Genomic DNA, 49197 nt, shown 5'->3' on the forward strand with positions numbered 1-49197 from the left:
TTGCTGGCCCTGACACTCGGGACGAGTCTGCCGGTATATGCCGAAACGGTTAAGGGTCAGATACTGACAAAAGGGGACTGGACGCTGGAGGAACAACTGAAGATGGAAGACAGTAACATCACAGCGGATAAATTTTTCCTGGATGGCAGTAAAATTCCGGATAGCAAAAGCCCTGTAGAAAACAGTCCTGTGGAAAGCATCCAGTCTTCTCTGGAAGGGAAAAACGGCATTGAGATTTCCAATTTGATCGTCCAAGCTCCAACGGGGGAAGGACTCCATGCTTCAATAGATAATGCAGTTGAACTGCAGGGTTCTTCTTGGGCGGCGCCGGTTATTTCCATCAGCGGTGTCACTTCTGATAAAGACAACCCAGCGACGAGTCTTAATGGACTATACACGATGGCGGTAAAAGATGATGTCCATCACAAATATGTGCAGAATCATCTAAAAACAGATTGGCTCCGTGTAAATGGAGTGACCACCGATACGGCACAGCAGGTATACGGTGCTTTTATCGGCGCTGCCGATTTGTCTCCCTATACAGAAGGAGGCAAGACCAATGTGACTGTTGAGAACATTGCCAATACCACGGACAGCTCAGATGGGACTTTGGCTTTTGGACTGGGGAACAATCTGATATTACTTGACTATGACAATCCTGATGAAAAGGGCCAGGACATCCCTTTTGTGGTCACCGGGAAGACTCAGATTCGGAACGTTTCTTCCACCAACGGATCGGCTGTTGGTGCTGTCTTGTATGAAGTTTCCGGCATGGATATGGATGACAGCCACACAGATTTCCATGATCTGGAAATCTTGGATATCCATGGCGGGGATCTGTCCATAGGCCTGTACGGCGGCATGGGTGTGGTCAATGTGGAGAATGCAGACATCAATATGACGGGAAAAGAAAATAAGTATGCCGGGTTGTATACCGCTTCTGTCCCGGATTACCAGTCAGCGACTCTGCAGCAGCTTGCCATTGCAGGACCTTTCTATGGAAAGATTAATTTAAACAATCCCGATGGAAACTATACCATCAATGGCAATGTAATGGCAGACGCAGGGAATCAACTGCTGAAAGATGAAGTAGCATATAAATATTATAAAAATCAATATGAAGATGCTAAAACTAATGAAGGGCAAAGAGAATATGCGAAGGAATCTATGGATAGTCTGGAGCCGACCATTCAATTCCTCAAAGATAAACAATACGGGAGCATCAACATGGACGGCCATTTGAAACTGTACGGGGATGTCTATGCCAAAGATGGAGGCACCGTGAATCTCCATCTTCAGAATGGCAGTTATTTTGAAGGCCAGGCCGATGATTATGCAGATTTTGACGCTGCCGGACAGCTGACTCCCCGGCAGGTGGATGTGTCTTCCGATATGAATAAATCTGCTCTGGGCAAGCTGTACAATTGGAAATGGCAGGACGATTATACCTATGTTACATACGGCGTCCCCCGTCTGAATGCCGGCACCATCAACCTGACCATGGATCCCGGCAGCAAATGGCAGACCCGGGGCAAGAGCTTCATTACCTCGCTGGATTTCAATCATGGCGGTCTCGTGGATACTCGGAAGGGCCATGGAGTATCCGTGAGTATCGGTAAACTTACCGGGGAGGGCGGCACCTTCCTCATGGACTTTTCCAAGGATGCGGCCAAATCCGATATGATTTATGTCAAGGACCTGAGCCAGTCCGGGGTCCAGCACATCCAGGCCTATCTCCAGCCGGATACCAAAGTGGAAGAACTGAAGGGCATCCGCTTTGCCACCACCGGCGGGGATGACTATAAACGGGATCCGGCTGCCAAATTCGATGTGAGCTTGGTCCATAATCAGGGTGTCAACAATATCACTCTGAAAGTGAAAAATGAAAAGTTCAATCCCGATAATACAGCAGTGAACGAAAAATTCAACGGCGGGAAAAATGGTGTGGGTACCTACAAGCCCGGCAACGACTATGTAACAGCTGTCTTCTCCGGTAAAGGTTTTACCAAGGAAGCTCCGGATCAGGATAAAATCTTCCAGGCTTCACAGGAAGGAAAGCAGACCACTGATGATGCAGGGAATCTCCTGCCGGAATACTTGAAGACCGAAACCATCGAAAACCCGGTGAAGGAAGGGACGAACTGGTTTATTGACACAGCGGTGCTCATGCCTTCTGACAGTGGCAAGATTATCAAGAAATCCAGCCAGCTGGACTACACGGATGCTGTCTATGGCATTTATACAGATACGCTGAACAAGCGCCTTGGTGAAGCCCGCTACAGCGCAGACGGCGACGGCATGTGGGCGCGTGTGCGTCATGACCGCCTGGGACGGGAAGCGTTGTACGACGCCCGGAACACGATGACAGAGCTCGGGTATGACTGGACGCGCGCGGAAACGGCTTCCGGCCGGCATATTCAGGGCGCAGCCTTTGATTTGATGAACGGCAGTGCCGATTATAAGGAACTGGATGGCAACAGCGATGTCAAGCGCTACGGTGCCTGGTTCTACGATACGCGACTTGGCAACGATGGCCATTACACGGACCTTGTTGCCAAATACGGCCGCCTGTTCAATAAATTCAACTTGCTGCAGGATAACGGCATGCCGGTGCAGGGCGATTACCACAACAATTATTATTCACTGAGCCTGGAATACGGACGCAAGGTGCCGCTCTCCTCTTCCTGGTACATCGAACCGCAGGCACAGGCCCAGTACACGTATCTGGGCAGCACGGATTACCATACGACGCAGGGATCCCGCGTCCATTTGGCCGGCACGGACAGCTTCATCAGCCGCCTCGGTTTCCGTCTCGGACAGGATATTGGTAAGCAGTCGACGTTCTACATCAGCGCGGACTTCCTGCACGAGTTCCTCGGCAATCAGGACATCTTTGCGCAGGACATGACGGGCAGAATGAACGTCACGGGTCATAATGACGGCAGCTGGTATGATGTAGGACTCGGCCTTACGACGCATCTCAACAAGGATACGTATGCCTTCCTCAATTGTGATAAATCCTTCGGTCCGAAAATCGAACACACCTGGTCCATGGAAGCCGGCATCAACTGGCAGTTCTGACTTTGCCTTACAGCCATGCAGGAAACTTTCTTGCATGGCTTTTTGTGTGTAATAACGTATGGATATCAGGAAATAAAGAATCTTATAACTTATCACAAAAGATGCTTTGCCACTGTTTTGGTGCGGGAAATACTCTGCATACATGTTGGTTTGCAAGATGTGAATTTTAGAGTACAATTAAATTGTGTATGTAGGAGATTTACATGGAGGCAAAGAAAGTCAAATGCATTTGAATGAATTGAATATCGGCGAGAGCGCCGTGGTGCGCTCAGTCGGAGGCGAGGGGGCGCTGCGGCAGCACTTCCTTGATATGGGCGTAATCCCGGGGGCACATATCACGCTGGTGAAGTTTGCGCCGCTCGGGGATCCAATCGAATTTCGCATCCATGATTATGAGCTGACGCTGCGCGTCGATGATGCAAAGAAAATCGTGGTCGAGATGCTCGAGGCGGAGGACCTGCCGCAGCAGAAAAAGGCGGAAATGACGCATGAGCCGACGGATCATCCGGGTCTCGGCGAGGGCGGACGTTACCATGTGCGGCAGGGGGAAAATCCGCTGCCGGAGAATCAGCTGCTGACGTTTGCGCTCGCGGGCAACCAGAACTGCGGCAAGACGACGCTTTTCAACCAGCTGACGGGCTCGAACCAGCATGTCGGCAATTTTCCCGGCGTCACGGTCGATCAGAAGAGCGGCTCGATCCGCAATCACCGCAATACGCTCATCACAGACCTGCCGGGCATCTACTCGATGTCGCCGTATACGGATGAGGAGATTGTTTCGCGTGAATTCATCCTGCGCGAGCAGCCGACGGGTATCATCAACATCGTTGATGCGACGAATATCGAACGCAATCTTTATCTGACGCTGCAGCTTATTGAGCTCGACCGGCCGATGGTGCTCGCGCTCAACATGATGGATGAGCTCACGGGCAACGGCGGCTCGGTCGATATCAACGCGATGGAGTCGCTCTTGGGCATTCCGGTCGTGCCGATTTCGGCGGCCAAGGGCGAGGGCATCGAGGAGCTCGTCGAGCATGCGCTGCATGTGGCGCATTATCAGGAGCAGCCGGGGCGCATGGATTTCTGCGATGCCAACAGCCATCGCGGCGCAGTGCATCGCTGCCTGCACGGCATCATGCATCTCATCGAGGACCATGCAAAGGATGCGCGCATCCCGCTGCGCTTTGCGGCGACAAAGGTCGTCGAGGGTGACCATCGCGTCATCGAGGCGCTGCAGCTCGACCAGAATGAAAAAGAGATGATCGAGCATATCATCTGCCAGATGGAGAAGGAGCGCGGGCTCGACCGCGCGGCAGCCATCGCCGACATGCGGTTTTCTTTCATCGAGAATCTGGTGAACCGCACGGTCCACAAGGCGCACGAGAGCCGCCAGCATGAGCGCAGCCGCCGCATCGACAAGGTGCTGACGGATAAGTATTTGGCCATCCCGTCGTTCGTCGCCATCATGAGCATCGTCTTCTACCTGACGTTCAACGTCATCGGTGCGGGCCTGCAGGACCTCATGGCGGCGGGCATCGGCGCGCTGCAGGATGTGGTGGATGCGGAGCTTTCGGCCTGGCAGGTCAATGCGGCCATCCATTCGCTCGTCATCGACGGCATCTTCACGGGTGTCGGCACGGTGCTCTCGTTCCTGCCAATCATCGTGACGCTCTTCTTCTTCCTGTCGCTGCTGGAGGATACGGGCTACATGGCGCGCATCGCCTTCGTCATGGATAAATGGCTGCGCAAGATCGGCCTTTCGGGCCGCAGCATCGTACCGCTGCTCATCGGTTTCGGCTGCAGTGTGCCGGCCATCATGGCGACGCGCACGCTGCCGTCGGAGCGCGACCGCCGCATGACGATTCTGCTGACGCCTTTTATGAGCTGCTCGGCGAAACTGCCGATTTACGGCCTGCTGATTGCGGCGTTTTTCGGCGATTACGGCGCACTGCCGATGATCATCCTGTATTTTGGCGCGATGTTCGTGGGCATTCTCATCGCGCTTCTCGGCAAGAACAGTATCTTTAAGGGAGAGGCTGTGCCGTTTGTCATGGAGCTGCCGAATTACCGCATGCCGGGCTGGCGCAATGTGGGCCAGCTGCTCTGGGAGAAGTCGAAGGACTTCCTGGAGCGTGCGTTCTCCGTCATCTTTGTCGCGACCATTGTGATCTGGTTCCTCGAGACGTTCAATTTCCGCCTTGACATGGTGACGGACTCTTCGGAGAGCATCCTGGCTTCGGTGGCCGGTTTAATCGCGCCAATCTTTGCGCCGCTTGGCTTCGGTGACTGGCGCATTTCGACGGCGCTGATCTCGGGCTTCATGGCCAAGGAGAGCGTCGTTTCGACGCTGACGGTTCTTTTCGGCACGACATCGCTCAATACGGTGCTGACGCCGCTGACGGCCGCGTCGCTCTTGGCGTTCTGCCTGCTCTACACGCCGTGCGTTGCGGCAATCGCCTCGGTCAAGCGGGAGCTTGGCACGGCCTGGGCCGTCTGGATTGTCGTGTTCCAGTGCATCGTCGCCTGGATCGTTTCGTTCCTCGTCCATACGATCGGTTCGCTGCTTTGATGATTTGCTTTCAGGCAGTTTTATATTATTATGGTATCAAAAAACGCGCCTGTGCCGCATTTGCGGTCACAGGCGCGTTTTTGCGCTTGCACGATCAATCTTCTACGTCACGTGTCTCCAGATAGAAGAAAAACGCGGTGACGAAGACGGCCAGAACGAGCCAGACATAAGACGGAATCATAGAACCTCCTGTCGCTAAAGGCTGGGGGTAGAACGGTAGCGCCTGCTTAAAGATGTCTCTTTAATCATGCTGTAATTCTAAATTACGGGATGTATCTGAAAAACAGATGAAAGAACCGGACTCTATAGCCGACGAAAAATCTTTTTGCTATAATGAAGGGGAAGTATGATTTTTGCTGGAAAGGGTGGTCTTATGTATACGCTTGCAACGGATGAATTTCAGGGCAAGAAGCCGCAAATCCATGAGGAAGCTTTCGTCGCACCGCAGGTCTTCCTGGCCGGCGATGTACGCGTCGGGCGCTTCTCGAGCCTCTGGCCTGGTGTCGTGGCGCGCGGCGATGTCAATTATATCGAGGTCGGCGAATGCTCGAACGTCCAGGATCTCGTCTGCCTGCATGTGGCCGATGAGAATCCCTGCATCATCGGGGATTATGTGACAATCGGCCACGGCGCCGTTGTGCATGGCTGCGAGATTGCGGACCATGTGCTCATCGGCATGAACGCGACGGTGCTGACGGGCGCGAAGATCGGCCGCGGGTCGATCATTGCGGCGGGGGCGCTGGTTCGCGAGAACCAGGTGATCCCCGAGAATTCGCTGGTCGTCGGCGTGCCGGGCAAGGTCGTGCGCACGCAGGACCGCATCGCGACAATCCATGCGCAGGCCATCAAGTATAAATGTGAGTGGGCCATCGCATACGGCGTGAAGCCCGATATCGAGGGCGAGCGCTACCACGGGGAAAAAATCATCTGACGATGACGGCACCCCAGGCTTCGAGCAGCATCGGCATGCGCCAGCGGGCGTTGGCCGGACTCGTCGAGGGCATGGCGTGGAAGTCGATGTCCTGGCGCTTCAAGAGGTCTTTATTGAAGCGCTTGAAGGCCTGGGCGGATTTGCCGCCGTTGAAGCAGATGGTGTGAAGATTTGGATACGTTTGGAGCAGGGCAGTGAAATCATTGCCCTGCTCATTTTGTATGGCGGAGTCGAGGCTGCCGGCGCGCTCGCAGGTGCCGATGGAGTCCCAGAGGGCGATGTGGTGGCGCAGGAGCATCCGGAGCCTTTCGGGATAGGCGGCGGGCAGTGTTTCGCCGAGCAGCGTGGCCATCATGGGCCAGAAGCGGTTCTGGGGGTGGGCGTAGTATTGCTGTTCCTGCAGCGATTTGACGCCGGGCATGGAGCCGAGGATCAGGGTGTGGCAGGCGTCGTCAATGCTCGGCGGAAAGCCGATACAGAGCATCGGGGGTCAGTCCTTTCTTATCGATTGGCGAAGGCGGCCTTGAGGTGTTCGAGGCCGTTTTCGAGAGTCTGCCACGGGCAGGCGATGTTGATGCGCTGGAAGTTGGAGCCGGCGGGGCCGAAGATGTGGCCGCTGTCGAGCCAGAGGTTGGCCTTATGGACAATGATGTCGTCGAGTTCTTCATCGCTGAGGCCGTAGGCGGAGAAGTCGAGCCAGAGGAGGTAGGTGCCTTCGGGTTCGATGAGCTTGACTTTCGGCATGTTTTCCGCGAGGAAGGCCTTCGTTTTCTGGTAGTTCGTCTCGATGTAGGCGAGGAGTTCTTTGAGCCATTCACCGCCGTGCTCGTAGGCGGCCTGGGCGGCGAAGAGTCCGAGGGCGTTGGGCTGGCTGTAGCCGGCGGCGAGGACCTCGGCGCGGAATTTCCGGCGCAGCTTGTCATTCTCGATGAAGATATTCGAGACTTGCAGGCCCGCGAGGTTGAAGGTTTTGGACGGCGAGGTGCAGGTAATCGTGCGCGCGGCGATTCCCGGGGACAGGGAGGCGAGCACCGTATGGCGGAAGCCCGGGCGTACGAATTCATGGTGGATCTCGTCGGCGACGATGAGGACGTCGTGGCGTGCGCAGATCTCAGCGATGCGCAGCAGCTCGTCCTTCGTCCAGACGCGGCCAGCCGGGTTGTGCGGGCTGCAGAGCAGGAAGAGTTTGACGTTGCCGCTCTTGATTTTCTGCTCGAAGTCCGCAAAGTCGATTTCGTAATGGCCGTCCTTCAGGACGAGCGGGCTGTTGACGAGCTGGCGGCCGTTCTGCTCGATGACTTCTGTGAATGGATAGTAGACGGGCTGCTGCAGGAGCACGCCGTCGCCTGGCTTCGTGAAGCAGCGCACGGCAGCGGCCAGGGCGAAGACGACGCCCGGCGTCATGATGAGGGCGCGGGTGCTCGGCGTCCAGCCGTGATGCTCCGTCATCCAGTTCACGATGGTTTCCTTATAGGATTCCTTGGGATCGGTGTAGCCGAAGATGCCGTGCTGGACGCGGCGCGTGAGTTCGTCGATGACGGGCTGCGGCGTGCGGAAGTCCATGTCAGCGACCCAGAACGGCAGGATGTCTTTGGGGTAGCCGCGCTCGACGGCAAAGTCGTATTTGAGGCAGGAGGTGCCGCGGCGGTCGATGATTTCATCAAAATTTATGGTCATGAGGATTCCTCTCTTTCTTTCGGCGGTGGCAATCAGCCGTTCAGCGCCTGGCTGAGGTCAGCGATGAGGTCTTCGGCGTCTTCGATGCCGACGGAAAGGCGCAGCAGGCGGTCGTCAAGTCCCGTGCGCGCCAGGAGTTCCTGCGGCATCTCGGCATGGGTCTGGGCCAGCGGATACGTGAGCAGGCTTTCGACGCCGCCGAGGCTTTCGGCAAAGGCGATGAGGCGGATGCGTTCGAGCATGGCCTTGGCAAGTTCCGGCGTTTTGACCTTGAAGGAGATCATGCTGCCGTTGCCCGTGGCCTGACGCTGCTGGAGCTCATGGCCCGGGTGCGAGGGCAGGCCGACGTAGTAGACGTCCGTGACGTTTTCCTGCGTGGTCAGCCATTCGGCGATCTTCTGGGCATTTTGTTCCTGACGTTCAACGCGGATGCCGAGCGTCTTGATGCTGCGTAGCAGCAGCCACGAATCCATTGGCGAGAGGTTCGGTCCCTCGGATTTGATGAGGAGCTCAAGCTTCTGGCCGTAATCGGCGTTGCGGTCCGCGATGGCGATGACACCGGCGATGATATCGTTGTGGCCGCAGAGGTATTTCGTCGCGCTTTGTACGACGATATCGGCGCCGAGTGTCAGGGGCTTTTGGAAATGCGGCGAGAGGAAGGTGTTGTCGACGGCGAGCAGGGCGTGGTGTGCATGGGCCAGCTTTGCGAGTGCCGCGATGTCGCTGATGCGCATCATCGGGTTCGACGGCGTCTCGATGAAGAGCAGGCGCGTCTTGTCCGTGATCTTTGCTTCCGTGGCAGCGAGGTCGGAGGTGTCGACGTAGTCGCAGGTCAGGCCGTAGGCACTGTAGATGTCGTTGATGAGGCGTACGGTGCCGCCGTAGAGGTCCTCGGAAAGCAGGATGTGATCGCCGGGTTGCAGCAGGTGCAGGGCCATGTTGATGGCGGCCATGCCCGAGGAGAGTGCCCAGGCGCGTTCGCCGCGCTCGAGGCTGGCGAGCGTGAGCTCGAGTTCATGGCGCGTCGGGTTGTCGACGCGGCCGTAGTCGTAGCCGGTGCTCTGCTTGAAGCCGGGGTGGCGGTAGGTGGCCGAGAGGTAGATGGGATCGCTGATGGCGCCGGTCGCATCATACTGATGACAGCCGTGTACTTCGAGGGAAAAATCTTTCATGATGTGCTCCTTTTCGCTGGATATCCGTTTGCATATTAAACAAGTATGAAATGTTAGCTATATTATAAGGGCTTGGAAAGGAGATGTCAATTGCGGTTTTGGCATTTCAGCAGGGCAGGGGTACGAGGGAGCGTGCGCCCTTTTCCGCCCGGAAATTCGCGCTCGTGAGATCGGTGAGCTCTGTCAGCCGCGCTTCGACGTCCTCGGGCGGCACCAGCAGATGCAGTGTGACCGCTTCACCGTAATCGCTCTCGCCGTGGCGGATCTCCTGCTGGCGCAGCCAGTGCTCGACCGTGGCGAGCAGATCGTAGCCGACGGTGACGGCGATTTCCTGGAACGGCGTCATGGCGATGCGCGTCGCGGCCTCGATGCCGAGTACGGCTGCGTGGCCGTAGGCGCGGATGAGCCCGCCGGCGCCGAGTTTGATGCCGCCGAAATAGCGCGTGACGACGATGACGACGTCGGTCAGCTCGTTCTTCTTGATGGCTTCGAGGATGGGGTTGCCGGCCGTGCCGCCTGGCTCGCCGTCGTCGTTTGATTTCTGCTTGTCGCCGCGAGGCCCGAGTACCCAGGCTGAACAGTTGTGGCGCGCATCGAAATACTTCTTTTTCATGGCCTGCACGAATTCCCGTGCTTCTTCCTCCGTCTCGACGTGGCGCAGGTGCGTGATGAATTTGGATTTCTGGATTTCGTAATTCGTGACGAGCGAGTCGTCTGTTTCCTGTATGGTACGATATGCTTGCATACGGCACTTCCTTTCGTTGTCATTTTCTACATTATTATAGTATGAAATGCCTCAAAATGTATAGGGCGGCCCATGGGAAGCGTTTTCTTAAAATTTAATTTCCTCAGCTATGGTAATTCGATTCGTTTTGTAGTATCCTTTAGTAGAAATAATGGAAGTGTCGCGGATGGCATTGCTATACAAATCACAGATCGAAGCGGCACTGGGAAGGTTGTGTTATTAAGGTCATGAACGAGTCGAAAATGAACAGAGGGCTGAAAAATCGTCATTTGCAGCTGATTTCCCTCGGCGGAGTCATCGGCAGTGGCTATTTTCTCGGTACGGGGTATGTCCTCGAAAAAGCAGGCCCAGCTGCGATACTTGCGTATCTTCTGGGTGGCGTCATCGTATTGTGCGTCATGCTTTGCCTGGCGGAACTGGCTGTCGATAAGCCGGTTTCGGGTTCTTTTGTCACGTACGCAAAGGAGCATATTTCCCCGACTTGGGCGTGTGGAGTGGGCTGGGCCTACTGGACGACCTGGGTGGCGTACGTTCCGTCGGAGATGATTGCCGCTGGCATCATCATGAATCATTTCTTGCCGGAAGTCAGTCAGCTCTGGTGGGCTGTCTTCTTCGGACTCCTGGTGACAATCCTGAATCTGTTTCATGTCGACAAGTTCGGCGAGAGCGAGTTTTGGTTATCCCTGATCAAGATCATAGCACTCGGTGCGTTCAGCATCGTGGCGGGCCTCATCTGTCTTGGCCTCATCGGTGATCAGGGGTACATCGGTACGAAAGTCCTGCTCGGAGGCGGCGGCTTTGCACCGAATGGCTACTGGTCCATCGTGCTGACCATGGTCATCATCCTCGTCAATTTCCAGGGAACGGAAATTATCGGCCTGGCAGCCGGGGAATGCGAGAAACCGGAAAAGAGCATCCCGATTGCCGTGCGCAATGTGACGTGGCGCATCATCGCGCTCTACATCATCCCGATTTCCCTCCTGATTTCGATTTTGCCATGGGATCAGGCTTCTCTGGAGGAAAGCGTCTTTGCAGCCGCTGTCTCGCAGTATGGCTTTACGCACTTCGGTGCATTCTTCGCGTTCGTCATCCTGACGGCCGCTATCTCATGCTCGAATTCGGGCCTTTACGGTGCCGCACGGGCCCTGCATGCGCTGGCCCGCATGGATATGGCGCCGCACACGCTCGGTCACATCAACAAGAACGGCATGCCGTCGCGTTCCATCCTCGTTTCGATTTGTGCCTGCTGGGCCGTCATCCTGCTCTATTCGTTCAATCCGGATTCGGCGCTTTACACGTATCTGCTCGCGGTTTCGGGCTTTACGGGCGCCATTGCCTGGATTTCAATTTGCTGGAGCCAGTACCGCAGCCGCAAGCAGCGCATCGCTGCAGGAACAGTGGGCAAGCTTCGCTATAAGACGCCGTTCTTTCCGTACGTGACGCTCTTTGGCATCTGGGCGCAGGTATTCTGCCTCGTCGTCATGGTCTTTGATCCGGATCTCCGGGAATCGCTTTATGCCGGCCTGCCGATGCTCCTGATCCCGATGGCCTGCTATCGTCTGCGCCAGCGCCGCCGTGCGGCCAGTGCAGCCCGGGTATTCCACTGAAAACAGTTTACGCTTTCATGACAAGCGAGCAGCAGCTTGAATTCTTCTTGGATTCGGGCTGCTGTTTTTATTTTATGATTGTTATCTTTAACTTTAAAAAGATATAACATTTATTGACATAGATAAATCCTTTTCATATAATAAAAACAGTTTGAGGCTTAAAATGCTCGGTTTTATTAATTGGTCAGTTGGGAATAGGGGATGACGGTTTTGTATCCAATGAAATTGCAGGCACCGCTCAAGGACTATATCTGGGGCGGCACGAAACTCAAGACGGATTATGGCAAGCAGACGGATCTCGACAAGGTGTCGGAATCGTGGGAGCTCGCCTGCCACAAGGACGGCATGAGCATCATCGCGAATGGCCCGGAGAAGGGCCGCACGCTCAAGTCGTATCTCGATGAGGCCGGTCCGGCGGTGCTCGGCGAGCATGCAAAGAAGTTCCCGTATTTCCCGCTGCTCATCAAGCTCATCGATGCCAAGGACAATCTCTCGGTGCAGGTGCATCCGGACAACGGCTATGCGATGCGCGTCGAAGGCGAGTTTGGCAAGACCGAAATGTGGTACATCGTCGACTGCGAGCCGGGTGCAACGCTTATTTATGGCTTCAAGCACGAGATCTCGAAGGAAGAGTTTGAGCGCCGCATTGCCGATAATACGCTGCTGGAGGTCTGCAATCAGGTGCCGGTGCACAAGGGCGATGTCTTCTTCATCGCGTCGGGGACGCTGCATGCCATCGGCAAGGGAATCATCATCTGCGAGATTCAGCAGAATTCAAATACGACATACCGTGTCTACGATTACGGTCGTGTCGGCAAGGATGGCAGGCCGCGCGAGCTTCACGTCAGGAAGGCCATCGATGTCACGAGTCTTGAGCCCGTCAGGGAGCGGCCGCAGCTTGAGGCTGTCATCGATATATTTGCGGATACAAAAGCACGTCTGCTGGCTTCGTGCGAGTATTTCACGGTGTACGAGCTCGAGGTGGACGGCACGAGCCATCTGACGGCAGGCAGGGATTCGTTCCAGAGCTTCACGGTGCTTGACGGCGAAGTGACACTAAAGGCCGGCGCGGCGGAGCTGAGCTTCAAAAAGGGCGAATCGTCGTTCCTGCCCGCAGGTCTTGGCGCCTACACGCTTTCCGGCAAGGCCATCCTGATCCTGAGCAAGGTCTGAACCCTGGGGCCGATGGCCGTTGCTGCTTGCTGGACAGATGACAGAGAAAAGAAAAAGGCTGACTGCAGCTTCTGGCGCAGTCAGCCTTTTCAAACGTAGTAAAAAGGGATGAGGGTATGATTAAATATCAGGAAATCGCAAAGGATTTGCGAAAAAAAATCCAGACGGGCATCTATAAATCCGGCGCGCAGCTCGCCTTGGAGCGGGAGATGTGCGAGCATTACGGTGTCAGCCGCATTACCATAAAGAAGGCTGTTGATGAGCTCGTCAAGGAAGGGCTGGTCGTGAAGAGACGCGGCGCTGGCACTTTTGTCAAAGGCCTAGCACATGAGGATGTCTGTGAAATCAGCATGGCAGACCATTTTTCCGGGTTTTCCAAGAGTTTTGCCGGTCATGATGTCACGACAGAAATCGTGCGCTTTGATATCATTCATCCGGAGCCTGAGACTGCGTCAAAACTTTGCATTGCGACGGATGATTTTGTCTATGATATTGTGCGCTTGCGTCGGCTGGACGGACGCCCTGTCGTAGTTGAGTACACGCAGATGCCGATCGAGCTCATTCCTGGAATCAAGCGGGATATCCTCGAGCACTCGATTTATCAGTACATCGAGCAGCATCTTCATTTCCGGATTCAGTCAGCGCATCGCCTGATTCGTGCACTGCTGCCGACTGGGCAGGAGGAAGAACTGCTTGACATCGAGCATGGCAGCCTGCCCATCCTGGAGGTTGAGCAGATCGCATTCCTTGATGACGGCCGCGCATTTGCCTACTCCCGGATTCACCATCGCGGTGACGAGCAGGCATTCCGTGTCATCAGCATTCGCTGAGCTGCAGCGGATGCGACGTCTTTGACCTCATGATGGATTTTCTTCCTGTGTGTGTGTTGCCCCGTCCTGCTCATCGGGCAGGGAGAGGTAGCTGCGGATGGCGGCAATCTCGTCGGCGATGAAGAGGCCGGCGGGGGATTCGCGGATCATGACGGCCTGGAGCTGGCGGCTCTGTTCTTCCTGGTCGTCGCTGCGCAGGTTCGCGGGGTCCGCGGCGGCCCGTGTCAGGGCGATGGCGCGGTGCTGGGCTTCGGCGTATTCATGGGTCTTGCGGACAACTTCGGTGACTTCATCGTAGCAGGAGTCGTTGAGCGAGAGCGGCGGCGTGTGCTTTTCAATGCGGTCTGCCAGCTGCTGGCTGTCCTGTTCGAGCTGGGAGAGGCGCAGGTAGGTCGTCTGGATGCTGATGTTGTCTTCCTTGAAGTTCTCGAGGATTTGATGGTACCACTGCCAGTTGTGGTCAAGGCTGTCAATGTCTTTCTGGTAGCTTTCGTACCAGTCGGCGAAGGTCTGCTGCTGTTCCATCAGGGCGTAGCGTTCCTCGGGGCTCATGGTGTTCTCGGCATGGTGCCGGGTGCTGGGCCAGGCGAAGAAGACGACGGCGCTCGCGAGGCAGAGCACGACGAAGAAGCAGAAGAATACCTTGCGGCTCGGGATGTAATGATAGAGCAGGGCCAGCAGGATGACGGCGACGATAGCGCCGATGAGCAGAAGCATGAAGTTTCCCTCCTAAATACATTTCATACATTGTACATGTTCCTATTCTATCATAAAGTATGCGGCAGGGACAGGGCAGCCCTTGCGGGATGGGGTGGAAAGGGATATACTGTTGTTCATCAAGGATGTGATAGATTGAAACGTAAATTTCTCAGCAATTTCTGGCAGTTGTTCCGCGGCTATTGGAGCTCGGAACAGAAGTGGAAGGCTCGTGGCCTCCTGGCCTTCGTCATCGTCTTGAATTTTGCTTCGGTGTATCTGCTCGTACGGCTCAACAGCTGGTATAATGTCTTTTACAATGCGCTGCAGCAGTATCAGTCGGAATCATTCTGGCCGCTCATCGGCGAGTTCACGGGGCTGGCTTTCCTGTATATCATCCTGGCTGTTTATGCCATTTACCTGCGGCAGATGCTGCAGATCAAATGGCGTACGTGGATGACAGACCGTTACATCGGCCGCTGGATGAAGAATCAGGTCTATTATCGCCTGCAGGTTTTAAAGAGCGATACGGATAACCCCGATCAGCGAATCAGCGAGGATATCAATCAGTTCGTCTCGCTGACGCTGCAGCTCCTGCTGGGTTTTCTCAAGCAGCTCACGACGCTCGGTGCGTTCGGCGTCGTGCTCTGGAATCTTTCCGGTGCCTTCACGGTGCCAATCGGCGGCCATGAGTTCGTGATCTATGGCTACATGTTCTGGTTCTCGCTGCTCTACGCCGTGCTCGGCACCGTGGGCGTGCACTTCGTCGGCCGCCGTCTCATCGGGCTCAATTTCGACCAGCAGCGCTTCGAGGCGGATTTCCGTTTTGACATGATGCGCGTGCGCGAGAACAGCGAGAGCATCGCGTTTTACCGCGGCGAGCAGCCGGAGTCCGCGGGCTTCGCGGAGCGCTTTGCGAGGGTCATCGAGAATTACTGGCACCTCATGCGTCAGACGAAGCTCCTGAATTTCTACGTCAACGGCTACGGCCAGCTGGCCATCATCGTGCCGCTCGTCATGGCCGCGCCGCAGTATTTTGCCGGCGTCATGACGCTCGGCGGCCTGATGCAGACGGCTTCGGCGTTCGGGCGCGTGCAGGATGCGCTCTCGTACTTCGTCACGGCATACGATACCATCGCTCAGCTCGCAGCCGTCATCCATCGTCTTTCGGGCTTTACGCATCATATGGATGAGGTTGCCTCGCTCAAGAGCGATATCGTTTATGCACAGGGGGAGGATTCCGATCTCGTGCTGAAGGATCTGGCGGTTAGCCTGCCCGACGGGCGCACGCTCCTGCGCGACTGCAATGTGGAACTGCCGGCCGGCAGCCGCCTGCTCATCACGGGAGCTTCGGGCTGCGGCAAGAGCACGCTGCTGCGCACGATGGCCGGCATCTGGCCGTATGGCAGCGGCAAGCTTGCGGTCAAGAAAGGCAGCCGCGTCCTGTTCCTGCCACAGCGTCCGTATCTGCCGCTCGGCAGCCTGCGCCGCGCGCTCTATTATCCCCTGAGCGCTTCGGGCCCGGAGAAACGTCTCCAGGAGGTCCTGCGCAAGGTCGAGCTCGCCCCGCTCATTGACCGGCTGGACGATGTCGATGACTGGAGCCGCATCCTGTCGCTCGGCGAACAGCAGCGTCTGGCCTTTGCGCGCGTGCTGCTCGTGCGTCCCGACTGGGTATTCCTCGACGAGGCGACCTCGGCCCTCGACGAGCCGCGCGAGCAGGAGATGTACGAGCTCCTGCGCCGTGAGCTCCCGCAGATGGGCATCGTCAGTGTCGGCCACCGTTCGACGCTCTTTGCCCAGCATCAGGAGGAGCTGCACCTCTCGGGTGATGGCAGCTGGCGCGTGGTGCCGGTCGTCTGATTTTGTAGTCTTTTATTCTCATAGCTATACAGATATGCACAACTTTGTCCACAGAGTTGTGCATATTTTTTTATGTGTTTTTATAGGGAAAGAAGAAAAAAGATAAATTAAAGATAAATAAAGAATAAAACAATAAAAATATCTTTACTTATGTGGATTATTGTGGTAGTATAAAAGCATAGAAACAGACAAGAATAAAGGTTAATAAAGGAAAAGAAAGAAAAACCGGAAGGGCTGGGAAGTATGTCAGGACAAACGTGTTATCTGGCCATTGATATCGGGGCCTCAAGCGGCCGCCATATCCTCGGCTGGATGGATAAAGGAAAGATGCGGATCGAGGAGATTTACCGCTTCGAGAATAAGCTGGTCAAACAGAATGGCCACCTCTGCTGGGATCTGGATCACCTCTTTCATGAAGTGGTTGCCGGACTCCGGAAATGCAAGGAACTCAACCGCGTGCCGGCAAGCGTCGGCATCGATACCTGGGGCGTCGATTTCGTCCTGCTCGACAGGAACGGCAACGTCATCGGCAATACCGTCGCATATCGCGACAGCCGCACGAAGGGCATGGATGCGGAGGTCTACAAGGTCATACCAGAGACCAAGCTCTACGGCCGCAACGGCATCCAGAAACAGCTGTTCAATTCGATTTACCAGCTCATGGCCATCAAGCAGGAGACGCCGCAGGCACTCGAGAAGGCCGAACGCTTCCTGATGATACCGGAATACCTCAATTACCGGCTGACGGGCGTGGCGATGAACGAGTACACGAATGCGACGACGTCGCAGCTCGTCAATGCCCAGACGCAGGATTGGGATTACGAACTACTGGAGATGCTGGGGCTGCCGACAAAGATTTTTGGCGAGCTCAACATGCCGAAGACGCTCGTCGGACCGCTTTCAAGCGAGATGGCCGAGCGCGTTGGCTTCCAGACGAACGTGGTCCTGCCGGCCACGCATGATACGGGCTCTGCCGTCATGGCCGTGCCGACGAATTCCGATGACAGCATTTATCTGAGCTCCGGCACGTGGTCGCTGATGGGCATCGAGCGGCTGATCCCGGACTGCACGGAGACGAGCCGGCAGCACAATTTTACCAATGAAGGCGGCTATCATCACCGCTACCGCTACCTCAAGAACATCATGGGCATGTGGATGATGCAGAACCTGCGCCGTGAGTTCAAGCACAAGTACACCTTCGAGGAGCTTTACGAGTTGGCGCATATCGGACGCTATTTCACCTCGACGGTCAACGTCAACGATGAGAGCTTCCTGGCGCCGGAGAGCATGATCCGTGCCGTGCAGGCTTACTGCGAGAAGACCGGTCAGGAGAAGCCGGAAACGGAATGTGAACTGCTCTACTGCATCTACAAGAGCCTGGCCAACTGCTATGCCGAGACGGTATCGGAGATTCAGGAGGTCACGGGCCGCGTGTTCGATACGATCCATGTGGTCGGCGGCGGCTGCCAGGACAAATTCCTCAATCACCTGCTCGTGGAGACGACAGGGAAGGAGGTCTACGCCGGCCCGGTCGAAGCAACGGCCATCGGCAATCTCATGGCGCAGATGCTGCGGGACAAGGTGTTCAAGGATCTGCCGGCTGCGCGCCAGGTGGTCGCAAAATCGTTTGATGTCAAGCGTGTGGAATAAGATACCTTGAAAAATCAGAATCTTGCAAAGCAAATGAACTGACAGAATGAATGAAACAGAACAGGAATTACGGGGGGTTATCGTTATGTCGAGATATGAAGAAGCAAAGGAAGCGTACGCAGCCGTCGGCGTTGATGTGGAAGCGGCACTGAAGAAGCTGCAGGGTGTGCGCATCTCGATGCACTGCTGGCAGGGCGATGATGTGCTGGGCTTTGACTCGGATGCCCTGACGGGCGGCATTGCCACGACGGGCAATTATCCGGGCCGTGCACGCAATCCGGAAGAGCTCATGGCGGATATCCGCAAGGCTTATTCACTGATCCCGGGCAAGCATAAGCTCAACCTGCACGCTTCGTACCGCATCACGGATGAGAAGGTCGACCGCGACAAGATCGAGCCGAAACATTTCAAGGCCTGGGTCGACTTTGCAAAGGAAGAGGGCATCGGCCTAGACTTCAACCCGACGTTCTTCAGCCACAAGAATGTCAAGGACAATCTGACGCTCTCAAGCCCGGATAAAGATATCCGCGATTTCTGGATTGCTCATGGCAAGGCCTGCCGCAAAATCGCCAATTACTTCGGCGAGGAACTCGGCATCACGGCGCTCGACAACATCTGGATCCCCGATGGCATGAAGGATGTGCCGGCTGACCGCATCGGACCGCGTGCGCGCCTCAAGGAATCACTCGATGAGATCCTGTCCGTCAAGTATGACCGCAAGAATATCGCGGATTCCGTCGAGGGCAAGGTCTTCGGCATCGGCGTTGAGTCCTACACGGTTGGTTCCCATGAATTCTACATGAATTACGCCGCGAAGAACGGACTCATGTGCCTGCTCGATACGGGCCATTATCATCCGACCGAGGTTGTCTCCGACAAGATTTCCTCGATGCTGCTCTTCAACGACAGCCTGGCCCTGCACGTCAGCCGTCCGGTGCGTTGGGACAGCGACCACGTCATCAAGCTCGACGACGAGCTCAAGGAACTGGCGACGGAGCTCGTGCGCTGCAATGCCCTCGACAAGGTCTTCATCGGCCTCGATTTCTTCGATGCCAGCATCAACCGCATCACGGCCTGGGTCATCGGCATGCGCAACATGCAGAAGGCCCTGCTCTACGGCCTCTTGACGCCGAACAAGGAACTCAAGGCCGCACAGGATGCAGCTGACTTCACGAGAGTCCTGCAGGGCCTCGAGGAAATCAAGACGCTGCCGTTCGGCGATGTCTGGGCTGAGTTCTGCCAGCGCAACGATGTGCCGGCAGATGGCAAGTGGTACCCAATCGTCAAGGAATATGAGAAAGACGTTCTTTTCAAGAGATAAAGATCTTGGCAATCCTTAGCAATCACAAGTGAGGTAATCAACATGGACATTCTGGAATCAAATTTCATGGAGGGCTTCAAGCGCCTGACGGCTGATGCTTTTCAGAAGGGCTGGCATGAGCGCAATGGCGGTAACCTGACGTACCGCGTCAAACCCGAGGAAGTCGAAGCCGTCAGGGAGTCGCTGCATGAGGTCAGGGAATGGCAGCCCATCGGCAACACCGTGCCGGGGCTGGCCGGTGAATACTTCCTCGTCACGGGCAGCGGCAAGTACATGCGCAATGTCGCGCTGGCTCCCGAGGAGAATGTGGCACTCATCAAAATCGATGAAAAGGGCGAGAAGTACGGCATCGTCTGGGGCCTCGTCAACGGCGGACGCCCGACGAGCGAGCTGCCGACACATCTTGCGGCGCATGAGCTCAAGAAAAAGATGACGAACGGCCGGAACCGCATCATCTACCATGCGCACCCGACGAATCTCATCGCGCTGACCTTCGTGCTGCCGCTCAAGGACAAGGAGTTCACGCGTGAGCTCTGGGAGATGGCAACCGAAGACCCCGTCATCTTCCCGGAAGGCATCGGCGTCGTACCGTGGATGGTTCCGGGCGGCAAGGAGATTGCCGATGCTTCGGTCAAACTCATGGAAAAGTATCGCGTCATCGTCTGGGCTCATCACGGCCTGTTCGTCTGCGGCGATGACTTCGACGAGGCCTTCGGCCTCATGGATACCGTCGAGAAGGCTTCCGAGATCTGCGTGAAGGTGCTCTCGATGGGTGGCAAGAAACAGACCATCCCGCGCCAGGGCTTCCTGGATCTCGCACGGGACTTCAAGATTGATCTCAATACGGATCTCCTGGACTGACCCGTATATCCGACCGATATCAATCCGGGATTCATCGCATTTTAGGAGGGGATTTATCATGTTGGGAGTCAAGATTGATTACCATATGTCAGCATGGAAGAAAACCTTGATTGCCGGACTCATTAGTTACATCGATGCTGGTTCCATTGTGGCCGGTGCTTCCGGCCTTTCGATGTGGCAGGATTATCTGGGCATGAGCAGCGTGCAGATGGGCCTTCTGGCGGCTCTGTCATCGAACACCGGCGGCGCGGCCATCGGTGCCCTGATCGGCGGCAAGATCTGCGATAAGTATGGCCGCAAGTTCGTTTACAATTACGCCCTGCTCTTTTACATGATCGGCGTGCTCATGATCTGCCTGGCTACGAACTATCCGATGTTCCTGCTCGGCTACGTCATCATCGGCCTCATGGTCGGTGCCGATGTCGTCGCTTCTTGGACGTTTATCGCTGAGGAAGCACCATCGAAAGATCGCGCCAAGCACTGCGGTTCCGCACAGGTGGCCTGGATGCTCGGCCCTGTCGTCGTCTTCCTCGCATCCATCCCGCTCAACTCCATGTTCGGCCTGCTCGGCAACCGCATCATCTTCGCACATCTGATTGTCGTGGCAGCCTGGATCTGGTATCAGCGCCTGAAGATGCCGGAGTCCTCGGAGTGGACGGAAGCGCATGAGCGCGAAAAGGCTCTTGAGGCACAGGGCGTCAAGGTCCGCAAGGTCCATTATGCCGATATCCTTCATGGTACCTGCCTCAAGACGGTTGTCATGCTCTGCGCCGTTTACACGCTCTGGAATCTGGCAGCCAGCACGAACGGTTTCTTCATGCCGTACGTCTACGAGCATGTCGGCAAGCTCTCCAACGCGATGTCCCTGTTCCTGACGGCACTGAACTTCGCCGTCTGCATCCTGACGACGTTTATCTTCATGTACACGGGCGATAAATTCAATCGCCGCAAGATTTTCGGTATTTTCTCCGGCCTCGGTGTCATCAGCTGGTTCGTATGGGCACTGCCGGCCGATATGCTGCAGATGTGGATGCTCTTCTTCTTTACGATTGTCTGGGGCTTCTCGATGCAGCAGCAGTTCTATCAGCTCTGGAGCTCGGAGCTCTTCCCGGTTCGCTATCGTGCGACGGCACAGGGCTTCACGTTCTTCGTGACGCGTTTCTCGGCCGCCATCTGGGGCTTCCTCGTCCCGATTCTCATGGAAACGGTTGGTTTCCAGATTGCAGCCATCATCATGATCGGTTTTGTCTTTGTCAGCTGGATTGCCGGCACGTTCTTCGGTTCGGATGCCCGCGGCCTGACGCTCGATGAAATCACGGAAAAACGTTATGGCAATGAGATCGATAAAGACGGCTGGTTCGTTGAGCCGAATGAACAGAATGCCACGAAACATACGGCCTGAGTTCATGAGGGGACAAATACAATCTGCCTGCAGGAGAGGAGCCTTCGCGGCTCCTCTTTTCAGGGCAGAGACAGGCAGGGCCGGATACGGTCCATATAACAGGAGGTATTTACAATGGAACGTTTTGCTTGGAAAGCCACGGTCAAGGATGGCAAACTCGAAGAGTACAAATATCGTCATGCACATATCTGGCCGGAGATGAAGCAGGTCCTGAAGGAAGCGGGTATTTCGAATTACACGATCTGGAATGTCGGCAATGAGCTCTTCGGCTATTTCGAATGCGAGAAGGGCGTGGCTTACGCGGAGAAATATCAGGCGGAGAGCCCCGTCGTCGACAAGTGGAATGAGTACATGAAGGATGTCATGGTCATGGAGATGGATCCAAAGACCGGCGCACAGCCGAAGATGCAGCAGGTCTTTTTCCTGCCCTGACCCAGGAAATGCCATAAAAAAGATCGGTCATCAGCCAACGGAGCTTGTTGGTTGATGACCGATTTTCTTTTTGCGTTCAGTCAATCAGGCGGATATGGCGCTCGAGGAAGAAATCCTGCCATTCGCGCGAGGGTTCTTCGTCGGTGACGACACAGTGGATATGGGAGAAGTCATCGCATTTGACGAAAGCCGTCTTGTTGAATTTTGAGTGGTCGACGAGCAGGACGGTCTTGCGTGCCTGTTCCATCATGATTTCTTTGATCTTGCTCTCGCTCTCATTCGATTCCATGACGCCTTTGTCCATATCGATGCCCTTGCAGCTGATGAAGGCGTAGTCGACGAAGTAGTTGTGCAGCGTCTGATAGGCCGTGGAACCTGTCAGGGCACAGGAACTCTCGCGCATTTTGCCGCCCGTGCAGATCATCTGGAAGCCGCTGTTCATGAAATCGTTCATGAGGCGGATGGAGTTGGTGATAACGGTGATGTTGCGCTGCCCTTTGAGCTGCTGCAGCAGGGCTTGGCAGGTCGTGCTCGAATCCATCATGATGGTGTCGCCGTCATGGATGAGCTCGACGGCCTTGTCGGCGATGCACAGCTTGCTCTCGCTGTTGATGGCGCTGCGGCGCGTGTAGGAGAGGTCTTCGCTGGTACTTTCCGAAAGGACGGCGCCGCCGTAGCTGCGTCTCAGGAGATCTTGGTTTTCGAGTTTCTCGAGGTCACGCCGGATAGTTTCCTCCGTGACGTGAAAGAGTTTGGCGAGTTCTGCGACATAGACCTTGCGTTCGCGCCGCAAGAGCTCCATGATTTTTTGTCTGCGTTCCAAACCGAGCATGATGCTTCCGTCCGGGAAAACTTGTGACTGGCCGTTTGACTGCCAGCTGGCAAGGCTGCATGTTTTCCCGCGACGTCCTCCTTTTCTGTTATTCTCCCGCCGGGCGGGAGGGATGCGCTGCAACCGGCGCGTCATAGAGCATGTTCTACTTTTATTATAGGTCAGAACAGGCAGAAATACAATATGAACAAATCAAAAACAATCTTTTATCTTGTTTAGTTTTTGGTGAATCGACTTAATTCGACGCAATGCAGGATTTTTTCTCCTGATTTTCAGATAAACGCGATAAAATAAAACGGTTTTGTAAAAGAATGGGATGACTCGATGAAGCGCAGAGATTTTATCAAGAATATATTTTGTGTCGGGGCTGGGCTGGCCCTGGCACCGGGACTTTTCGGACGGGAACTGGCTGAGGCTGCCTGGCAGGATGGCAGCGGTGATCTGCCGGGCGTGACGGTGCGGCAGACTTACCTGAACTTCCGTTCGCTTTCCAACCGGCGGGTGACGGATGCCATCATCGTACACCATGTCGGCAACACGAATGCCGATGTTTCGGCTGAAACGATTCACAGATGGCATCTGCAGAATGGCTGGGCCGGCATCGGCTATCACTTCGTGATCCGCAAGGACGGCACGATTGAAGCAGGCCGCCCGATGAATACGGTCGGGGCACACTGCTATGGCGAGAATTCGCATACGGTCGGCGTCAACGTGGTCGGGAATTTTGAGGATTATATGCCTGAAGGTGCACAGATTGCCTCAGCCAAACGGCTCCTGGCGGCTCTGTGCCGTTATTACGGACTGAATCCTGATGGCAGCACGATTTTCGGGCATCGCGATTTCAATGCGACAGCCTGTCCGGGACAGAATCTTTATGATATGCTGCCGGATCTCATCGCGGGAGCCGCACGCATTTACGCTCATGGATGAGAAAAAAGAGAACGTAATGGAACATAACGATTCATTATAATAAAATAATCAATTTTTATCGGATAATACGGAGAACGTATACTGTATAATTAAAATGGATATCCTCGGAGCTCTTGCCAGACAAGGAATTGGCAGGAACTCCTATTTTTGTGCTCTTGAATGGCATAAAGAAGAAATTTGCAAAAAAAATAATAAAAAAATCAAATCCATGGAGGAGTTTCAGAATATTTATCGAATCCATGTATTATAAAATCCAGTACGCAGGATTTCAATCCGAACATAGATTTCGAAGTTCGTAAGGAATCGTGTTCGCAATGGTACGTTGTGGTTATATCTTTGGTTTTCTTTTTATAAAGTTTGGTTTTATCCCAACAGCAACAGGCCCTTTCACTCAGTGAAGGAGCAGGAGCGGACCTGAGGGAGCTGTATGCACGTAAATTAACAGAATATTTTCTGTTATGATAAATATATCAGGCAGGACGTCATGTAAGGGGAAGACGCCATTGTCCAGAGATATCCAAGGGGGACTTTTTATGAGAAAGACAGAGTGCTTAGCAATGATACTCGCCGGTGGGCAGGGCAGCCGGCTCGGGGCTTTGACGAAGAAAATCGCGAAGCCGGCCGTGCCATTCGGCGGCAAGTACCGCATCATTGACTTTCCACTGAGCAATTGCGCCAATTCCGGCATCGACAAGGTCGGTGTATTGACGCAGTATCGCCCGCTGGAACTTCACAATTATCTGGCATCGGGCAGCGCCTGGGACCTCGATAAGAAAGAGGGTGGCGTTTTCATCCTGCCGCCGTATGCACGCGAGAAGGGCGCTGACTGGTATCGCGGCACGGCAGATGCCATCTATCAGAACCTCAACTTCATCGATCTGGCTGACCCGGAGTACGTACTGATTCTTTCGGGTGACCATATCTACACGATGGACTATTCGTGGATGCTCGATGCACACAAGACGAACAAGGCAGAAGCGACGATTGGCGTCATCGAAGTTCCGTGGGAGGAGGCTTCGCGCTTCGGCATCATGAACACGGACAAGACGGGCCGCATTGTGGAATTCGAAGAGAAGCCGGCCAAGCCGAAGAGCAACCTGGCCTCGATGGGCATTTACATTTTCAACAAGGACTTCCTCAAGAAGTACCTCGAAGAGGATGCCAAGGACGAGACGTCGAGCCACGACTTCGGCAAGAACATCATCCCGAAGATGCTCGCCGACAAGGCACGCCTGTATTCTTACGCATTCGACGGTTATTGGAAGGATGTCGGCACAATCGAAAGCCTCTGGCAGGCCAACATGGACCTGCTGCAGGATGAGCCGCCGTTTGAACTCAATGGCGATTGGAAGATCTATTCCTCGAATCCCTCGATGCCGCCGCATTATGTAGGCCCGAATGCCAGCATCAAGCGCTCGATGGTCAGCGAAGGTTCGATGGTGCTCGGCGATGTTGAGAATTCGGTCATTTTCCCGGGGGTGCGCATCGGCAAGGGTGCCAAGATCCGCAATTCGGTCATCATGCCGTCGACGGTCATCCGTGACAATGCTGTGGTCGATTATGCCATCGTCGCACAGAACTGCGAGATCGGAGAAGGCGCAAAAGTTACGGGCGAGAAGGGCGCGATTACGGTAGTCGCTTCGGGCGAGACTGTATTGGCAGAAACTGGCAGCAAACAGGCCGGCTGATGCGGACTGATCCTTTAACGCAACCCTACAACACATCAATAGGATCGGAGTGAATAAAATTGAAAACAGTAATGGGAATCATCAATCTCCAGGAAGATAATGGTATGATCCGTGAGCTCACCGAGCGCCGCGCCGTTGAGTCCCTGCCTTTTGCCGGCCGCTATCGCCTGATTGACTTCACGTTGTCGAGCATGGTCAATTCGGGCATCCAGAATGTGGGCGTCATGCTGCCGGCCAAGCCGCGTTCCGTTCTCGATCACCTGCGTTCCGGTAAGGATTGGGATCTGGCGCGCCGTCACGATGGCCTGTTTTATCTGCCGTCGCCGCAGAGCGAGGAGATGAAACGCCAGGGAGATCTCAAGAACTTCTACTACAATCTCGATTTCTTCGAGCACAGTTCCCAGAAATACGTCCTGCTGACGGGCGGCAGCTTCGTCTACAACATGGATTTCAATGAACTCCTGCGCTTCCATCAGAATACGAACGCAGATATCACGATGGTCTATTACACCGCATCGCAGGAGTCCACCGGTCACAATGTGGTTATCGAGACGGCGGAGAACGGACTCGTCGAGGATATTGCGGAGAAGCCGGCCGTCTACGATGGTTCCAAGGTCGCGATGAATGTTTTCCTGATGGAGAAACGCATCTTCGTCGAGATGATCCGCTACACATACGAGCATGGCGGGCAGGACCTGCTGCTCGACGGCATCATCCGCCGGGCCAAGGAGTACAACATCTATGGCTACGAGCACGATGGCTATGTGGCACATGTCGATTCCACGGCCTCGTTCTACAAGGCGAATATGGATGTGCTGAATCCTTCCACCTGGGAGGAGCTCTTCATGGGCGATAATTCGATTTACACGAAGGTCAAGGATGAGGTCCCGGTCCAGTACAAGGATTCGGCCGTGGTCAAGAATTCCCTGATCGCCAATGGCTGCATCATTCGCGGCGAGGTCGAGAACAGCATCCTGTTCCGTGGCGTCACCGTCGAGAAAGGAGTCAAGATCAAGAATTCGATCATCATGCAGAAATGCGATATCAAGGAAGACTCTCTGTTGGAGAACGTCATCTGCGATAAGAACGTGGTGATCACCAAAGAGAAGTGGCTCAAGGGCGCTCAGAATTATCCGCTCATCGTAACAAAGAATGTGGTGATTTAAGTTTGGACAAGCCGTTGTAAAGAAGGAAATCCTGTGCATCTGCCAGGGGCTGATTTACAGCGGCTTTTCTTATAGGATACCATAGCCAAGGGAGTGTTTTATTTGGCAAGAGAGAACAAAGAACAGAAACAGAAGAACCGTGAGTTCGAGCAGCTCAAAGAGAATCTGAAGCTGCGTTTCGTCAATACGGCCCATGTCATGTGGGGACGCGACATCAAGGAACTCACGGAGAATGAAGTATACCAGACGGTGGCTGCGACGGCCAAGCAGTACATCACCGACAACTGGATCAAGACGAACAAGACGTATGCAGAACGCCAGGAGAAGCAGGTGTACTACTTCTCCATCGAGTTCCTGCTCGGCCGCCTGCTCAAGTCGAACCTCATGAATCTCGGCATCGAGGAAGCCGTCAAGGAAGTGCTCGAGGATTTCCACCTGAGCCTTTCGGAGACGTTTGAGGAAGAGCCGGATGCCGGTCTCGGCAACGGCGGCCTCGGCCGTCTCGCCGCCTGCTTCATCGATTCCATGGCTGCGCATCGCCTGCCGGGTCACGGCTGCAGCATCCGCTACCAGTACGGCCTGTTCGAGCAGAAGATTGTTGACGGCAATCAGGTCGAGATCCCGGATAACTGGCTCAAGAACGGCTTTGCCTGGGAGTACCGCAAGCCGGATAAGGCCATCGATGTCAAATTCAACGGCAATGCCTACATGAAGGAGATGGAGGATGGCAGCCTCAAGCTCGTTTACGAGAATCCGATGACGGTCATGGCTGTGCCGTACGATGTGCCGATTGTCGGCTATCACAACAACACGGTCAACACGCTGCGCCTCTGGAATGCCGAGGTCAACCGCGACTTTTCCGATTACGGCATGCTGACGCAGGAACAGCTGCGTCAGAAGCAGGAATACCGCAATTTCGTCGAGAGCATCACGCAGTTCCTCTATCCGGATGACAGCACGTACGATGGCCGCCGCATGCGCCTCATACAGGAATACTTCCTCGTTTCGGCCGGCGTCCAGAGCATCGTCCGCCATTACAAGAAGACGGGCATGGATATCCATGAGTTCGGCCAGAAGATTGCCATCCACATCAACGATACGCATCCGGCACTCTGCGTTGCCGAGCTCATGCGCATCCTCGTCGATGAAGAGAACCTCGAGTGGAATGAGGCCTGGGCCATCACGAAGAACACGATTGCCTATACGAATCATACGATCATGCCGGAAGCCCTTGAGAAATGGCCGGTTGACATGTTCAAGCCGCTGTTGCCGCGCATCTACATGATCATCGACGAAATCAACCGCCGCTGGCTCATCGATGTGCGTGACCGCTATCCGAACAATGAAGACAAGGTGCATGCCCTGTCCATCATTCAGGACAACATGGTCCATATGGCACGTCTGGCCATCGTTGGCGGCCACAGCGTCAACGGCGTGGCGAAGATTCATACGCAGATTCTCAAGGATACGACGCTGCATGATTTCTATGAATACAATCCGCGCATGTTCAACAACAAGACGAACGGGATCACGCACCGCCGCTGGCTCATGGGCGCAAACCCGGAACTTGCGGATCTCATCGATGCGACCATCGGCAGCCGCCGCTGGCACCGTCATCCGGAACAGCTCGATCTCCTCAACGATGCCGTCGAGGATAAGCCGTTCCTCGAGAAGCTCAATGCCATCAAGCATCTGCGCAAGGAAGCACTCGCGGCCTATGTCAAGAAGCACAATGGTCTCGAGGTCGACCCGGACAGCATCTTCGATATCCAGGTCAAGCGCATCCATTCCTACAAGCGCCAGCTCATGAACATCATGCACATCATGTATCAGTATCATAAGCTCAAGACGGACCCGTCCTTCGACATGCTGCCGACGACGTATTTCTTCGGCGGCAAGGCGGCGCCGGGCTATTACATCGCCAAGGAAACGATCCGTCTCATCAATGCCGTGGCGGAGAAGATCAACAACGATGCGTCGATCCATGGCAAGATCAAGGTCGTCTTCATCGAGAACTTCGGCGTGTCCATCGGCGAGATTGTCTATCCGGCAGCCGATGTCAGTGAACAGATTTCGACGGCATCCAAGGAAGCTTCAGGCACGGGCAACATGAAGTTCATGATGAACGGTGCCATCACGCTCGGCACGCTCGACGGCGCCAATGTCGAGATCCGCGATGCCGTGGGCGGCGACGCGAACTGCGTCATTTTCGGTCTCAAGGCGGATGAGGTTCTCAACTATTACGCAACGGGTACGTATTCTGCCTGGAACGAATACAATACGAACGAGAATGTCCGTACGGTCATGAATCAGTTCACGGATGGCACGTATGGCAACTTCCAGTCGCTTTACGACTATCTGCTCAAGGACAACGATGAATTCTTTATCCTGAAGGATTTCAACGCCTATGCAGATGCTCATGTCGAAATCATGAACCGTTATCAGAAACGCTTCCAGTGGCTGCGTTCTTCTGCCATGAATATTGCGAACTCGGGCGGCTTCTCGTCCGACCGCACCATCGATGAATACGCGAAGGAAATCTGGCAGATCAAGCCGGTCATGATCCCGTAAGCTGTGAATCGCTAGAGCAGGAACTTGCTTAGGATTCCAAGGGGATACACAGAAAGGGGATTATTGTGAAAACATCGGATTTAAGCGAATTTGACCTCTACCTGTTCCATCAGGGAACCAATTACCATGCCTATGAGATGCTCGGCGCTCATTTCGTCGAACAGGATGGGCGCAAGGGCGTGCGTTTTGCCGTCTGGGCTCCGCATGCGAAATCCGTCAGCGTGGTGGGCGATTTCAATGGCTGGGATACCCGGATCAATCCCATGACGAAAGTCCATGACGGCGAGGTCTGGCAGGTATTCATTGAAGGCGTCGAGGAAGGCGCCGTCTACAAGTACGCCATCGAGCCGCAGTGGGGCGGCCCGCGCATCATGAAGGCCGATCCGTATGGCTTCTATGCGGAGAAGAAACCGGAGACGGCTTCGCGCGTCTACGACCTCGGCCACTATACGTGGCATGATGCCGACTGGATTGAGCGCAAGAAGGGTGAATCGTCCTACGGCCGTCCGATGCTGACGTATGAGGTGCATGCGGGCTCCTGGCGCCGCACGGCCGATGGCGAATATCTCTCGTACCGCGATCTTGCCGATCAGCTCATCGATTACGTCAAGAAGATGAACTACACGCACATCGAGTTCATGCCGCTTTGTGAGCATCCGTTCGATGGTTCGTGGGGCTATCAGATCACGGGGTACTATGCCGTGACGAGCCGCTTCGGCACGCCGGATGATTTCCGTTATCTCGTCGACAAGGCCCATGAGAACGGCATCGCCATCATCATGGACTGGGTGCCGGGCCATTTCTGCAAGGATGAACAGGGCCTGCGCCACTTCGACGGTCAGACGCTCTATGAATCGGACAACGAGCAGCTTGCCGAGAACTGGGAGTGGGGCACGACGAATTTCGACTACGGCCGCACCGAGGTCCAGAGCTTCCTGATTTCCAATGCGATGTTCTGGTTTGAGGAGTACCATATCGACGGCCTGCGCATCGATGCCGTCGCCAACATGCTTTACCTCAACTACGGCCGCAAGGATGGCGAGTGGACGCCGAATAAATACGGCGATACGGGCAATCTCGAGGCCATGGATTTCCTCAAGAAGCTCAATGAGAACATCTTCAAGTACCATCCGCAGGCCCTGATGATCGCTGAGGAATCGACGGCCTGGCCGCTGATCTCGAAGCCGGTGTACATGGGCGGCATGGGCTTCAACTACAAGTGGAACATGGGCTGGATGAACGATATGCTGCGCTACATGTCGCTCGATCCGATTTACCGCAAGTGGAACCACGACAAGGTTACGTTCTCGTTCATGTATGCCTTCAGCGAGAATTTCGTGCTGCCGCTCTCACATGATGAGGTCGTGCACGGCAAATGCTCGCTGATCAGCAAGATGCCGGGCGACTACTGGCAGAAGTTTGCGGGGCTGCGCACATTCTTCGCGTACTGGATTGCGCATCCCGGCAAGAAGCTGCTCTTCATGGGCGGTGAGTTCGGCCAGTTCATCGAGTGGAATTACGATGACAGCCTCGACTGGCATCTGCCGCAGCAGTACCCGATGCACAAGAAGATGCTCGAGTACAGCCGCGCGCTCAACAAATTCTACTGCGATCACAAGGCTCTCTGGGAAGTCGACTTTGACTGGAACGGCTTCCAGTGGATTGACTGCAACGACAGTGAGAACAGCATCGTGTCCTTTATCCGCAAGGCGGATGATCCGTCGGATTACATCGTTGCCATCTGCAACTTCACGCCGGAGGTCCGCCATGGTTACCGCGTGGGCATGCCCGAAAAAGGCGCGTACCTGGAAGTTTTCAATTCGGATGACGAGGCCTTTGGCGGCAGCGGCGTGAAGAATGAGGGCGAGATCCTTACGGAAGATGTCAAGTGGCACGACCGCGACCAGTCTGTCGTGCTGACAATCCCGCCAATGGCCACCATCTATCTGCGTCATAAGGGACAGCTTGAGGGCAAGCGGTCTTTTGACGATGCTGCGGCGGTAAAGACGGAAGCCATCGGCCATGAAGAACAGGATTCCGCCGCTGGGGCGGAAGCCGCCGCAGTCCGCAAGACCACGCGCCGCAAGAGCACGGCCAAGAAGGCTGAGGAAACGACGGAGGCACCGAAGCGCCGCCGCGGCCGTCCGCGCATGACCGACGAGGAAAAGGCCGCAGCCAAGGCCAAGCGCGAGGCAGCCAAGGCTGCCAAGAAGGCCGCAGAAGGCGAGACGGAGGAGAAGCCAAAGACGCGCCGCAAGCGCACGACAGCTGCCTCTTCCTCCGCGTCCACGACGCGGAAAACGACGGCGCGGAAGACGACGAAGTCGGCAAAATCCACGAAATCTACCAAATCCACAACAGCAAAAAAGACGACCACCAGAAAGAAAACAGCCGCAACCAAAACCGCATCCAAGGAAGCTGCCGCTGGTGAAGCCTGATTAACAGCAATACAAGGAGGAACAATCGCATGAAAGTACTTTATGTTGCTTCAGAAGCGGTGCCATTTGTCAAGACGGGCGGCCTGGCTGATGTAGCCGGCTCTCTGCCGCAGGCATTGCGCGGCGAGGATGTCGATGTAAGGGTCATCCTGCCGAAATACGGCCAGATCCCGGAGAAATTCCGTCAGGAGATGAAACACATCTATGATGGAGAACTGCCGGTTTCCTGGCGCACGAAATACGTCGGACTCGACATGCTCGAATACAACGGCGTCACGTATTACTTTGTCGACAATGAAGAATATTTCAAGCGCGATGGCTTCTACGGTTACGGTGACGATGCCGAGCGCTTCTCGTTCTTCTGCCGCGCCGTGCTGAACCTGCTGCCGGCCATGGATTTTTGGCCGGATGTCATCCATACGAATGACTGGCACACGGGTCTTGTCAATGTCTTCCTGAAGCTTGAACATCAGGGCGACGAGCGTTACGAGAAGATCCGCACGCTCTACACGATCCACAATCTCAAATACCAGGGCATCTTCCCGAAAGATGTCATGAGCGATGTTCTCGGACTCGACTGGAAGTATTTCAACAACGGCGACCTTGAGTTCTACGATGCCGTCAATTTCATGAAGGGTGGGCTCATCTACGCGGACTTCATCTCGACGGTCAGCAAGACGTATGCCAAGGAAATCCAGTATGAGTATTTTGGCGAGCATCTTGACGGTCTGCTGCGCAGCCGCAGTGATACGCTGTTCGGCATCACGAACGGCATCGACTACAATGTCTACAATCCCGCCACGGACACGAATCTCTTCGAGACGTATGATGTGGACACGCTTGACCGCAAGGCCGACAACAAGACGGAGCTCCAGAAGATGCTGGGCCTGCCGACGGGCCGCCGCATCCCGATGGTGGCCGTTGTTTCCCGCCTGGTCGCAGCCAAGGGCCTCGACCTCATCGTGCGCATGATGGACGAGATCCTGCAGCATGAGGATATCCAGTTTGTCGTGCTCGGCACGGGCGACAAGCCGTATGAAGACTGGTTCAAGGGCCTGGCATGGCGCTTCCCGAAGAAGGTCTCGGCCAACATCCGCTTCTCGAATCAGCTGGCACAGCGCATCTACGCGGCAGCGGACATCTTCCTGATGCCGTCGAACTATGAGCCGTGCGGCATCGGCCAGCTCATTGCACTGCGCTACGGCGCCGTACCGCTTGTCCGTGAGACGGGCGGCCTCAAGGATACGGTCATCCCGTACGACAAGTACACGAAGAAGGGCAATGGCTTCGTGTTCTCCGACTACAATGCTCATGAGATGATGTATGCCCTCAAGCGCGCCCTGAGTGCTTACGAGAATTACGGCGAGTGGGAGCAGATCGTGGAAAATGCGATGCGCTCGGACTACAGCTGGAAAGAGTCGGCAAAGGAATACAAGCAGCTTTATGCAAAGCTGATAGAAAAATAAGCAAGGCAAGGGGAGGGGCGGCAGATTCTGCCGCCTTTCTTTCCGCAAGAAACAAAGGAAGGGAATATGAATGCTGGAGCAAAATCAAGTCCGACATGATTCCCAGAACATCGCCTATCGTTCACCAGTCGGTGCTGCGGAGGCGGGCAGCAAGGTTCGCATGGGAATCAGGCTGTGGACGAAGGAAGGGATCCGTCAGGTACTCCTGCGCTGCTGGCACGACCAGACCGGCGAAAAGCTCATCCCGATGACGACGAATGATGATCCGAATGCCGAACAGCATGATTATACGGGTACCTGCGTCATGCCGGAAAAAGGCGGCCTCATCTGGTATTATTTCATCATCGTCATGGAGGATGGAACCTGGTTCTATGGCAACAACCCCGAGCAGCTCGGCGGCGTCGGCATGGTCTACGACCACGTGCCGCCGTCGTTCCAGATCACGGTTTACAACAAGGGCGCGAAGACGCCGGACTGGTTCAAGCATGCCGTTATGTATCAGATTTTCCCCGACCGGTTCTGCCGCGAGGGCAATGAGATCATTGAGAAGAAGGGCGGCGTCATCCATACTTGCTGGCAGGATGATCCATGTTACTACAAGGATCCCGATACAAAGGAAATTGTCGCCTATGATTTCTTTGGCGGCAATCTCAAGGGCATTGAAAAGAAGCTCGCTTACCTCAAGGATCTCGGCATTTCGGTTATTTACCTCAACCCGGTCTTTGAATCGGAGAGCAATCATCACTACGATACGGGCGATTATCATAAGATCGATCCCATCCTCGGCACGAATGAGGATTTCCATCATCTCGTGGCCGAGGCGAAGAAGAAAGGCATCCGCATCATCCTCGATGGTGTGTTCAGTCATACGGGCAGCAACAGCCGTTACTTCAACCGCAGTGGACAGTACAATACGATCGGTGCATTCCAGTCCCCGGATTCACCGTATTACGAATGGTACAATTTCCGCAATTTCCCCTATGAATACGACTGCTGGTGGAATTTTTCCACGCTGCCGAATGTGACGGAGACGACGCCGTCCTATATGGACTTCATCATCTACAAGCCGGACAGCGTCCTGCATCATTGGATGGGTGAGGGCATATCCGGCTGGCGCCTCGATGTCATCGATGAACTGCCGGCGGCCTTCTCGCAGGCCTTCTACGCTGAGCTCAAGAAAACGGACCCTGAGGCCGTGATGATCGGCGAGGTCTGGGAGGATGCTTCGCACAAGGTCGCCTACGGCGTGCCGCGCGAATATCTCTGCGGCCAGGAAATGGACTCGGCGATGAACTATCCGTTCCGCAAGATCCTCTTTGATTTCCTGCTCGGCCATGCCGACGGCATTGCCTGCCGTCGCCGCTTCGAAAGCCTGCGTGAGAATTACCCCAAAGAGAATTTCTACGCGATGATGAACCTCATCGGCAGCCACGATGTCGAGCGCGCGATGACGATCCTCGGCGAAGCGCCGTATTACGACAGCATGCCGGCCATCGAGCAGTCGCGCTTCCGCATGGACAGCGACCAGTACAATCTGGGACTGGCTCGTCTCCTGATGGCGGCACTCTGGCAGATGACATATCCGGGCGTGCCCTGTGTCTACTACGGCGATGAGATTGCCATGCAGGGCTTCAAGGATCCGTATAACCGCCGTCCCTATGACTGGGAGCATGGCGATACGTATGTGCGCAGCTGGTACGAGCGCCTCATCCGCATGCGCAATGAACATGTGGCCCTGCAGACGGGCGAGCTTCTGCCTCTCTATGCGGATACCGATGTCATGGCATATGCCCGCCTGATCCGCGGCGGCCAGGATGTCTTCGGTGCGGAGGCCCCCAATGAAATCTTCATCGTGCTCTTCAACCGCAGCCGCAATGAGGAGAAGACCGTCACAATCAACGTGCAGGATTTTGCGAGCGGCACGTTTGCCGATGCCTTCCAGGAAAGCGCGAAGTACGAGATCCAGGATGGCAAGCTCACGGTGAAGCTGCCGCCGCTCAAAGGCCAGCTGCTGTACCATGAAAAGCCAGTGCGTCATTACCCGCGCAAGGCCGGCGTCCTGCTGCATCCGAGTTCCCTGCCATCGAAGTACGGCATCGGTGACTTCGGCAAGGAAGCATATCGCTTTGTCGACTTCCTCAAGGCTGCCGGACAGAAGGTCTGGCAGGTTCTGCCGCTCGGACCGGTGGACTACGGTTATTCCCCTTACCAGTCCCCGTCCGCATTTGCCGGCAATCCGCTGCTCATCGATATCGATGAACTCGTCGAAGCCGGCTGGCTGACGCGCCAGGATGTCAAGCTCCCGTTTGTTGAAAAGGACGATACTGTTGAATTCGAGGCAGTCAAGACCTTCAAGATCCGCTGCTTCAAGCGCGCCCATGTGGAATTCCAGAAGGATGTGCATGCGCAGGCGGATTATCAGGCCTTCTGTGCAAAGGAAGCCTACTGGCTTGATGATTACGCGCTGTTCCAGGCTGCCAAGAAGGAATACCGCGGCGCCAGCTGGACGTCCTGGCCGGAGCCCGTCAAGCTGCGCAAGCCCGATGCCCTGAAGAATCTGCGCGACCGTCTGGCAGAAAATATTTCGCTGGAAAAATTCGTGCAGTACCTCTTTTATCGTCAGTGGCAGCGCCTGCATGAATACGCCAATGCTGCGGGCATCCAGATCATGGGTGATATGCCGATTTTCCTGTCGCAGGACAGTGCGGATGTCTGGGCCAACCAGTGCCTCTTTGATCTCAACCCCGACGGCACGCCGCATACGGTTGCCGGCGTACCGCCTGACTACTTCAGCGCGACCGGCCAGCTCTGGGGCAATCCGCAATATGACTGGCAGGCCATGAAGGCTGAGGATTACGCCTGGTGGAAGCGCCGCTTCCATAAGCTCTACGAACTCGTGGACATCGCGCGCATCGACCATTTCCGCGGCTTTGAATCGTATTGGGAAATCGACGGCAAGGCCAAGACAGCCATCAACGGCTGCTGGAAGCCGGGGCCGGGCAAGCCGTTCTTCGATACAATCATGAAGGAACTCGGCAATCTGCCCATCGTGGCGGAGGACCTCGGCATCATTACGCCGGAGGTCGAGAAGCTTCGCGACGACTGCAAGTTCCCGGGCATGAAGGTCCTGCAGTTCACGCTCCAGTTCAATGAATGCGGACGCCTCGGGACTGTGGCGCCGGAGAACAGCGTCGTCTATACGGGCACGCACGACAACAACACGATGCTCGGCTGGCTCAAGCACGATATCCCTGCTTCGCAGCGCGACGCCGTGGCTCATCTCGTGCACGCGGATGGCAAGCCGCTGCCGGAAGTCGTTCAGCAGCTCATCGCGTATGCCTATGCGTCGGATGCGCGTCTGGCCATCGTCCCGATGCAGGATATCCTGGCACTCGACAGCAATGCGCGCATGAATACGCCGGGCACGGCAGAAGGCAACTGGAAGTGGTGCCTGAAGCCCGATTACCTCATGGAGGTCGATGCCTCGCATCTGGCCAAACTCTGTCAAACATACAACCGCTGACCCCTTGAGCGTTTGTCTTTCTCTGAAACCGCAGTACACATGTACTGCGGTTTTATTTTGCTTGTTCTTCTCTTCGTTTTACGTCTAACAGAAATTTTATGAATCGGTTTGAAGCACCGATAGCAGTATGGTCTGCTATTTGTGTTAGATAGATATTTCGTATCATGCCATCATTTGGCTCAGGCAAGGGAACGATTTGTAATTTATAGTTTTTGATAGAGTCAACGAGTGGAACGATTCCATACCCAAATCCATGAGAAACCAAAGAGGCGATTGTTTGTTCGTCTGGTGCTCTGTAACGATATATAGGTTGTAGAGCATTTCGAATCAACATAGTATGGATTTCATGATGTGCGGCAGCTTTTGTCTGGAAGCCAATCAGTATTTGATCAAGTAGATCATTCCAGCTTTTAGGGATGGGCCAGCCAAGTGGACAGAGGAGGACATATGGCTCACTGAACAACAAGGTCTGTGTAAGATCATGACTATTGTTTTCTGAACAGATTAAAAAATCGAAATATCCTTCCCTGAGCTGATCAATTAGAATAGTAGTATTATTAGATGAAAATTCAATTTTCAGGTCGTTCCGTTTGTCTAATTGCAGGAATTCTTGTATTCTTTTGGGGAGATAATCGTAAAGAACAGGAGCGATACATCCAATGCGTATACGGGATTCGCGATCAGCTGCCAGTGCCTGCATATGTCGCTTTGCCCCATCAATATCATCTAAAATTTTTGTTACCTCTTTTAGAAATAGTTTTCCATTTCTATTAAGTCGGATTGTATGGCCGTTTCTGTCGAAGAGAGGCAACGATAATTCTTTCTCTAAATTTGCAATGGCAATACTCAGACTGGGCTGCGAGACGTGCAGAAGCTTTGATGCTTGCCCCATATTTTCAAGTTCTGCAATTTTTTGAAAATAGATCAGTTGATTTAACGTCATGTAATTGCCTCCTTTATTTATCTATCTGAATTACAAATTGATAATTTATATAAATAGATAATCAATGAATATTATTTAAGTGTTTTATCCTTGACTGTCTCGTTTTATTGATGCTTACATTATACAAAACGGAGATAACTTATGCCATTTTATTTTTTTACTGTAAAGATTAAATGTTTAATATAATAAATATATTAAAAACATAATTTAATATATTGGATATATTAAATTATAAAGTGTATAATCAAAATTAACAGAAGATAAAAATTTATAAGGATAACAGATGGAGGTAACCATGAGATTTAGTATGTGTACTGCCGTTTATGGCATGAATGATCTTCATGATACGATTAATAGAGCGGCTTCCATTGGCTTTGATGCTGTTGAGATTACAGCAGCCTTGCATCTTCCAATTGAAAGTACACCAGAGCGTAGAAAGGAGGTGAAAGGGTGGATTAAAGATGCCGGTCTTGAATGTAGTGCGCTTCATTATATTTTTGATGGCAGTGTGAAACTGGCGACACCAGATCGAGAACTGAATACAAAATGCATCGAATATCTAAAAAAGGTAGTAAATGTAGCATCTGATATGGAGTCCAGAACTGTTATTGTAGGAAGCGGTGGCGATACACGTCATCTCGATTGCGAAGATAATCGAGAGGAGGCAACAAAGTGTATGGCAGATGTGCTTCGTCAAGCTGGTGAATATGCCAAAGGAAAAGATGTTCATTTGGCCGTTGAGGCAATCAATCGCTATGAAACAAATTTTCTTAATACCATGCAAGAGGCAACAGAGTTTATTAAACTTGTAGATCATCCCAATGTCGGAACAATGGCGGATACGTACCATATGAATATCGAGGAAGTTTCACCAGCAGAATCGGTAAGAAAATATGGATATGCATTGGAAAATCTTCATTTCGCGGATTCCAATCGAATGGCACCAGGAACTGGACATTTTGATTTCAAGGCAGTAGCAGATGCGCTTAAGGAAATCAACTTTGACAAATATATTTCCTTTGAGGTCTTCGGTCTTTATCCTTGGAAGCTTTGGTTCGACACTGTAGAAGAGGCTGATAGGCAGATGAAGATTGGTATCGCACATGCACATGCAGCTTTTGAATGAAAGGAATGAGAACATGAGAAGTATCAGATTACTTGCTCCTGGCAAACTTGAAATGCGAGATATTCCAGATCGAATTAGTGCAACAGAAACAACGGTACAAGTGGACGTCAGTGCTTGCGGCATTTGTGGGAGTGATCTTGCACTTTACAATGGACGTCGAGATCTTTCAAGAGAGCATTATTTTGGACATGAATTTTCCGGAATTATCACAGATGCAGGGAAAGGTGCCAATGGGCTTAGAAGTGGCATGAGAGTTGCTAGTGAACTGGTGAAGGGATGCGGACGCTGCTGGTTCTGCCGCAATGGTCTTCAAAATTATTGTAAGAGCCTTAATGACGCTTTGTTTCCAGGAGGTTTTACAGAAAAGACATTAGTAACGAATACAGAGGCCTATGGTTTTTTGAGCCCAATTCCGAGTGTGCTTGATGATATTACTGCGACATTGATGGAACCAGCAAACTGTGCATTCCATGTGGCAAAAAGAGCGGAGATTAAACCAGGGGATTCTGTTTTGATATTCGGATTGGGAGCAATCGGACTCATTGCATCGCAGATTCTCAAATCACTTGGTGCAGGGAAAATTGTCGGTGCAGACCGAAGTGAATTGCGTCTTGCCCAAGTACGTAAATCTGGTCTTCTTGATGTTGTTAATACAAACGATGCGGATTGGCTCGAACAAATAAAGGAGATGACGGCAAGAGAGGGGGTCGATGTGGTTGTAGAGGCAACAGGGGCACCAGCGGTCTTACAGGATGCTATGAGCGCGGCTAGGACAGGTGGCAGAATTGTAGTGCCTAGCGTTTATTTCAATAGTATCGATGGCTTTAAGCCCTTACCAATCATGCGCAAGGAACTTACGATCATTGGATCCAAGGGGCCAGCGCCTCTTCTGAAGTCAGATGGGACATCTGCTGTGGTTGATAAGGTAATTGAACTGAAGTCTGCATTAGAAAAGATGATTACGGTATATGAATATAAGGATGCGCTTCAGGCATTTGAAGATGCCAGAAATGGCAGTGCCATTAAGGCAGTAATTAAATTTTGATATTAAGCTGATAAAAGATATAAATGGAGGATAATTAAGATGACAAAGAAAGAATATGTGCAGAAATATGGTGGAAAATTCAGTATCAGTGGTGGTGAGACCTGGACTATGCCGAATGGGCATGTTGTTCATTTCGCACTCAATCCTAAAATGGGATGTCGTGGAGCCAATATTGCAGTCGGATTTCATGAACCTGGCAAGGAATTTGCACCGCACAAGCATCCTATCTCGGAAGAAATTCTGATTATCTTCTCTGGTAAAGGGGAATGCTACCTTTACGATAAATGGATTCCCGTTAAAGCAGGAGACATTGTCTATGCACCAGAGGGCGTTCTTCATGGGACGAGAAATCCCGCTTCGAATACAGAGCCGTTTGTGACGCTGGGCATTGCAACGCCACCGCAGCTTGATCTCTATACGCGCGCAGGCTATGACGTACTCGATGATGATAAGAGCGAATATAATGGAGAAGAAGAGAAATAATATTATTGGAAGGAGAAGGTCATGTTTTTTGATACTTATGCAAAAGAATTAACTGAAACCGTCGAGAAGATTAGTCGCGAAGATATTGTCAGACTCGAAGTATATATGGATAAAGCGAGAACAGAGGGCAAAAATATCTTCATTCTGGGGAACGGCGGTAGCGCTGCCGCGGCATCTCACTGGGTATGTGACTTTGGAAAGGGCATTAATGTTGGTGATGCGCCTAGAATGAAGATTCAAGCTCCTTCAGATCATACCTCTATTTTCACTGCATATGGAAATGATAATGGATATGATCAGGTGATGGTCGAGCAGATCAGGAATTATCTGCAGCCTGGTGATCTTGTTATTTCTCTTTCTGTGTCGGGCAATTCACCCAATCTTGTGGAAGCACATAAGTATGCACGTGAAAAAGGAGCAGAAACAATTTGCATCGTCGGAGACTACGGCGGTAAGCTGATTGATCTTTCCGATTTTCCGATTGTTATCCAGTCAAAAAATTACGGTGTAGTAGAAGATATTCATCTGATTCTTGAGCATGCGGTTTCACAGAATATAAAACGGCAGTTGCAGAAACAGGAGAGATAAAATGTTTGTAGGGGCATTTGATATTGGCGGAACGAAGACAATCATAGCACTTGCAGATGGAAATGGCACGATTGTGAAGAAAAAACAATTTCCAACAAAAACAGTAGATTGTTTGCGACACGTAGCGGTCTGTTGTGATACCTTTAGAAAAATTCTTCAAGAGTGTGATGTCGGGTTGGATTCTGTCGGTGCGATTGGCGTGAATCTTCCAGGAATCGTAGATAGGTCTTCTGGTGTGTTGGAACGCGCCGTTTATGCAGGATGGTCCGATGTACCTGTGGGCCAGTTTATTCAGACGAAGCTTTCGATGGATCGTGTTGTTTGTGAAAATGATGTGAATTCTTGTGCGCTGGGAGAGCTTCGATTTGGGCTTGGAATGAAATACCGGGATTTTGGGTGGATGACTGTTTCGACTGGCATTGGAGGAGCTGTCATTATTGATGGCAAGTTGATTCGCGGTGTAAATGGCAATGCAGGAGAGTTTGGTCATTTGACCGTAGAGTATGAGAAACCAGTCAAGTGTCCTTGCGGTGAATATGGATGTCTTGAAGCACAAGGCTCTGGTACGGCAATCAATCGGATGATATGCGATGCCAAGGAACGTGATTCAGTATTTTCGGCGAAATTTGAAGCAATCGATGCAGGATCCGACGGTGCTGCTTTGGCAGAACTGGCAAAAAAGGGAAATGCTGTTGCACTCAATATTTTCAGAAAAGTTGGTAACTATATCGGACGTGGAATTGCTTCTTATGTGAATATCTTGGATCCAGAAGCATTTATCATCGGAGGAGGCGTTGCGGCATCAATCTCTCTTCTGATGCCTGGTATCAGGGAGGCGATTGACCAATGTGCCTTTTATGCAATGAAGGATATCAAGATTGTACAGACAGCACTCGGTTATGATGCAGCACTGATTGGAGCTGTGACGATTGCTCTATCTGCGACCGTTAGAAAGGGAGAGTTTTGATATGGAACATTTGAAAGCAGCGGTTATTGGTGTCGGCTTTATTGGTAAGGCTCATATTGAGGCACTCCGAAGAATTCCTAATGTTGATGTCGTTGCTATTGTTGACAGCTTCAATGTAGAGGAAAAGGCAGCACAACTTGGTGTTCCCTATGCGTTTTCTGACTATAAGGAAATGCTGGATACATGCCATCCGGATTGTGTCCACATTTGTACACCTAACTTTACACATAAAGAGATTGCATTGGCGGCAATGGAGCGAGGTGTCCATGTCATTTGTGAAAAGCCAATGGCCAGTAATGCTGATGAGGCAGCAGTCATGGTTGAAGCGTCGAAGAAATACGACAAGATTTGCGCACTTAATTTTCACAATCGTTTTTATCCTGCCTCATTTCAGATGAAGAAAATGGTTGAGAAGGGGGAACTTGGTCAGATTTTTGATCTTTCTGGCGGCTATCTTCAGGATTGGCTTCAATATAAAACGGATTTTAGCTGGAAAATCCTGTCTGCAAAATGTGGCAAGACAAGAGTTACGGCGGATCTGGGATCACATTGGTTTGATTTAGCCGAGTATGTGTCAGGACAGAAAATCAAAGAAGTCTTTGCGGAGTTCAAGACGATTTATCCGGAACGAATGAATGGGCGTGAAGCAATTCCAGTCGATACCGAAGATTATTCATATGTATTGCTTCGGTTTGACGGTGGAGCGACAGGAATGGCAGAGTTTTCAGGTGTTTTCTCTGGCAAGAAGAATCAGACAGTCCTTCGTGTAGCAGGAACAGAAGCATCTTTGGAATGGGATAATGAAAAGGTCAATGATATCTTGATCGGTCATCGGAATGAACCAAATGGACTTTTAACAAAAGATCCCAATCTAATGGATCCAGACGTAGCCAAGATCATCAGCTATCCTGGTGGTCATGCGGAAGGTTTTCCAGATGCGTTCAAACAGAATTTTACCGCTATTTATCAGGCAATTCGAGGAAAAAATAGTGTAAATCAGTTTGCGACGTTTAAGGATGGTCTTCATATTATGCGAGTATGTGATGCTCTGTATGAAAGTGCACATACTGGAAGCTGGATTCCAGTCATGTAAATCAGGATTATTAGGAGACATGCGATACGACTAGAGATTCGGGAGGCTAAAATTGAAACTGGGAGTAGTAGCGAATGCGCTTCAAAATAAGCCGCTTGCTGAAGCGTTGATACAATTCCGCCGGCTGGGCATTGAATATATAGAGCCAGGCTGTGGCGGATATGCAGGAAAAGCACATGTTAATCCGCAAAAACTTCTGCAGGATGATGTAGCATTTGCATCTTTCGTGGAGATGGTAAGGAAGTCAGGCGTTGGGATTAGTGTACTTTCTTGTCACGGCAATCCAGTCCACCCTAATCAGCAGATGGCCAAAGCTTATGATCGAGACATGAGGTATACAGTTCTTCTTGCGGAAAAGTTAGGGATCGATACGATTTCTTGCTTTTCAGGATGCCCCGGTGATAGCAAGGAATCGAAATATCCCAACTGGGTTACATGTGCATGGCCTGATGATTATCTGACGATATTGGCGTATCAATGGAACGACGTGTTGATTCCATACTGGAAAGAATTTACAGAATTTGCAAATTCACATGGGGTTACTAAAATCGCACTTGAGATGCATCCAGGATTTTGCGTCTACAATGTTTATACTGCACATCGATTGCGAGATGCTGTAGGTGATGCAATCGGCGTAACATTTGATCCGAGTCATCTCTTGTGGCAGGGAATAGATCCCGTGATGGCAATCCGAAATCTGAATGGGATGATTTATAATGTGCATGCAAAAGATGTTCGGATTGATCCCTATAATAAAGCCGTCAATGGCGTTCTGGATACCAGGCATTATAGTGAAGAACTAGATCGATCCTGGATTTTCAGGACAGTAGGATATGGAAATGATATAAAATATTGGAAAGATATTTTTTCTGCATTGCGACTCATTGGCTTTGATGGCGTAATCAGCATTGAGCATGAAGATAGCCTGATGAACCAAATGGAGGGACTTGAAAAAGCAGTAAGGACACTAAAAGAATCCATGCTTTCAAAAGAGCGTACAGGTATGTGGTGGGCATAATTGGCTAAGTTTTGTATCAAGGAGGCGACAATTCCATGAGCCATATTTTTGGTATACTAGACAAAGTCATATGGGCAATCGAAGATATTGTCAGTGCAGTAAGTCTCGCGGCTATTGTCAGTATAGCCTTTGCCAATGTTATTGCAAGATATTTTCTTCATTCTGGATTTTTATGGGCGGATGAAGTCAGTCAGGCGCTTCTCATCATTATGGGAATGTTCGGTTGTGCAAGAGCCGTCAGGAAGAATGGCCATACGCAGTTTGATCTGTTGGAAAGAAAAATTAAGGACAAGAGATTACATATGGTTGTACATTCTATTATTATGCTGATTACCTTAGCATTTCTGTTGCTTCTGGTCGCAGTTACTTTCCAGTACACTGTCAAGGGGACGATGCTCAGTACTGTGCTGAAAATTCCCAGGATGTACTACTACGTGTCCATCCCAATAGGATTTCTGTTATGTATTTATGAATATATACGCTCCATTGGGGCAAAGCATGCCGATGATTCTGTCGAGACAAAAGATTTGTGAGGAGGAAGAAATATGGATACAGGAACAGTTGTCTCAGTATTGATTTTCCTCACTTTCGTATTTTTATTGGCGGGGATTCCAGTATATATTGGGCTTTTAATGACAGGCTTCTTCAGTCTGATGGCGTTGTCGTTGCTTACGGAAACACCAATTGCGACATTGGCTATTTCTCAATCAATCTTTAATGGAATGGGAAATCTTTCCCTGCTGGCTATTCCCTTTTTTATGCTGGCCGGCGAAATCATGAATAGAGGTGGCATTACTGAGAAACTTGTTAGATTCGCGATGCTTTTGATTGGTCGTCTGCCGGGGAGCCTGGCAAATTCTGGTATCATTGCCAGTATGTTCTTTGGCGGTATTACTGGATCAGCACAGGCAACCTCGTCTTGTATGGGCGGAATCTTGATTCCAGCGATGAAAAAAGAGGGATATTCAACGTCAGAAGCTTGTGGTGTCATCGCTGGCGCATCGACATGCGGCCCGATTATTCCACCAAGTATTATTATGGTGGTTTATGCAACGGCCGTTGGCTGCTCTGTCGGCGCTATGTTTATGGGGGGGATCATCCCTGGCATTTTGTGTGGCCTTACCTTGATAGCAGTCGTTCTTTTGAGAAATAAGACGTGCAAGTTCCCTCGCAGAACAGAAAAGCTGGCAGAAGGAGAACTTAGGCAGACAGTCATGGAAGCCATTGTTCCTCTGGGCATGCCTTTGATTGTGGTAGGCGGTATTATGAGCGGTGTCTGTACCGTTAACGAAGCAGGCGCTATTGCCGTCTTCTATAGCCTTTTCGTGAGTTTGTATGTCACAAAGACTTTGAAGATGAACGAGATGGGAGGCATTTTACTAAATGCTGTCAATAGTTCGGCTCCGATTCTTCTGATCATCGCCTGTGCGAAGGTATTCAGTTATGGTCTTACCGCCTTGCAGATGCCGCAACTGGTCAGTTCGTTGATTCTTTCTTTGACCGATAATACGTACGTTTTCTTCTTGTTGGTGAATATCCTTTTGATTGTCATGGGAATGTTTATGGATGGTGGCGCAGCTGTTGTCATTCTTGCTCCTATTCTTGCGCCAGTAGCAGTTCTTCTCGATATCAGCCTGGTACAGTTCGGTGTGGTTATGGCGTTTAACCTGACAATTGGCAATATTACACCGCCGCTGGGATATTGTTTGTTTATAACCAGTAAGATAGGACAGATACCAGTGGAATCTGTAGTAAAGGGAACAGCTCCATATTTGATAGCAGAAATTGGAGTCCTGTTATTGATCACGTATATACCAGACCTTATTACGGCAATCCCACTCTCACTTGGATATAAGATATAACATTGATTGTTAAAATGATGTGGATGTAATAAGTATAAAATGCTATACAGGTAGTAAGGGGGAAGAAAAATGAAACATAAAATGTTTAGAATCATTGCTCTTTTATCTACAATGGTCATGATGATGCTCGCTTTTGCCGGATGTGGAGGAAACGCTGAAAACAAGGATGTAGCACAAAAATCCGCAGGGACATCCAATCCGAATGCAATTGTTGTCAAATATTCTGTCACATTTGCATCTAGTGGTGTACAGGCTGATGGTGCAAAAGAACTGGCAAAGATGATCAGCGATGAATCGGATGGTAAACTCAAAATGGAGTTCTATCCATCCTCACAGTTGGGAGATAAACAGGCTACATTTGAAGGATTGCAGTCCGGCACGATTGAGATGACAGAGTGTGCGGCAAGTGACCTTTCTGCGTTTGATGATATTTGGACTGTATTCTCTTTACCTTATCTCTGGGATAGTGGGGAGCAGGCTGTAAAGACTGTTCAGGATGAGGATGTGAAGAAGGTCCTTGAAGAAAGTGCAGAGAAGGCAGGATTCAAGATTATCGGATGGACGAATATTGGCAGCCGTTCCTTCCTCAATGCCAAGCGTACGATTCAGACGCCAGCTGATTTAAATGGACTGAAAATCCGTACCATGCCGGATAAACTACTGGCAGATGCCACAAATGCGATGGGAGCAATTGGCACGCCGCTTGGTTCTTCTGAGATTTATACAGGGTTGCAGCAGGGGACAATTGATGGTCTTGACCATACGCCGGCGGTTATTGCAGCGAATGGATGGAGTGAGATTTGTAAATACTTCTCGCTTACCGAGCATTTCACGATTCCAGATCCTATCTTTGTCAGTGCCGCATGGTTTAATACACTTTCCCCAGAAAATCAGGAAGCACTTTTAAGGGCTGGTCATAAATTTAGTGATAAATGGAATAACGAGATGTGGGTAAATGCTACAGAAAATGGACTTGAAAAGATGAAAGCAGACGGCATTGAAATTACCAAAGTAGACAAAACACCGTTCAAAGAGGCAGCACAGGGCGTTGTGAATGAATTCCTCAGTAGTGCAAGCGATAACCAGAAGAACTTGTATGATCTGCTGCTCAAAACGAAGGAAAAATATAAGCAGTAAAGCATTTGGATAGCAATCATGGGGTGTGACAAGTCAATTGTCATGCCTCATTCCTTTTTTAGATAGTTCAGTGTTGGAAGCACAAAATAAATTGCGGGAAAAGGGGATGGCATAGATGAAACTCGGTGGATTTGGAACGATCAAGGATTTTGAAGCAATAAGTGCTGCAGGATATGACTATGCAGAACTTGACATACCTGAACTGGAATCACTTACTGAAAAAGATTTTGCACGGTTCAAAGAGAAGGTGACTGAGACTGGAACCCCAGTACTTATCGGCGGGCGAATTTTTCCGTTCAATGAGCGTATCTTCTTTAAAGATGGATTTCAACCGATGGAGTTCAGAAACTATATGGAACGTGCTTGTTATAGAGTTGCGAAACTTGGTGCTAAGAAAATAATCCTAGGGAATGGAAAAGCGCGTTCTCTACAATCTGCTGATGATTTGAAAAAAGAACCTTTTTTCATTGATTTTGTTCGGATGATTGCGAAAATTGCAGGCAAGAATGGATTAATTCTTTTGATTGAGCCGCTTGGCCCCAAATATAGTAATTATATCAATACGCTACCTGAGGCTGTCTCTCTTATTGAAAAAGCCGCCATGTCAAATCTTTTTTTGATGGCAGATCTCCGTCATATGGTTTGGAGCAATGAAGATTTTAAAGATCTTATCACATATGCGCGCTATCTGCGTCATATCCATATGGATTATCCATTATCATATCCGGACAGGCCGTATCTTGATCCCCGAGATGGCTATGACTATCAGATTTTTTTAGATAAGCTTTTACAGATATCCTATTGTGATACTTTGACCATCGAAGCTGACGTTCCAAACGATTGGAACGCGGCCCATCAAAATGCGGTGACGGTCCTCAAGAGTGTTTTATGCTAAGTCACGGTAATTGTCCGGCTTCATTTCTGCACAGCATTGAGCAAGTACCGACTTGCTCATAAGAGTCATGAGAGATTCTTAGAAGATGAAAACATAAAGAAACAGAGCAAAAAAACAGAGAAAGCAGGAATTGTATGGAACGAGAACAACTTTGGACTCCAGAATTTTTTGGAATGAGCAGTAGCAATTTATTTATGTACATGTCGCAGTACATCATGGTAGCGGCATTGCCTATCTTTATCCTGGAGAATCTTGGAGGCAATGATATGGAAGCGGGATTAGCCATGAGTTTCTTTCAGATTGGCGCCGTCACCTTTCGCCCTTTAGCAGGCAGACTTATTGATGTTGTCAACAAGCATCAGATGCTGATGATATCGACGCTCGCATTCTTCTTTGTCATGCTGGCTTTTAACTGGTTTCATAGCTTGGCATCTATCTATGTATTGCGCCTTCTGCATGGTTGTATCTTTGCACTGGCAACAACAGCCGCGGCAACTATGGTAGTTCTCGTGCTGCCGTCTGCACGTAAGGGCGAGGGGATTGGATATTTTGCACTATCGACAAATCTTGCGATGGTTGTGGGACCTTTCTTAGGGTTGTTGCTTATAGGCCAGCTTGGCAGCACGGCTCTGTTTGCCTTTCTAACACTCTTAGGCGTCATGATATTTTTGACAGCCAATGTGCGGCGGTTGCCTGAGTCAATGATTCTGCCAGTTGCTTCTGGGAAGAAGGGGATTCACTTATATGATTTTATCGAATTCAAGGCTTTGATTCCTGCCGGGCTCGGTGGCTTGGTTTTTTTTGCCTATGGTGGAATTTTGACCTTCATTCCTCTGTATGCAAAGCAATTGGGATTGCAGTCTGACACGAGTCTTTTTTTTATGGTTTTTGCATTTATTATCGTCTTGACGCGTCCGATTATTGGGCGTTTATTCGATAAGAAGGGGCCAGAATGGACTATTTGGCCGGGATTTCTCTTTTTTGCTGTGGGTATGGTGCTTTTCGGTCAGGTAAGTTCTGTTTCCGACCTTTTGGTATCGGCTGTTGTACTTGGTATTGGGTTTGGTGCACTGAGTCCGGCCTTCCAGACCTTAGCAGTCAGGAGTGCTGCTCCATCACGGGCTGGAGTGGCAACGGCCACATATTTTTGGTCGCTTGATATCAGCGTAGGGCTGGCGGCAGCCATTATGAGTATTGTAGCGGCAAGCTATGGTTATCCATTCATGTATAGTATTGCTAACACATCTATTGTTATCTTGACCGCTATTTGTTATGGCATTTGGCGTTATCGATAAATGAACAGTGAGAAAATAGAGCCTCAGATTCGGTCATATTTTTCTGAAGATGATTGACAGATGTTTAATGATGTAGTATGGTTGTTAGCGCCGGGCGAAAAACGCCACTGAGTGTCGGGCG

General features: G+C 52.0%; 38 protein-coding genes. 31 read left to right on the forward strand and 7 right to left on the reverse strand.

The genetic code is table 11. From position 1 onward, the window contains the following. Positions 1 to 102: 102 nt before the first annotated feature. The 3 genes from DWZ54_RS10490 (at position 103) to DWZ54_RS10500 (ending at position 6581) form a co-directional block, all read left to right on the forward strand. Complete coding sequence (locus DWZ54_RS10490) at positions 103 to 3081, forward strand: autotransporter outer membrane beta-barrel domain-containing protein (RefSeq protein WP_233541687.1); 2979 nt, start codon at positions 103 to 105, stop codon at positions 3079 to 3081. 223 nt (positions 3082 to 3304) lie between these two features. After that, the gene (gene feoB / locus DWZ54_RS10495; RefSeq protein WP_118476158.1) at positions 3305 to 5650 is read left to right on the forward strand and encodes a ferrous iron transport protein B; all 2346 of its coding nucleotides are present in this window, start codon (positions 3305 to 3307) and stop codon (positions 5648 to 5650) included. 373 nt (positions 5651 to 6023) lie between these two features. Then, a complete protein-coding gene (locus tag DWZ54_RS10500; RefSeq protein WP_118015626.1) occupies positions 6024 to 6581 on the forward strand; it encodes a gamma carbonic anhydrase family protein in 558 nt (185 codons plus the stop codon). Here DWZ54_RS10500 and DWZ54_RS10505 read toward each other — a convergent pair. From DWZ54_RS10505 to DWZ54_RS10520, 4 genes are all read right to left on the reverse strand, one after another. Then, positions 6574 to 7065, reverse strand: a complete 492-nt coding sequence (locus DWZ54_RS10505) for a DNA-deoxyinosine glycosylase (RefSeq protein ID WP_118476160.1) — start codon at positions 7063 to 7065, stop codon at positions 6574 to 6576. The two genes, DWZ54_RS10500 and DWZ54_RS10505, sit on opposite strands and share 8 nt — an antisense overlap. A 17-nt stretch (positions 7066 to 7082) precedes the next feature. Next, positions 7083 to 8258 carry a MalY/PatB family protein gene (locus DWZ54_RS10510; RefSeq protein WP_118476162.1) on the reverse strand — a complete coding sequence of 392 codons (1176 nt, stop codon included), beginning with the start codon at positions 8256 to 8258 and terminating at the stop codon, positions 7083 to 7085. 32 nt (positions 8259 to 8290) lie between these two features. Beyond that, a complete protein-coding gene (locus tag DWZ54_RS10515; RefSeq protein ID WP_118476164.1) occupies positions 8291 to 9430 on the reverse strand; it encodes a PLP-dependent aspartate aminotransferase family protein in 1140 nt (379 codons plus the stop codon). Between the two features lie 106 nt (positions 9431 to 9536). Then, positions 9537 to 10175 (reverse strand): YigZ family protein, encoded by a 639-nt coding sequence (locus tag DWZ54_RS10520; protein ID WP_118476165.1) that lies wholly within the window; start codon positions 10173 to 10175, stop codon positions 9537 to 9539. Between the two features lie 227 nt (positions 10176 to 10402). Between DWZ54_RS10520 and DWZ54_RS10525 the strand changes: the two genes are divergently transcribed. The 3 genes from DWZ54_RS10525 to DWZ54_RS10535 all read left to right on the forward strand — a co-directional run bounded on the left by DWZ54_RS10525 (position 10403) and on the right by DWZ54_RS10535 (position 13785). After that, the gene (locus DWZ54_RS10525; RefSeq protein WP_118476167.1) at positions 10403 to 11782 is read left to right on the forward strand and encodes an amino acid permease; all 1380 of its coding nucleotides are present in this window, start codon (positions 10403 to 10405) and stop codon (positions 11780 to 11782) included. Between the two features lie 219 nt (positions 11783 to 12001). Further along, positions 12002 to 12955 carry a type I phosphomannose isomerase catalytic subunit gene (locus DWZ54_RS10530; RefSeq protein WP_199663359.1) on the forward strand — a complete coding sequence of 318 codons (954 nt, stop codon included), beginning with the start codon at positions 12002 to 12004 and terminating at the stop codon, positions 12953 to 12955. A gap of 116 nt (positions 12956 to 13071) precedes the next feature. Continuing rightward, the gene (locus tag DWZ54_RS10535) at positions 13072 to 13785 is read left to right on the forward strand and encodes a GntR family transcriptional regulator (protein ID WP_118476171.1); all 714 of its coding nucleotides are present in this window, start codon (positions 13072 to 13074) and stop codon (positions 13783 to 13785) included. Positions 13786 to 13812: 27 nt separating this feature from the next. Here the strand turns inward: DWZ54_RS10535 and DWZ54_RS10540 are convergent, their stop codons facing one another. Next, the gene (locus DWZ54_RS10540) at positions 13813 to 14502 is read right to left on the reverse strand and encodes a sulfite exporter TauE/SafE family protein (protein ID WP_118476173.1); all 690 of its coding nucleotides are present in this window, start codon (positions 14500 to 14502) and stop codon (positions 13813 to 13815) included. 135 nt (positions 14503 to 14637) lie between these two features. Here DWZ54_RS10540 and DWZ54_RS10545 point away from each other — a divergent pair, with 135 nt between their 5' ends. The 6 genes from DWZ54_RS10545 to DWZ54_RS10570 all read left to right on the forward strand — a co-directional run bounded on the left by DWZ54_RS10545 (position 14638) and on the right by DWZ54_RS10570 (position 22010). Beyond that, positions 14638 to 16344, forward strand: coding sequence for an ABC transporter ATP-binding protein/permease (locus DWZ54_RS10545; protein WP_233541688.1), 1707 nt, complete (start codon positions 14638 to 14640; stop codon positions 16342 to 16344). A gap of 243 nt (positions 16345 to 16587) precedes the next feature. Then, positions 16588 to 17994, forward strand: coding sequence for a rhamnulokinase (gene rhaB / locus DWZ54_RS10550; protein ID WP_118476177.1), 1407 nt, complete (start codon positions 16588 to 16590; stop codon positions 17992 to 17994). Positions 17995 to 18079: 85 nt separating this feature from the next. Continuing rightward, positions 18080 to 19315, forward strand: coding sequence for an L-rhamnose isomerase (locus tag DWZ54_RS10555; protein ID WP_199663354.1), 1236 nt, complete (start codon positions 18080 to 18082; stop codon positions 19313 to 19315). Between the two features lie 42 nt (positions 19316 to 19357). Next, positions 19358 to 20176 (forward strand): rhamnulose-1-phosphate aldolase, encoded by an 819-nt coding sequence (gene rhaD, locus DWZ54_RS10560; RefSeq protein ID WP_118015614.1) that lies wholly within the window; start codon positions 19358 to 19360, stop codon positions 20174 to 20176. Between the two features lie 58 nt (positions 20177 to 20234). Continuing rightward, a complete protein-coding gene (locus DWZ54_RS10565; RefSeq protein ID WP_118476181.1) occupies positions 20235 to 21578 on the forward strand; it encodes an MFS transporter in 1344 nt (447 codons plus the stop codon). A gap of 114 nt (positions 21579 to 21692) precedes the next feature. Next, a complete protein-coding gene (locus DWZ54_RS10570; RefSeq protein WP_118015612.1) occupies positions 21693 to 22010 on the forward strand; it encodes an L-rhamnose mutarotase in 318 nt (105 codons plus the stop codon). A gap of 76 nt (positions 22011 to 22086) precedes the next feature. Here DWZ54_RS10570 and DWZ54_RS10575 read toward each other — a convergent pair whose 3' ends face one another. Next, a complete protein-coding gene (locus DWZ54_RS10575; RefSeq protein ID WP_118476183.1) occupies positions 22087 to 22842 on the reverse strand; it encodes a DeoR/GlpR family DNA-binding transcription regulator in 756 nt (251 codons plus the stop codon). Positions 22843 to 23166: 324 nt separating this feature from the next. Here DWZ54_RS10575 and DWZ54_RS10580 point away from each other — a divergent pair, with 324 nt between their 5' ends. From DWZ54_RS10580 to malQ, 7 genes are all read left to right on the forward strand, one after another. After that, a complete protein-coding gene (locus DWZ54_RS10580; RefSeq protein WP_118476185.1) occupies positions 23167 to 23772 on the forward strand; it encodes an N-acetylmuramoyl-L-alanine amidase in 606 nt (201 codons plus the stop codon). Positions 23773 to 24305: 533 nt separating this feature from the next. After that, positions 24306 to 25460 (forward strand): glucose-1-phosphate adenylyltransferase, encoded by a 1155-nt coding sequence (locus DWZ54_RS10585; RefSeq protein WP_118476186.1) that lies wholly within the window; start codon positions 24306 to 24308, stop codon positions 25458 to 25460. A 59-nt stretch (positions 25461 to 25519) separates the two neighbouring features. Next, a complete protein-coding gene (gene glgD / locus DWZ54_RS10590; protein WP_118476188.1) occupies positions 25520 to 26626 on the forward strand; it encodes a glucose-1-phosphate adenylyltransferase subunit GlgD in 1107 nt (368 codons plus the stop codon). Positions 26627 to 26728: 102 nt separating this feature from the next. Further along, positions 26729 to 29197 (forward strand): glycogen/starch/alpha-glucan phosphorylase, encoded by a 2469-nt coding sequence (locus DWZ54_RS10595; protein WP_199663357.1) that lies wholly within the window; start codon positions 26729 to 26731, stop codon positions 29195 to 29197. Between the two features lie 65 nt (positions 29198 to 29262). Then, the gene (glgB, locus tag DWZ54_RS10600; protein WP_118476192.1) at positions 29263 to 31635 is read left to right on the forward strand and encodes a 1,4-alpha-glucan branching protein GlgB; all 2373 of its coding nucleotides are present in this window, start codon (positions 29263 to 29265) and stop codon (positions 31633 to 31635) included. 29 nt (positions 31636 to 31664) lie between these two features. Further along, entirely contained in the window at positions 31665 to 33101 is a 1437-nt protein-coding gene (gene glgA, locus DWZ54_RS10605; RefSeq protein WP_118476194.1) for a glycogen synthase GlgA, read from the forward strand. Between the two features lie 70 nt (positions 33102 to 33171). Continuing rightward, a complete protein-coding gene (gene malQ, locus DWZ54_RS10610; RefSeq protein WP_118476195.1) occupies positions 33172 to 36624 on the forward strand; it encodes a 4-alpha-glucanotransferase in 3453 nt (1150 codons plus the stop codon). Positions 36625 to 36676: 52 nt separating this feature from the next. Here malQ and DWZ54_RS10615 read toward each other — a convergent pair whose 3' ends face one another. After that, positions 36677 to 37567 (reverse strand): LysR family transcriptional regulator, encoded by an 891-nt coding sequence (locus DWZ54_RS10615; RefSeq protein ID WP_118476197.1) that lies wholly within the window; start codon positions 37565 to 37567, stop codon positions 36677 to 36679. 295 nt (positions 37568 to 37862) lie between these two features. Here DWZ54_RS10615 and DWZ54_RS10620 point away from each other — a divergent pair, with 295 nt between their 5' ends. The 12 genes from DWZ54_RS10620 (at position 37863) to DWZ54_RS10675 (ending at position 49076) form a co-directional block, all read left to right on the forward strand. Beyond that, positions 37863 to 38693, forward strand: coding sequence for a sugar phosphate isomerase/epimerase family protein (locus DWZ54_RS10620; RefSeq protein WP_118476218.1), 831 nt, complete (start codon positions 37863 to 37865; stop codon positions 38691 to 38693). A 13-nt stretch (positions 38694 to 38706) separates the two neighbouring features. Continuing rightward, on the forward strand, positions 38707 to 39738 hold the full coding sequence (locus tag DWZ54_RS10625) for a zinc-binding dehydrogenase (protein ID WP_118476220.1): 1032 nt from the start codon (positions 38707 to 38709) through the stop codon (positions 39736 to 39738). Positions 39739 to 39777: 39 nt separating this feature from the next. Continuing rightward, entirely contained in the window at positions 39778 to 40221 is a 444-nt protein-coding gene (locus DWZ54_RS10630; protein ID WP_118476199.1) for a cupin domain-containing protein, read from the forward strand. Positions 40222 to 40242: 21 nt separating this feature from the next. Continuing rightward, positions 40243 to 40809 (forward strand): SIS domain-containing protein, encoded by a 567-nt coding sequence (locus tag DWZ54_RS10635; RefSeq protein WP_118476201.1) that lies wholly within the window; start codon positions 40243 to 40245, stop codon positions 40807 to 40809. Position 40810: 1 nt separating this feature from the next. Continuing rightward, a complete protein-coding gene (locus DWZ54_RS10640) occupies positions 40811 to 41776 on the forward strand; it encodes an ROK family protein (protein WP_118476203.1) in 966 nt (321 codons plus the stop codon). A gap of 1 nt (position 41777) precedes the next feature. Next, the gene (locus tag DWZ54_RS10645; protein ID WP_118476205.1) at positions 41778 to 42869 is read left to right on the forward strand and encodes a Gfo/Idh/MocA family protein; all 1092 of its coding nucleotides are present in this window, start codon (positions 41778 to 41780) and stop codon (positions 42867 to 42869) included. A 52-nt stretch (positions 42870 to 42921) separates the two neighbouring features. Next, entirely contained in the window at positions 42922 to 43887 is a 966-nt protein-coding gene (locus DWZ54_RS10650; protein WP_118476207.1) for a sugar phosphate isomerase/epimerase, read from the forward strand. A gap of 35 nt (positions 43888 to 43922) precedes the next feature. After that, positions 43923 to 44420: a TRAP transporter small permease gene (locus tag DWZ54_RS10655; RefSeq protein ID WP_118476209.1), complete on the forward strand. Its 498-nt coding sequence runs from the start codon at positions 43923 to 43925 to the stop codon at positions 44418 to 44420. 12 nt (positions 44421 to 44432) lie between these two features. Continuing rightward, complete coding sequence (locus DWZ54_RS10660; protein WP_118476210.1) at positions 44433 to 45749, forward strand: TRAP transporter large permease; 1317 nt, start codon at positions 44433 to 44435, stop codon at positions 45747 to 45749. 69 nt (positions 45750 to 45818) lie between these two features. Beyond that, on the forward strand, positions 45819 to 46886 hold the full coding sequence (gene dctP, locus DWZ54_RS10665; protein ID WP_118476212.1) for a TRAP transporter substrate-binding protein DctP: 1068 nt from the start codon (positions 45819 to 45821) through the stop codon (positions 46884 to 46886). 115 nt (positions 46887 to 47001) lie between these two features. Next, on the forward strand, positions 47002 to 47781 hold the full coding sequence (locus DWZ54_RS10670) for a sugar phosphate isomerase/epimerase (RefSeq protein WP_118476214.1): 780 nt from the start codon (positions 47002 to 47004) through the stop codon (positions 47779 to 47781). 134 nt (positions 47782 to 47915) lie between these two features. After that, positions 47916 to 49076: an MFS transporter gene (locus DWZ54_RS10675; RefSeq protein WP_118476216.1), complete on the forward strand. Its 1161-nt coding sequence runs from the start codon at positions 47916 to 47918 to the stop codon at positions 49074 to 49076. The last annotated feature ends 121 nt before the right edge of the window (positions 49077 to 49197 follow it).

It is taken from the genome of Mitsuokella sp. AF33-22 (genome assembly GCF_003475755.1).
Taxonomy (GTDB): domain Bacteria; phylum Bacillota; class Negativicutes; order Selenomonadales; family Selenomonadaceae; genus Mitsuokella.

Coding starts and splice junctions, on each gene's coding strand:
- DWZ54_RS10645 (WP_118476205.1), top strand. CDS start 41,778: ATGGAACATTTGAAAGCAGCGGTTATTGGTGTCGGCTTTATTGGTAAG.
- glgA (WP_118476194.1), top strand. CDS start 31,665: ATGAAAGTACTTTATGTTGCTTCAGAAGCGGTGCCATTTGTCAAGACG.
- dctP (WP_118476212.1), top strand. CDS start 45,819: ATGAAACATAAAATGTTTAGAATCATTGCTCTTTTATCTACAATGGTC.
- DWZ54_RS10555 (WP_199663354.1), top strand. CDS start 18,080: ATGTCGAGATATGAAGAAGCAAAGGAAGCGTACGCAGCCGTCGGCGTT.
- DWZ54_RS10490 (WP_233541687.1), top strand. CDS start 103: ATGGAAGACAGTAACATCACAGCGGATAAATTTTTCCTGGATGGCAGT.
- DWZ54_RS10620 (WP_118476218.1), top strand. CDS start 37,863: ATGAGATTTAGTATGTGTACTGCCGTTTATGGCATGAATGATCTTCAT.
- DWZ54_RS10640 (WP_118476203.1), top strand. CDS start 40,811: ATGTTTGTAGGGGCATTTGATATTGGCGGAACGAAGACAATCATAGCA.
- DWZ54_RS10615 (WP_118476197.1), bottom strand. CDS start 37,567: ATGACGTTAAATCAACTGATCTATTTTCAAAAAATTGCAGAACTTGAA.
- DWZ54_RS10515 (WP_118476164.1), bottom strand. CDS start 9,430: ATGAAAGATTTTTCCCTCGAAGTACACGGCTGTCATCAGTATGATGCG.
- DWZ54_RS10585 (WP_118476186.1), top strand. CDS start 24,306: ATGAGAAAGACAGAGTGCTTAGCAATGATACTCGCCGGTGGGCAGGGC.
- DWZ54_RS10505 (WP_118476160.1), bottom strand. CDS start 7,065: ATGCTCTGTATCGGCTTTCCGCCGAGCATTGACGACGCCTGCCACACC.
- DWZ54_RS10520 (WP_118476165.1), bottom strand. CDS start 10,175: ATGCAAGCATATCGTACCATACAGGAAACAGACGACTCGCTCGTCACG.
- DWZ54_RS10510 (WP_118476162.1), bottom strand. CDS start 8,258: ATGACCATAAATTTTGATGAAATCATCGACCGCCGCGGCACCTCCTGC.
- malQ (WP_118476195.1), top strand. CDS start 33,172: ATGCTGGAGCAAAATCAAGTCCGACATGATTCCCAGAACATCGCCTAT.
- DWZ54_RS10570 (WP_118015612.1), top strand. CDS start 21,693: ATGGAACGTTTTGCTTGGAAAGCCACGGTCAAGGATGGCAAACTCGAA.
- DWZ54_RS10635 (WP_118476201.1), top strand. CDS start 40,243: ATGTTTTTTGATACTTATGCAAAAGAATTAACTGAAACCGTCGAGAAG.
- DWZ54_RS10675 (WP_118476216.1), top strand. CDS start 47,916: ATGGAACGAGAACAACTTTGGACTCCAGAATTTTTTGGAATGAGCAGT.
- DWZ54_RS10580 (WP_118476185.1), top strand. CDS start 23,167: ATGAAGCGCAGAGATTTTATCAAGAATATATTTTGTGTCGGGGCTGGG.
- DWZ54_RS10630 (WP_118476199.1), top strand. CDS start 39,778: ATGACAAAGAAAGAATATGTGCAGAAATATGGTGGAAAATTCAGTATC.
- rhaD (WP_118015614.1), top strand. CDS start 19,358: ATGGACATTCTGGAATCAAATTTCATGGAGGGCTTCAAGCGCCTGACG.
- DWZ54_RS10535 (WP_118476171.1), top strand. CDS start 13,072: ATGATTAAATATCAGGAAATCGCAAAGGATTTGCGAAAAAAAATCCAG.
- DWZ54_RS10625 (WP_118476220.1), top strand. CDS start 38,707: ATGAGAAGTATCAGATTACTTGCTCCTGGCAAACTTGAAATGCGAGAT.
- DWZ54_RS10660 (WP_118476210.1), top strand. CDS start 44,433: ATGGATACAGGAACAGTTGTCTCAGTATTGATTTTCCTCACTTTCGTA.
- DWZ54_RS10530 (WP_199663359.1), top strand. CDS start 12,002: ATGAAATTGCAGGCACCGCTCAAGGACTATATCTGGGGCGGCACGAAA.
- DWZ54_RS10500 (WP_118015626.1), top strand. CDS start 6,024: ATGTATACGCTTGCAACGGATGAATTTCAGGGCAAGAAGCCGCAAATC.
- DWZ54_RS10575 (WP_118476183.1), bottom strand. CDS start 22,842: ATGCTCGGTTTGGAACGCAGACAAAAAATCATGGAGCTCTTGCGGCGC.
- DWZ54_RS10655 (WP_118476209.1), top strand. CDS start 43,923: ATGAGCCATATTTTTGGTATACTAGACAAAGTCATATGGGCAATCGAA.
- DWZ54_RS10525 (WP_118476167.1), top strand. CDS start 10,403: ATGAACGAGTCGAAAATGAACAGAGGGCTGAAAAATCGTCATTTGCAG.
- rhaB (WP_118476177.1), top strand. CDS start 16,588: ATGTCAGGACAAACGTGTTATCTGGCCATTGATATCGGGGCCTCAAGC.
- feoB (WP_118476158.1), top strand. CDS start 3,305: ATGCATTTGAATGAATTGAATATCGGCGAGAGCGCCGTGGTGCGCTCA.
- DWZ54_RS10670 (WP_118476214.1), top strand. CDS start 47,002: ATGAAACTCGGTGGATTTGGAACGATCAAGGATTTTGAAGCAATAAGT.
- DWZ54_RS10565 (WP_118476181.1), top strand. CDS start 20,235: ATGTTGGGAGTCAAGATTGATTACCATATGTCAGCATGGAAGAAAACC.
- DWZ54_RS10540 (WP_118476173.1), bottom strand. CDS start 14,502: ATGCTTCTGCTCATCGGCGCTATCGTCGCCGTCATCCTGCTGGCCCTG.